The following is a 57,671-nucleotide window of genomic DNA, read 5'->3' on the forward strand; positions in this document are numbered from 1 at the left end:
TTGCCTTCACTGAACTCGAAGGTTAGTGTTGTCGTACCTACCGCTTGCGCTGACAGGTACGATTTCTTGATGGCTACTGTGTTTCCAGTAACCGTGTAATCCGTTCCAGCTACCAGAAGAGCTGCGCCGTTCTTGATGCTGGACAACGTATTGCCATCCAGTGTCAGAACCGTCGTGACATCCGCTTGCGCCGATACTTTCTTATCGAAGCTTCCGGTTGTCGGCGTGATTACGCTGTGCTTTGTGTTGTCGCTCACTGTGATTGTCAGCGTCTGCGGGTTGCCTGCGCTGAAATCAAAGGCCAATGTTGTCGTACCTACAGCTTGCGTCGCTAAATAGCCTTTCTTAATCGTTACTGTGTTACCATTCACGTCGTAGTCTGTACCGGCTACTAATGTAGCTGGACCATTCTTGATATCCGTGAGCGAGTTGCCATTAAGCGTCAACGTCACACTCACATCCGCTTGGGCCGAAATTCTCTTGTCAAAGCTCGCAGTATCCGGGCTGATTGTTGAAGACACAGGTGAGGTCGTGGTCAGCACCAACTGTGAATTGCCTGAAATAATCACCTGATTATTCACAGACATCAGAGAATAGGCTTGAGCATCTTTAAAATCAACATTGGCATTCTGCCAAGTCGTACCCTGATCATTGGAATAGTAGACTACCGGTGTATTGGTACCGGAAACTGCACCAAGTGCATAGATATTTTTCCCTTTTGCCCCCAATACCGGTGTCAAACCGTATAAGGAGTCATTCCCTATTACCGTTGGTGTTGACCAGGTGGCCAGATCAGTGCTGGTACGGGAAAAGATTTTATAAGAGGGATCATAGCCTAACAAAATGTATTTGGTGCCGTCATAGATAATATCACTGATTGCATCCGTCTGGTTCGGATAGCTACTGGAGCGATTGGTCCAGTTGGTCCCGTCTGGGGAGGTCCAGATGCTTAATGCATTCGCATTGCCATTGTTGTCATAAGCGTAACCAAGTGCGATAAATTGTTGATTGATAAAGGTCACAGAGAACAATGCCTGAATAGCTTGATTTGGCAAAACCGGATCACTCCATATGACACCATCTGCTGATGTTTTAAGAGAAGGACTCGAATACCCTTTCGTGCCTACCGCGACGAACTTACCATTCCCAAAGGCGATATCTGAAAAAAGAGTAGAGTCCGTAATACCCGTCTGCACTGTCCAGGCTGAGCCACCCGTGGAGGTTGCTACTGTGGTTTTGTCCTGGTTCCAATCGCCTACAGCAACGTATCTACCATCTCCGTAAGCAATGGCATTAAAACTGTTGGCTCTTGCCGACAAACTTGCCGGGTTCCAGGAAGAAAGATCACTCGAGGTCCATATTGCCCCATCGCTTCCTTGTTTACCTACTGCAATATACTTCGAGCCGTCATGAATGACTTCATTATAGGTTCCGCCCCACTTGTAACTCCAATCGGAACCATTGGAAGAAACCATAAGTCCCTCATTCCCAAGACGGAAATACTTCCCGTTAAGGAAAGATGAGCTTTGTGTCACGAAATAATTCTTATAAGGCTGCATGGTCCAGGAGTTACCGTCTGTAGACGTATAAACGGCCCCATATCCATAAGGAGCTTGAAAGCCGAACAAATAGTATTTGGTGCCATCGTAGAATCCATTGAACATCTGATTATTTGCTAGTGAGGAGTTTTGTTTAAAGGGAGCACCCGCCGGCGTAAATGTAGACAAATCTGTAGACGTCCACACATAAGCCAAAGGATCAGAGATGTAGTACCGGTCTTTCATCCAAACCAGCATATTGGTACCGATAGAGGGATTGCCCTCTGGATTCATCGGACGTGCAGACGTCCAAGTGGTACCATTCGTTGTAGAGTAAATAAACCCTGAAGTATCACCAACTGCTAGGCGGTTACCATTATTGCCTACGGTGATTTGTGTTAGCGATGTCGTAGCATTCAATCCGGTAGGCACAATTGCGGTCCATGTGATCCCATCAGCGGACTTCAGCAGCTTGCCTTCCGTTAGCGCATAAAATGCAGAGACTCCATTATGATCCAGATACTTCACATTCGTGATTGTTTTGGTCACACCTGAAGTCCGTTGTGTCCAGTCCGTACCATCCGTAGAGGTCAGTATCACACCATCATTTCCGGTAACAACGAATTTACCACTTCCGTAAGCTGCTCCGTAAAAGACAAAAGAGCTGGCATTACCCACGCCGGTGTAATTAACATCCGTCTGCGTTTTTACGTTACTCCAATTTTCGGCGTCTGTCGATTTGATAATTGCACCATAGTAGCCAACTGCAATATACAGATTATTGCCATAAGCAATATTGGTCATGGCTGAACTAGGTAAATCTGATTTGCTCTTGGTAATAAAGCTGTCTGGCGCAGTACCTGCTGCGGATGAACCGGAGGGATGAATGCTGAAAAGAATAAATATACTGAATAACAATAGGCCTATTTTCGCCAATCTTGATGCCGTGAAGCCTTCTCCCATAAGGTAACCCCCAATATTTTTTTCAATAAAATATAATTAGTAAAGAAGCTGCGTACTCCTTTCCTCTCATGAATGAAAGATAATAAATTGCACTTTGTTAAACCAATCCTATATTTCGACAAAAAAATTAAAATTCCTTCATGAAATCGACCTATAAACACAAATATTTATGATTATTTTCACAGCAATAACAGGCTGAACTGATTAAAGGCAAACAACCCGTAAGAAGGCCACTTTGTTCAAAGTGATCACTCTTTACTGGTTACTGTTCGCATGACTTAACCGTTTCGATTCTTGACTCCTTTCAGTGTGTATGGGTACCATAGGAATACTATTGCTTATATATTGACTAAGCTATTTAGATAACCGTGGCTGGAGCAAAAACAATGGAATCCTATAAGATTTTTGCAACATCTTAACCAGCTTAGACATAGGAGAGTGAGAATTTGAGTAGCTTGCAGCATTCATTTCAAGAGGTCTTTTCCATTATGGAGGCTTCGTTCCCCATCTCGGAATTCAGAACACGTGAAGCACAGGAGGCACTGCTGGATCATCCACGTTATGGCCTCCTTACAGACAAGAACGGCAAAGGTAGCGTTATAGCCTTTATGGCTGTGTGGGAATTTTCCGAATTCCGCTTTGTGGAGCATATTGCGGTTGATCCGGCAGCTCGGGGCAAAGGTGCAGGGGACAAGCTCATGCGAGCCTACATCGCAGCATCGGAAATACCGGTACTGCTGGAGGTGGAACCACCGGCGGATGAATGGTCCCGTAGAAGAATCGGGTTTTATGAGCGATTGGGCTTTTGTCTAAATGCGTATGATTATATGCAGCCTCCGCTCAGAGAGGGACAGGATGACCTGCCGTTGAAGATCATGAGTCATGCCCGTCCTATAGATGAAGATGAATTTAATCACTTTAAGGACACCGTATATAAACATGTATATAAGGTTCTGCCTATTGCGTAATATGTCTTAAGGCCGCTAGTACGATGCTGAATGTGCAAATATCTACTATCAAAAAAGTTAAAAAAGCCGGCAAGTCTTCGTGTGGACGAAGGCTCCCGGCTTTTTGTTTAATGAAACGTATGACAGCAATCTACAGGCCCATATGGAGAATAGGGAATGGTTTACCGGAAGGATCCAGCTCCGAGCGGCCCTGCTGCACAAATCCGAATTTGGTGTAAAAGGCGCATGCACCGGGATTCTGCTCATTGACGTCTACTTCGAGCTTATCACCCTTCAAGCTGATCGCCTGATTTAACAACCTCTTGCCAATCCCCTGACCATGAATCTTAGGGTCTACAAACAACATTTCCACCTTCGGTCCATCCAGGCCGATAAAGCCTGTCAGTTTCCCCGCCTCGTCCACTGCCATCCACACTTCCACGCTGGTCAGCGCTTCATCACGCACCATTCCATGGAAGAACTGAATATCCTCCTCTGTCAAAAAATGATGTGTAGCCCGCACAGCCTGCAGCCAAATCTCCACCAGTTGTTCGTGCGCTTGAGCTTCATAAGGAATAATCTTCATCGTAATCCGATCCTGCTTTCATAGTATTAAATTTATAATAAAAAATGAGTTCGTTATTATTTCAAAAGCGTTACCGACTGCTGCTGCGGGTTCCATTTCACATCTATCCCGAACAGTGCAGGCACGCTGCTGAGTGGAATCAATAGGCGGTCATTCACATTCCGGGAGGGCAGTATGGTAACCGTCGTACCATTAACTACAGCCTTATCGGACAATGGCTTATGAGTCACAGAGCGGCTCCCGATAGCTATAGTCAGTTCGCCAGTACCGGCATTTCGGTTCATTGTTCCTCCGCTCAGAGTCACCAATTCTTTCAACGGAACGTAGACCCGGGATTGTTCAACGACAAACGGTTCTTGCAGTTTCGTGGACACCCCGCCCACGATGAACGTTCCGGCAACAATACTCTTCCCTACAGCGTATCCATGATTGACAGCAATGCTTTCCATATCAGTAGAAGTCGAAATAATAACAACCGTGGTATTCTTAGAGATCCGTGGATACAACCAGCGAATATCTTCATTATGCATACGGATGCATCCGGCACTAACATATTTTCCAATAGATGATTCGTTATTATTGCCGTGTATCGCATAAGTAGTGCCTTTCGTTCCGTTCACTTCCAGCCCCAGCCAGCGGTCACCCAGCGGATTAGAAGGATCTCCTCCAGGAATCTTATCTTTATAATAGGGTCTGTTCTGGATTTTGACAACAATCTTGAAGCTGCCTTCCGGGGTTAAAGCTTTGGTCTTGCCTGTCGCTACCGGGAAAGTCTTCTCCAGCTTCCCACCGCTGAAATACGCCAGCTTGTTGGTTTTCTTATTCACAATCAGCAGGTCCGAGCTGGCAGATGCTTCCGCCACGCCCCCTATGCAGGCTGTGAACAGCAGCCCGAGCACAAGCATAAGCGCAAAGATCCGCTGCAGAGAAAGCCGGGATCGGACTCCCGTCAAACAAAAATTCATGTACGCACCTCCGACAAGTCGTTGAGTGTTCCCAGGTGAAACACTTTTATTTACATACGAAAACCAGCCGTAATTGTTGCACCACGACCTGTACCTATTTAGTTACCCTTGTACACGTTGAATCTACCGCTTCTTTCCCGAACCAAATGCGATGACATATCCATCCACCAATCCGTCACCACAGGGCTAGTAAATAATGGGACTACAGAATAATCCAAATTGCTGCAAGTCATAATAAAAGCGCATTATAAACCGAACCCGCCAAGGAGGCTACCCAATTGAATTCAAATCTTTCCAGCCAAATCAACCAATGTGAGCAAATTATTCAGCAACTCGTGAACCAGACGCAACAAGCAAGCCAAAACTACCAGCAGTTACTTCAGCAAGAGCAGCAAAATGCAGTAAGACTCGAAGAAATTGCTCAGCGTGAACATAAAGCTGCCCAAATGATTCAAAGTGCACTGCAAGGTCATCAAACGGCTATCCAGCAAATGCAACAGATCTCTCAGATCTGTAGACAGCTCGAGAGCAATGCACAGACCAGCAGCTATAATACTTCAATGCCTAGCTACACTCCTTCCTTCAACCCGTCTTACACTCCGTCATTTAATCAGCAGCAACCTATGCATTTATCACAGAACTCCCCGATGCATTCAAGCAATAATATGGGGAATAACTCAGCGTATTCGAGCCATTCCGGGTACAACGCCGGGTATAATTCCGGCATGAACCATTCTATGCAAAACAATTCCATGCAGAACAACAACAGAAGCTATCAATAAACAGCATATCGTTGTAAAAGAGGCGAACGGGTCACCGTCCGCCTCTTTCTAATGCTGATCATCTGGTTAGCCGATCAATCTGCCTGCTAACCTACTCAGTCGGCCCCATCATAAGGCCTTTTACTATACAACCAGGCGGCCTTTTTTCTCGGCCAGACAAATCGTTGCCTCCACCCCGGAGTTGAACTCCAGAAAGTCACTCTCCACGCCGTCACTGAAGATTACCCCGTTCTCCGGCATCTGCGAAGTGATACGCAGCGGACCCTCTTCACCAATCTGTCCGAAGACTAGTTCCGCAGAGGTGGCTTTACTGGGAAAAGGCTCTCTTACTGTGAAATACAGCTTGGAATAATCCCAGGGCAGCTGGACATCGGGCGGCTCCAGAGTTCCTGAAACAACATTTACGCTGCTACTATCCGTTTCTTCAGGTGAAGACATTCCCTTCAGCTGGGCGGCTCTCTTTGATATCCCAGCAGCCCCGGCCAGCACGCTTTTGAGCCAGCCTGTCGATCCAAGCCCAGTCGAGACGATGATCCCGCTGGAGGATTGCTGCTCTATCTGCCCGTTAACCTGCAGCTGGTAACAGGCGGACACATGTGTGTTCCGGCCAATGAACAGATCGTTGACGCCGTAGAGACTTTGCCCATCGTTAAGCTGCGCCTTGGCTAGGGTTACTTCTCTCAGCTGGCGTCTGCCACGAAATACGTCCGGAATGATCAGTTTCAGATCCTTGACTGTAAAGGGCAATAGCACTCCGTCCCAACGGCCTGGGTCGGGGTTGACCCCAACTAGCGGCTGGCCCTTCAGATATTTGAGGATGTTGGCGACAAGTCCATCCTGCCCGACAGCCACCACTGTATCCTCTTCTCCAAAGATAAAATTAGGGACATGCTGGCGGTCTAGCACCTGCACCCGCCCCAGTGTGCCAAGCTCAATTACGGCTTGCTCCACGGCAGCCCGATAGTTCAGGTCTTCAGACACATAGTCGCTGAAGTCTGCCCCCAGCCGCTCGATATAGAACTGGGCTTGCTGGATCGTATTGTAGCGGACGACCAACTCCTCCAGCCGGGTCTTGCGTTTCACCAAAACAATCTTCTTCTCTGATCTTGCTCCACTCATCGGCCGCCCGCCCCTCTGCCCGCTGCCGTAGCGATGCCGTCAGGCTTAGCGATCAGTCCTTGCAGCAGATCAGGCGTGATATTAAGCTGTCCGATCTTCCCTGCGTTGCCGGCCAGATCCTGGAACGCGATGGCGATCAGCTTCTCTGGATTCATGCCGACCTGGGTTAAGGCCTGCAGCACATTCGGTGCCACATTTTGCAGCGAGTTCATGATGGCCGACAGCTCGTAGGCACGGGCGTCTGCTTCTGCTTTTTTATTGGTAATGGCCAGTTCAATCAGTTCCTGTTTCTTCTCTTCCAGTGCCGTATCGAAGCTGAGCTGTTCTTCCTTCATCTGATTCTGCTTCTGCTTCACCGCACGCTCGGCGTCCAATTGCGTCTCCCGGATCTGTTTTTTCTTCGTCTCTACAGCGATCTCCGTGCTCAGCTCATTCTCCTTAACCCGTCTCTCCTGTTCAATCGAAGCATTGCGCCGCTCGTACAGCGCATTGTCGGCATCGCGCAGAATTTCTTCTCTAGCCTGCGCTTCCAGCGCCCGCAGCGTCTCCTTGTTCGGCACGATGGCCAGAATCGACAAGCCCATTAGTTCAATACCCAGCTTCTCAATCTCTTCATTTCTGGCGATTTCCTGTGTAATGCTCCGGGCCAGGCGTTCACTGGATTGAATGGCATCCCTGAGCGGAAGCTGCTCCATCTGCTTCTTTGTCAGCACTTTGGCGATATTAATGACCCGCTGGGCCAGCTTGCCAGGATCATCGGAGAGGTACGTGTTTTTTTTCAGATTATAGGTATAATTCAAAATTTGCGTTGTTTTACGGTAGTCGACGATCCGATAAGTCAGCTGCCCCTGCACAGTCACAGTCTGGTAGTCATGGGTAATTTCCTCGAATATAAACGGAACATCTATCGACGATACCGGAACAACAACCACCGAGGTCGCAGGCGCATAATAATGAAAAGAAAGACCGATGCCTTCACGGACGACTTTGCCGTTCTTCACCTTCAGTACATATTCACTGGGCTGGAATTTTACAAATCTGAATCCGAACATGGACAAAACCTCCTGTTGTTAAACTTTAGTTAATAACATTTTGTTATTAACAGTATGATATCATTATTTTATGTTAATATCAATATGTTAATAACATTTTTTTGAGTTTCCATGCTCTGTGTTTCCTTGTTCATTTTCATCGTTTGTGTTGTTCATCTTCATTGTTTAAGTGACTCATTCCCACTATTTTTGCACAAAATCAATTGTTCTCTTTAGATTTGTCCATTGAGTCATGAAACACATTCCTTTATGATTATTTTTAGCGAGAATGATTATCATTATTGATGATGGTCTTATATCTATATGGGGGGACAAAATATAATGAAGCAAGTTAGACAAACTGTGGCCTTATTATGCATGATCGTACTGATGGGCACGCTGCTGTTGGCCTGCGGCGGTAAGAACGAGCCGCAAGCCAGCAATAATAAAGGAAACAGTACCAGCACTAGCAATACTACTGCAGAAGCATCTTCACCACCGGAAGCTACAACCGATACGGCTGCAAAAACTGGGGGTACCCATTCTTATACAGATTACAGAGGACATACTGTAGAAATTCCAGACAACCCGCAGAAGATTGTCTTCTTCGGGGAGACTTACGGCGACCTGCTGACTCTGGGTGTACAAGCCATTGGCGCGGCCAAAGTATTGTATGAGAACCAAATTTATGAGGATAAGGTTCAAGGCGTAGAGGATGTTGGCTTACCCATCAGCCTGGAGAAGACACTTGATCTGCAGCCCGACTTGATCATTTACTCCGTTACGGATGAAGCAGATTTTGAAGCGTTGTCCAAAATCGCCCCTACCGTCATCTTCGATACCTTTGCACCGCTGAAGGAACGGATGCTGGAGCTCGGAACTATCCTTGGTAAAACAAAAGAAGCCGAATCTTGGGTGGCCCAGTACAAGGTTAAGGAAGTAGCTATGTGGGAACAGCTTAAGGCTTCTGGTATGAAGCCAGGTGAGACCGCATCGGTCTTCACATATTATCCCGGCGACCGTCTGTTCGTTATGGCTACTACAGGACTTTCACAAGTGTTGTATGAAGAGAATGGCTTTAAGCCGACTCCATTAATCCAGAAGGTGCTCGATGAGAAGAAAGGCTTCGAGGAAATATCCATGGAACTGCTTAAGGAATACGCTGGTGATCGTATCTTCATCCTGAATCCGGTAGCGGACGAAGCTAAAAAATCCACGGAACAGCTGATTAACAGCCAGCTGTGGAAGAACCTCCCTGCCGTCAAAAACGGATATGTATACTTCCAGGATATCGAGCAAACATCTGCTGACGCCTCCACCAGAGAATGGCTCCTCCAGCAGATTCCGAACCTGATTTCCGAAAAGTAAAACGGAGTTGCCGCTGCAGCAAACGATTCGAAGCCGATCAACATCTGTTGATCGGCTTCTTTGTTTTATATACAATAGTTATAATTGATAATGATTATCACTTAACCAAGGAGGACACTACCTATGCTTCACCCCACACCCCCTACCGCCTCGCTGCATTCCTTGCTGTTTCAACTGTCGGATGTTGAGCTAAGAATGCACACTGCCGGTACAGCCTCCCAGCCACCACCTGCTAAGCAGTATACTCTGCTCGTCTTTACCAGCGGTACAGGAGAGCTGCATGCAGGTGACGAGACTGTGATGCTAAGAACAGAAGCCTGCGTCCTACTCTCCCCTGGGGAGTCTCTCCATATCTGCGACAACGAGACTACGCTCTATTACTACGAGGTTAGCTTCACATCCATCTATACCAGTGAAAGCAAGCCACCTATGGCCTATTCCCGCCGGATACTGACAGGCCGACGGGAACTGGTCGCCTATCCATTCTCCAAGCTGATCCGGCTTGTGGAGGACTTATACTCAGATCGTACGTATACCGATGAGATCAGTCGTATGAAGCAGAATCTTAAGCTTCAGGAACTGCTGTTGTTCTTGTTCGAGTACAATTTCCGTTCTGAAGACATTGAAAGTCCTACCCAATCTGTTGAACGTACGATACGTTACTTGCAGGATCACTATATGGTGAACATTACAGTGAAGCAGCTGTCCGAAATTGCCGGCATGTCCATCTGGCAGTACACCCCTATCTTCCAGAATCTCACTGGCAGTAAGCCATTAGAATATCTCACGGATCTGCGGATTCACCATTCCAAGCAGTTGCTGCTCCATTCGGGTGAACCGCTGCGAGAAATTGCCCGCCAGGTCGGCTACGCCGATGAGTATTATTTCAATCGCCGCTTCCGGCAAAGAACAGGAATCGCACCAGGTCAGTACGCTCATTCCCATCGCCCAACCCGCCGGGTAACAGACTGGACTGGACATGAAGTAGAAATTCCCGACAAACCGAGACGCATCATTTATCACGGCGAGACGATCGGGGATCTACTGGCGCTGGGCATTAAGCCTATCGGCGGAGAAGAGGCCTTCTCCTGGAATCGGGTCTACAAGCACCGACTGAAAAAGCTGGTCAATGTGGGCTTCCCTATGGATGCCGAAGCCGCCGACTCCCTTAGTCCCGATCTGATCATTCTAGCTAATGCCAATGATCAAGAGTACAGCCGCATCTCCGCCATTGCGCCGACACTGTCCTTCGACTCATTCGCCTCGCTGGAGAAGCGGCTTCATCTGCTGGGATGCTGGCTAGGCAAAGAAAGCGAGGCCGCCGCCTGGCTGGGCAGCTTCAGCACAAAAAACGCTGCCTTATGGCAGCGTCTGCGCGCTGAAGAGCTCGTGAGGCCGGGTGAAACGGCCTCTGTTCTGATTCACGACCATGGAAACCGTCTGTTTGTCATGGGATGCTCCGGTTTGGCCCCGGCACTCTATGCGCCAGGCGGCTTTATACCTGTGGACAGGATCAAAGAGGAAATTCTGGACCAGGATCTCGGATTCGGCGAGATTGAAGCCGGCGACATGGCCGCCTACACAGGCGACCGCCTCTTCATGCTCATCCCCGAACGGGAAGATTCCCGTTTAGCCATGGAAGAGCTACTGCGCAGTCCCGAGTGGACAAGCCTGCCGGCTGTGCAAAACGGCCTCGTCTATTTGCTGGACGGGGCTAAATGGAACGCCGGCGATGCCCTAACCCGGGAGAAGCTGCTGACATGGCTGCCCAAGTTGTTGCAAGATCCTGCTCCGGTAAGCCGACTACTTCAATGACCCCAGAATCCGGCGGATCTCGGTGACCCGCGCCGCGTCCACCGGGCGCAGCGGGTCACCATTCTTCCGAGCGGCGGAGCCAAAATGCAAACGGCGCACGCCCGTGTCACGCACAAAATCACTTAGGCCACTAGCGGTCAAGCCGCTCCCGGCCAGAATAGAAAGCGGCTTCCCGGCGGTCAGCCGCTCCAGTACGGCCAATCGTTCCGCCCCTTCCGGCGCCGTTCGGCGACCGCCGGACGTCAGAATATCCGTAATCTGCGGATATCCAAGTAGCACCTCCAAGGCTTCCAACTGATCGTCCACTTCATCAAACGCCCGGTGGAAGGTGACCGGCACGCCAGGGGCTTCCTCCAGAAGCGAAGCCAGCGCCCGCTCATCAATGGTACCGTCAGGGCGTAACACCCCCAACACCAGGGACAACCCTCCCACCGATGCAATATGACGGATATCCCTGCGCATTACTCTAAGCTCGGATTCGTCATATACAAAAGAGCGAGCATGCGGACGAATCATTACCCGGACCGGGATATTTACGGCCGCTCGCACCTGCTCCATTAGGCCAAGGCTTGGCGTTAAACCGCCTTCAGCGATGCCTGCAATTAGTTCTATGCGGTCAGCACCATAGCGCTCGGCTGTCACAGCATCCCCTAAGGTTGTCGCAATCACTTCCAAAAGCATAGTCACTCTTCCCCCTATCCATGTCTTCCTGATGAATACTGCTAATATGGCTTTATCCATTTTCTCTATAAGTTACATTAATCTACATTCATTGTACTGCGTTTCAAGGGACATTAACAATTATCCTACAATTCAGGACTTTATTAGGTAAATAAACCTCTCATAAACTTATATATGACATATACATAACATACTTCATCCAGATTTTTAACTATATTGTAAATATAGTTTACATCAGTATAATGATAATTAGTATTTCATCATCGTCATATTGAAAGGATGGCTCGCACATGAGTATCGAACCTACAATCACGCTAGTGGAGTCATTGACTCCGGAAATTGAACTTGGGTTAAGTGAAATGCTAATCCACGTTGTAAATGACGGAGCTTCCATCGGCTTCCTCCCGCCATTAGACAAAGCCGAAGCCTTGGACTACTGGCGGAGTGTTCCGGGGCCTGGTATCTTACTCTGGATTGCTCGGGAAGGAGATACCATTACAGGCACGATCCAATTGCAGCTGGCCAAAAAGGCCAATGCGCTTCACCGTGCGGAGATCGCCAAACTGATGGTTCATCCGGATCATCGCAGAAAAGGCATTGCCGGGCGTCTCATGGATACCGCCGAGGCTGCGGCAGCTACGGAAGGCCGTGAGCTGTTGACACTGGATACCCGTGAGGGTGATCCCTCCAACTTACTCTACCAGTCGCGCGGTTTTATCGAGGCGGGCCGAATCCCGTACTTTGCCCGTTCCGGGAATGGACAACTGCACACCACAGTGTTGTACTACAAAAAGCAATAACGATGCACAACATCATGAGTAAACGGCAAGCTCCGGGAATTGGGGCTTGCCGTTTATTTATGACGATGAAATTGATGATCCGCAGGTAGCGTTGCTGGGTCTTTGGTCATTTGACTCCCCTTTCGTCAAATGATAGGGTAGTTTCGAAGTAAAACTTTTTCCAGGAGGGAACATCATGACTGAAGTGAAGCTTACGGTTGGCTACGACGAATTCGAAGAGGGTAGGCGGATTGGCGAAGAGATTGAAAAGCTCAGCCAGAGCGCTGAAAGTGCAACGCTGAGCAGCCTGATTATTGGCGATTGGGGACAGACCTATGAGAACAGCTCGGAAGAGGTGGTAGAAGCCCTGGTCCAGCACAGTGCAAGCTTCCCGCTGCTTCGTAAGCTGTTCATCGGCGAGATGGACTCTGAGGAATGCGAGATTTCTTGGATTACGCAAAGTGATCTGTCTCCGCTGCTCGCTGCTTTTCCAGAGCTGCAATCCTTCACCATTCAAGGTTCGAATGAACTGAGCCTGAGCCATCTGAAGCATGACAAGCTGGAGGAACTGACGATCATCTGCGGCGGCCTGGGCAAGGAAGTTCTTGCGCAAATTGCTGGCAGCAGTCTGCCGAATCTACACAAGCTAGAGTTGTACCTCGGTGTAGATGAATACGGATTTGACGGCAGTCTGGAAGATATTCTTCCACTGATTGAACCCGGCAAGTTCCCTAAGCTCAACTATCTAGGGCTGAAAAATAGCGAGATTCAGGACGAGATCGCGGCAACGCTCGCAGCCGCTCCAATCCTGGATCAGCTTGACACGTTGGACCTCTCCCTTGGCACTTTAAGCGATACCGGCGCTGAAGCACTGCTCGCCAGTGAAGAAATTAAGAAATTAAAAGCGCTGAATCTCAGCTATCATTATATGTCTAATGAAATGGTAGCCCGCTGGCAGCAGAGCGGACTGCCTGTCGATGTCAGCGACCAGCAGCAAAGCGATGATGACGAGGACTGGCGTTATCCGTCCATCACGGAGTAACGCAGATATGCAGCCGCTGATCGTCATCGGTCACCCTGGCGACCGGCGGACAGAGGGTATCCGGCAGGCCAGGGAGAGGCTTGGCCTCCCGCCCGTTATCATTCTGCCCTATGCCGGACTGCTTCAGGGCCGGCCTTTAGCTGAGCTGCTGGCAGAGCAGCAGCCAGCAATGGCCGACGCTGCCGGCAGGGGCAGCGTTCCCCCGCTGCTGCGCCTGGATTCGCCAGGCGGCAGCTTCGAGAGTGAGCGCGCCCTGATTGCTCTGGGCGCGCCGGACGCCCCGGATACCAGCGATACGCTGTATCCGGGCTTCGAGCGGCAGCAGCACAGCTCGCTGCCGCCGGGCACTGGGCAGCGCGGACTCGGCTCGCTGCCTCCGAACGCCGAGCAGCGACGACTCGGCTCGCTGCCACATAGCGCTGAGCGGCGACAGCCTGGCCCGCTGCCGCTCAGCGTCAAGGCGGCGCTCCGGCTGCAGGATCTGCCGGGCGTGCTGCACCATCCTTCCCAGTGGTTCCGCGGCTACTGCCGGCTGCTGGGAAGGTTGAAACGCGAGGCGGCGGAGGCCTGGCCCGGCGCGGAATGGCTTAATGATCCGGCAGAAATTATCGCCATGACCGACAAGCGGGAGACACAGCGAACCCTCGCGGCAGCGGGAGTTTCAGTGCCGCGCCCACTCGGTGGCACGCAGCCCCCTGTGGACTATGCCACGCTCCGTGAGAAAATGGCCGCAGAGCGAATGCACCGTGTGTTCATCAAGCTGGCCTGCGGCTCTGCAGCTTCCGGCGTAATCGCTTATCAGGTGAACCCTTCCACTGGGGCAGAACTGGCGATAACAACCGTAGGGGTAGAGTCGTTCATCACCCGCCCTCCGATTTATTATAATTCCGGGAAGCTGCGCCGCTATACCGACCGGAAAACCATTGAAACCATTATCAACTGGCTCTATCGGCACGGCGCCTATGCCGAGCGGTGGGTGCCTAAGGCCAGCCACGGCGGACGATCCTTCGATATCCGCCAGCTTGTCGTCTTCGGAAAGGCCTGTCATGCCGTGGCCCGCTGCAGCACGACGCCGATCACGAATCTGCATCTGCGCAGCCAGCGGATGACACCCGCCGAGGCCGGACTATCCGAAGAGATGCTGGAGCAAGTACGGGAGACTGCCAGGCAGGCACTTGCTGCTTTTCCAGGCTCGGCGATCGCGGGGATGGATGTACTCGTATCTGGCAACCCGCAGCGTACATATATTGCCGACGTTAATCCGTTCGGCGATCTGCTGTATGATGTGGAGTATCACGGCTACGGGACTTATGAATGGGAAATGAAGATGCTGGCTGACAGAGCCCAGCCTTCTCCTCCCTCAACATCGTTTATAAAGGACGGATCATCATGACAGATATGAACACTATTGTTGGCACCCATGACATCCTAATGATTACACTCGATACTCTACGTTATGATGCTGCCGTTCTGGAAGAAGAGAATTGTCCCAACCTTTGCGGAACAGGATCATGGGAGAAACGGCATACGCCGGGAAGCTTCACTTATGCGGCCCATCATGCCTTTTTTGGCGGCTTCCTGCCGACGCCTGCAACAACGGACAAATCGGAACATATTCGCACGTTCCATTCCAAGAACACCGGGATGAAGACCCATCCTCATACCTGGCTGTTCGATACACCGGACATCGTCTCCGGGCTGGCCGCTGAAGGCTACCGGACGGTTTGCATCGGGGGAGTTATTTTTTTCACCAAGAAGAATCCGCTTGCCCGGGTACTGCCCGGCTATTTTCAGCAGAGCTACTGGCGTATGAACTTCGGTGTGACGAACCCCCGTTCCACAGAGCATCAGGTGAATCATACCCTTAAAATTATGGACACTGTGGATCGGTCAGAGCGGTTATTCATGTTCCTGAACGTATCCGCGATCCACGGACCGAACCATTATTTCCTGCCAGGGGCCAAAAAAGACTCCGTTGATAGCCAGCGCGCTGCGCTCCGCTACGTCGATGGGGAACTCGGCCGTCTGTTCCAAGGCTTCCGCGAACGCGGCAACCCGGTATTCTGTCTGGCCTTTTCCGATCATGGCACAGCCTATGGCGAAGATGGCTACCAGGGCCACCGGCTCGCACATGAGACGGTATGGAATGTTCCATACCGCGAATTTATTTTGTGATACCCAATGAATTCCGAAAGGATGGAGAACAGTCTATGGCGTCATCGTATCATCCTCGGTTGCTCCATGGCGACGTTAGCCCGTCCCCCTCATCGGAGGAGCTTCTGCAATGGAAAAGCGGAATTACCGCTGATCCTTATCGTTCTTATCTGTATTCCTATCCGCATAAAACGGCTTACCGCGATCTGGAACCACCGCTACCCTTGAATGAACTATGGCGTGACGAACCTGCCGAATCGTTCTTTCTATACATGCACATTCCGTTCTGCGGTGCCCGCTGCGGGTTCTGCAATCTGTTCACACTGCCGGACAAGCGGGCTGATGTGCACGCCCGTTATGTAGATGCTCTGGAGCGCCAAGCCCGGCAGTGGGCGCCGTTCACGGCCCATAAGCCGTATGCCCGGTTTGCCATTGGCGGTGGCACCCCAACCTTACTAGCCCCGGATCAGCTACGCCGCCTGTTCTACATTGCCACGGACATCATGGGGCTCGCTACAGACAAGGTTTCGATCTCGGTAGAAACTTCGCCAGAGACCCTTACCGTAGAAAAGCTGGAGATTCTGAAAGATGCAAACGTAGACCGGGTCAGCATGGGCATTCAAAGCTTCGTCGCGTCAGAATCAGCAGCAATTTACCGGCCACAAGACCCTGACGTAGTCTACCGGGCGCTGGAGCTGCTGGGTCGATATGATTTTCCAATTCTGAATCTCGATCTGATCTATGGACTTCCAGGTCAGACCGTAGAGACTTGGCTGTATTCGCTGAACCAGACACTGTCTTATAATCCAGGTGAAATCTTCATCTATCCTCTCTACACCCGTGAACACACGATTGTGAAACCCGGCGATCTGGAGCGACAGGAGGATATCCGGCTACAGTGCTATAACGCTGCCCGCGAATTGCTTGAACGTCATGGATACCGTCAGTATTCCATGCGCCGCTTCGCCAAAGAAACGGCTGAGAGCCATAAGCCGCTTCTTGATTATAGTTGCCAGGAAGAAGGAATGGTGGGGCTAGGCTGCGGAGCCCGCTCCTATACCCGGGGCGTACACTATGCCTCTCGTTATGGAGTCAGCCGCAAGGCTACGGAGAGCATCATCGCCGATTATGTGGCCGCAGAACGTTATGATACCGCCGATTACGGGATTGTGCTGGAGCGGGAAGAACAGAAACGCCGCTTTATCCTGAAGGCTATTCTGCACAGCGAGGGCTTGAAGCTGTCTCAGTATACGGAACGTTTCGGCACCCTGCTGTGGAGCGATTTTCCTGAGCTAGCTCTGCTCACCGACTCCGGATTTGGCCTTGTGGAGGACGATGTGCTACGCCTGACCGGCGAAGCTCTCGGCTACTCTGACTCTATCGGCGACTGGTTTATTTCATCCGGCATTCGGGAGCGCATGGAAAGGTTCGTCCTCCCATGAAGGCCGTTCTCTATTACCGAGGGACCCTCACCTCCTGTAATTATGACTGCCCTTACTGCCCCTTCGGCAAAACACGGGATAGCGCCGCCACACTCGCCAAAGACCGCGAGGGCGTCGAGCGGTTCGTACACTGGGTGGGCGATCAGGGAACGTCCGGTCACCGCCTTTCCATCTTCTTCAATCCGTATGGAGAAGGCCTGACTCACCGCTGGTACAAGGACGCCATTACGACCCTGGCAGGTATGGAACATGTCGATAAGGTGGCGATCCAGACCAACTTGTCAGCCAGATTGGATTTCACTGCCGGGCTGAACCTGGACAAGGTTGCATTCTGGGCAACCTACCATCCCGGACAAGTGGAAGAAGAACGTTTTCTCGCCCAGTGCATGACCCTCTACAACAGCGGAATTCCTTTCAGTGTAGGCAGTGTGGGCGTCCGCAGTGCCTTTCCCGCCATAGCTTCGCTTCGCGCCTCACTGCCTGAGGACGTATACCTGTGGATTAATGCCTACAAGGATCGCCCGGATTACTACACAGCGGAAGATCTAGCCTATCTGTCGTCACTAGATCCACACTTCGAAATTAATGCAACCGATTATGAAAGCCTCGGTAAATATTGCAGCGCTGGCAGCACCGTCTTCTACGTCCAGGGAGCTGGGCTCGTGAAACGCTGCTATAAGGATCGGGGTGTAATCGGCAACTTGTACCGGGACGGACTGGAAGGTCTCTCGGTCAAGCGGGCTTGCCGAATGAACGTTTGTGACTGCTATATCGGTTACATCCATATGCCCCATCTGGAGCTGCAGGAAATCTATGGCTCCGGGCTATTGGAACGAATCCCTTACGGAGATATGAGACTATGAATGAGAATGAGAATAAGAATACCGGATTTACAGTGTGGCTGACTGGCTTGTCCGGCGCTGGCAAATCAACGATTGCCTCCGGACTGACGGCAGCGCTAGTAGAACTGGGTCGGCCTGTGGAATGGCTGGATGGCGATGACCTCCGGCAGCATGTCTGCAAGGGCCTGGGCTTCAGCCGCGAAGATCGATTCGAGAACATACGCCGCGCCGCCTATCTTGCAGGAATGCTTAACCGTCATGGCGTAATCACAATCGTATCTGTGATCAGCCCATACCGAGAGATGCGGGAATACGCCCGGCAGACCCTGCCAGGCTTCGCCGAGATCTATGTGGACTGCCCTTTACAGGTATGCGAGGAACGGGATGTCAAGGGACTATACGCCAAGGCGCGCCGTGGTGATATCCCCTTGTTCACAGGCATCACTGATCCCTATGAGGTCCCGGAACATCCGGAGCTAACCTTGAACACAGCAGAGCAATCCCCCGAAGAAAGTGTGGCTACTCTGCTGGAATGGCTCAAAAACAACAAGGGAATGTAATGTCTGCGTTAAATTTGCGAAATTGGAACCCTGCCTAATTTTTCGGACAGGGTTTCTTTGCTGCATGTGGAAATAGAATGAGGATAGCCTGACTGATCAGGCACATTAAATAAACCATTGGAGGGACAGCATACCGATGACTTCAATTATAAACTTTGCCCATCGCGGCGCATCCGCCGTCTGCCCGGAGAACACCATGGCGGCCTTCCGCAAGAGTCTGGAGCTCGGAGCGACCGGAATCGAAACAGACGTTCAAATGTCCAAGGACGGTGCACTGATTCTGATTCATGATGAAACACTGGATCGTACCACGAACGGCACCGGTGCTGTGAAGGATCATACACTGCGCGAATTGCTCGGTCTCGATGCCGGCTCCTGGTTCGGCACAGACTTTGCAGGGGAGCCCCTGCCGCTGCTGGAAGACCTTCTGGAATTGCTCCACGAGACCGATATCATTCTCAATATTGAGCTTAAGAACGGAGAGTGCCCGTACCCTGGCCTAGAGGAGAAGGTTATAGCCGCTGTCCGTGAATGGGGCATGAGCGATCAGGTTGTCATTTCCAGCTTCAATCACTACTCCCTTGCTTATTTCCACTCCTTGGCACCGGAGATCCGCACTGGCATTCTGTATATGGAGGGACTGTACCGTCCGTGGGATTATGCCGCTACCCTTGGTGCTACTGCATTGCACTCCTACCACTACGCAGTACTGCCAGAATTCGTATCGGAAGCTGCAGCACGTGGTGTCGTCTACCATCCATTCACCGTTAATGATCCCGAGCGGATGAAATACCTGATCGATGCAGGTGTAGCAGGCATTATTACAGACCATCCTGACATCCTGGCCGAGCTGCTGGCTGCCAAAGGAGTGTGACACGGTGAAAAAAGTCTGGCTGCTCGGATTTGGCTTTTTCAGCATCAGCATTACATGGAGCTTGTATAATGCGTTTGTTCCATTTTTCCTGGAAAAGTATGTGCACAGTGTAGCCCTGATCAGCTTTATGATGACCATTGATAATTACTTTGCGCTGTTCCTGCAGCCGTGGATCGGCAACCGCAGCGACCGTACGGTAACCCGCTATGGGCGCAGAATGCCTTATCTGCTATTCGGCATGCCCCTGGCCGCTGTACTGACAATGCTGATTCCGTTCCACACCGGACTGTTCACCCTGTTGCTCTTCATGATGCTCATGAATCTGGCGATGAGCCTGTACCGTTCACCCACTGTGGCGCTGATGCCCGATATTACACCAGATCACCAGCGAACGAAAGCGAATGGACTAATCAACTTTATGGGTGGAATCGGCTCCATCCTGGCCTTTGGCGTGGGGTCTATCCTCTATGATTCCAGCCCGGCGTTGCCCTTTATTGTGGCCGGACTGACTACACTATTCTGTCTGCTAGTTGTATCACGATTTATTAATGAGGCAAGAGATCGAGTGAAACACGCAGCTATGCCTCCTGGTGAAGCAGCAGCCGAAGCCCCTCTTGTCGGCGAAGAGAACTCACTACCGAGTGCTGTACCACTCACTGCCAAAGCCAGGCGCATCTCATTTAAAAGCCAATTGGACCGAACCACCTTATTTCTGCTAGCTGCTATTTTCTTCTGGTTCGTTGCTTACCAAGGGGTGGAAACGCTGTTTACGCTGTATGGCAAACATCACCTTGGCCTTAGCGAAAAGGCAGCGTCCTTCTCGCTAACCTTCTTCTCCCTGGCCTTTGTACTCTTCGCCATTCCCAGCGGCTGGCTGGGGGGGCGCTTCGGCAAGAAAAAAGTCATCATTACCGGCGTTTGCGGTCTGATGACTGTGTTTGCGCTTGTAGGTTCGGCAGAGAATCTGCTTATGCTGCGGGGAATGCTAGTGCTGGGGGGCATCTTCTGGGCCTGCATCAACATCAACTCTTATCCATATCTCGTTGCTACAGGAACAGAGGAGAGCATCGGCACACGGACAGGAATGTATTATCTGGTATCCTCCCTGGCCGCCGTCGGGTCTCCGCCAATTCTCGGTCTATTAATTGATCTGCTTGGATATTCTGTACTGTTCTACTGCGCAGCCTTTAGTATGGCGGTAGCTCTGCTCTGCCTGCTGCTAATAAAGGGAAGTAAGAGTACCGCCAGTCCCTATCGAACCCCGGGTGCCTGAACAAAAGAAACCCGGGTTATCACACCGATTGATCTTTAAGATGTCATCCTACTTGGCATTCAATGTGTTGCTGACCGGTTTATATACGGAGTAACGTCCGGTCCCAAGCTGCTTTGCATTATACATGGCGATGTCAGCCTCCCTGAGAAGCCGGTTGCGGTCAACCTTGCCGTGACTCATGGTGATACCTATACTGGCTGATACGAATAGATTATGCTGTTCCAGGCTATATTTTCTGGCGGTCTTCTCCAGAATACGGACAGCGAGCTGCTCCGCTTCCTTCTGGCTGTAGCGCTTGGCAATGATGACGAACTCGTCTCCACCGATCCGATAAATATGCCGCCGCCCCTTACTAGAGAACTGGGCCAGCTTGCCGCCAACGGCCTCCAGTAATAAATCACCTACATGATGGCCGAGCCTGTCATTGATCGACTTGAAACGGTTCAGGTCGATAAACAATACCGCAATCTGTTCATTTTCCTTGCAATGGTCCCAAAAATGGTCCATACCATTCTTATTCAGCAGCCCTGTCAACGCATCCTTATAGGCCAGCTCCTTGAGCTGGTCTCTTTCTGCCATAATAAGCATGATTCTGGAGCACAGGAACATTAGAAAAGCAATGGTTATGGCGTAAACCGCCAAAGAGATAACTAGATTCTGTCCGGTCTCGTCAGTATGTGGACTGTTTACGCGTCCCAGGATATGCATCCCCCATATGCCGCAACCGTTTATAATCATGACTATGCCGGTGTACATGGCCCGGACTCTCTGAGACTTGCCTGCATAATCCTGAAGCAGCCGCAGTGATGCATAGGCGGCTGACACAGCAATGAGGACGGAGCACACAGTTAATATAAATTCTCGGGTTTCTTCCATGCTGTATCCACACAACCTTTTTTGAATATTAAAAATGCGGATAATAATATTTAAGTATAACATAAGCCACCTCTACATTTTCTGAACAAGTCTGTACAAGAAGCCAGAAAAGGTGGACTTGGAGCGAGGTGAGAAGCAAGGTTCGCCTTGCTGTGCATGATCTGGAACAGATCCGTCTGCTCATTTGAACGTTAGTGCTGTAAAAAATGACAGTCCGCACGTCAATCGCGGACTGCCATTTTAATGATTTTACAAAGGGATTCCCTCGAAGTGTCAATAATTACATCTAGCCACTCAGATGCTCGATACAATTATAGAGCTCGCAACTCCAGATGCCATCGGTCTTGACTACCCGGGTAATGGAGGTGTTCTTGAGCAGTTCATTAACATCCAGACCGGGAATAAGCCCGCGCAACGTGTTGCGCAGCAAAGCGCCATGGCTGACTATCAGTACATTCTTGCCTGGGTGTCTCTCCGCCAGTTCTTCGATCGCCTGCCGGCCTCTCTGCTCAGCCAAATCAGGACTTTCCAGGCCGAGATCAAGCGCTTTCCAATCTTTGCCCCAGCGGTTCACACGCTCCTGTTCATTCGTGCCTTCGATAAGTCCCCCGTCCATCTCGCGCACGCCTGGTACCAGACCGGCAATCTCCATGCCCAATCTCCGGCTGATGGCCTCCGCCGTCTGTCGTGCCCGGAGCAGATCGCTAGAGTAGAGATAATCCCATGTTTCTCCAGTCAGTCGTTCAGCAATCGCTTCTGCCTGCTCCAGCCCCTCCTCATCGAGTGGGTTATCAGTAATGCCCTGAACCCGGCCTTCCTTGTTCCAGAACGTGCTCCCGTGCCGTATCAAGCCAATTGTGGTCGTCATTGCATTACCTACCTTTATGCTTTATATATTCTATGATTACTTAAAGTATAAACTATGACGGCTGCGGTTGCACATGGTGGTCCCCCTAAGCGATTCTCTTAAACTGAAAATACATGCTGTTCTGCCTGCGTTCGGGGCGGTATGAATTGACGGCTGCGAGGACCAGTTATATGATAAGAGCGCCCAAGATTATGCAAATTGGGCCATATTATCCTAATTGACGGCATTAGATGCTGCAACAGACCAAAGGAGATACATACGGATTATGAACATGAGAAAAACATGCAGTTCACTTATTTTAACCGCCGCTCTTCTACTTCCGACTCTCACCTTCGCGCCTTCATCCGCCGGTGCGACCCCCGCCCCCAAGACCCTGGTATACGTTGACAAGGGCAACCATTCTTATATCCCTCTTCGCTTTCTGAATGGCTTTGATGGAATTAAGGCTGGATGGAGCGCAGCCGGGGACAAAATTGAAATTACCAAGGACGACAATGTCCTCACGCTTGTACCAGGACAAGTCGGAGCCTCGCTGAATGGTAAAGCTACAACGACTACGGAACGCGCTTTTACAGATAACGGTACCTTGTATGTCCCACTGTCTGTAGTCAGTAAATCACTGGGACTGGGCCTAAAATGGGATGCGCCATCCTCTTCCATTACGGTGGCTAGCGGGGACTCATCCTCCACCCTGCCTGTACTTAGTGGCGCACTGATCCCCGCGGAGAACCAAGGGGTAGTTGCGGCTGCCAAGAGCGTTAAGGTCGGAAGCCGCAGCTTCCAAATCCAGACGGTCACCGTCTCTCTGCTACATCCCAAAGTCAGACTGGATATGGTCCTGGCTGGAAATACAGTTGGAAAAGTAGAGGATCTGAACAGCATTGCCAAGCGCAGTGGCGCCATTGCTGCTGTCAACGGGACCTTCTTTGATGCCTATACCACGGGATCATATAAAGCCCCTTACGGCTATATCGTTAGTAACGGCAAGTTGCTTAAAGACAGCCCAGCCGACCGCAGGGCCGTTTTCGCTTACGATAAGAATCACTTGGCCGGTCTGGTTGCTGGTCTCGATTTCAAGGCTCGCTTTGACGCTGGACAAGTTGAGGGTGCCGTTCAAGCTGGCCCGCGTCTGCTACTTGACGGCAAGGTATCCCTGAATGTGGCGGCTGAGGGCTTCCGCGATCCCAAGATTCTGACTGGCGGCGGGGCGCGCAGCGCACTGGGCCTGACACGCGACCATAAGCTGATTATTGTGACCACAGGCGGTGCTACCATTCCGCAAATGGCAGAGATTATGAAGCAGGCCGGTGCATACCAGGCGATGAATCTGGATGGCGGGGCCTCCAGCGGGCTATTCTACAATGGAAAATATTTGACCTCACCTGGGCGCCAGATCAGCAATGCCCTGATCGTCAAATATCAATAATTTCTGCTGCTGCCTTTACTCTGAACCAAAGGAGACCTGAACATGGAGACGATTTTCATTGTTGAGGATGACGCCAAGCTAGCCACCCTGCTGAGTGCCTATCTTACCAAATATGAATTCCGGACCGTTATCGTAGACGATTTTAACAGTGTCCTGGAGGACTTTAAGCACAGCGCTGCCGATCTCGTACTCCTGGACGTCAATCTGCCGAGGTATGACGGGTTCTACTGGTGCCGCCAAATCCGCAAGTTCTCTCTATGTCCCATTCTCTTCATCTCCGCCCGAGACAGCGGAATGGATCAGGTCATGGCACTGGAGAACGGCGCCGACGATTATATTACGAAGCCCTTTCACTACGAGGTGGTGCTGGCCAAAATCCGCAGCCACCTGCGCAGGGCCTACGGTTCCTATGCGCAGACCCAGGAAGAGCGTACGCTGCGGTCGGGAGGGCTGACCCTTTATCCGGAGCGATACGCCGTGCAGTATGCCGGAGAAACTGCCGAACTGACTCAGAAAGAAGCTGTGTTGCTGGAAGCACTCATGATCAAGGAAGGCCGTGTCGTCAGCCGGGAGCGACTGCTGGACCTTATGTGGGAAGACCAGCATTTCATTGATGACAACACGTTGAACGTATATATTACCCGGGTCCGGAAAAAGCTCAAGGAACTGGGGCTAGAGACAATCGTGGAAACTGTGCGGGGCGCGGGCTACCGCCTCAGTCTTACGGACAGCAACCTATGAAGCTATTCTGGAAGAATCAACTCCCCTTACTACTGTTCTACCTGCTGCAAATGCTGCTCATACCCGTGCTGTACTGGATATCTGGGGAGAACAGGCCGCTCTCGATTGTATTGTACGGTATGCTGATTAGTAGCGTCATTCTGCTGCTTTATCTGTGCTACCGTTATGTACAGCACCGCCAACTATATGCTGTACTAAGTCTTCAACATACTTCCAAGGATTATCTTGCACCACTCGGTGACTCTCCACTGCCGGAAGCAGTCAATAATTTGATGCAGCGGATGGATCGCCAGTATCAGGAGCAGCTTAACACGCATGTCACGCGGATGGATCAGCATATCGTCTTCATGAACCGCTGGGTTCATCAGATGAAGACGCCACTATCTGTGATCCAACTTACAGTGCAGGAGCTGGAGGACGATGCCGCGGCCAGCATTCAGGAAGAGGTGGAACGGCTCCGAAAAGGGCTGGAGATGGTAATCTACACATCTAGGCTGGACCGTTTCGAAGAAGACTTCCAGGTTGAATCGCTGCTCTTGCGTCAGACGGTGAGCGCGGCGGTCTCCGAGAACCGCCGGCTCTTCATCCGGCGAGGTATTCATGTCGAAATCCGGGTAGACCCGGATCTCTCGGTGTACAGTGATGCCAAATGGCTGATGTTCATGCTGAGTCAGTTGCTAACCAATGCCGTTAATTACACCTCTGGCTCCGGTAAAACGGTGACCATCACAGCGGAGCGTCAGGACCTGGATACACTCCTTAAGATCTCAGACCAGGGTATCGGTATATCCCCGGAAGACCTAAAGCGGGTATTCAATCCTTACTTCACAGGCGAGAGGGGGCGCCAATACCATGAATCTACCGGGATGGGTCTGTATCTCGTCCGCGAGATCTGCGCCCGGCTGGGGCACCAGGTGAAGCTGGAGTCCACGGTTCAAGAGGGAACGACCGTACAGATCATTTTCAGCGCCAATGCCCAAAGATAGTACCCCCGAGGGTCCTCCGTAAAAGCCATTCGCAGCTTTTGCGGATGGCCTCTTTTTAACGCTGAATACAGAGTTTGATCCCCCTATACAGAAATATAATCCAGAATAAAGAATATGATCCAAGGAATAATACAGCAGCATATCGAAACCCGTCTCCAAGGAGAGGCCTCATCAATGACACGAACATAATCTTAAAGGATGTGTAAGGTTATGTTAAGGTTGTTCCATAGCAGGTACTTGCCCCATCCTGTACATTGATAGCAGGAAGTCATGCCTCTTGCCCCTTGAAGCGGCAAGGGCGACATTAACGCTTGAGACAGGAAAGGAATGAAACGTCATGAACGTATTGGAAGTTAAAGCACTTAACAAAGTATATCCCGGTAAAGTGCTCACCCAAGCGCTAACCGATATTCATCTCAGCATCGAAAGCGGTGAGTTTGTTGGCATTATGGGCCCATCCGGCAGTGGCAAAACCACCCTACTAAACATGGTCTCCACCATTGACCAGCCTACTTCGGGCGAAGTGAACATCAATGGCAGCAATCCCTATCGGATGAATAAGAAGGAGCTCGCCCATTTTCGCCGCAGACAGCTCGGCTTCGTCTTTCAGGACTTTAACCTGCTGGAAACGTTGACCGTAGCGGAAAATATCGTGCTGCCGTTAACCCTGGATAACCGTAAACTTAGTGAAATGGAAGCATTGCTGCGCAAGGTGGCTGGACAGCTTAATATTACGGGCATCCTGAACAAGCGCACCTATGAAATTTCCGGTGGACAACGGCAACGGACGGCCATCGCCCGCGCCATCATCACCTCGCCCGCAATTATTCTGGCCGACGAGCCAACCGGAGCACTGGATTCCAATTCCTCCCGAATCGTGATGGAGTCACTGGAAGAGATCAACCGCAAGGACGGCGCCACCTTGATGCTCGTGACCCATGATCCGCTGGCAGCAAGCTATTGCAACCGGATTGTCTTTATCAAGGACGGAAAGCTCGCAGCCGAGATTCATCGCGGGGATAACCGGCAGGCGTTCTTCCAGAAGATCATCGATACACTTTCATTCTGGGGAGGGAATAGCCATGAACTTTCCTCAATTCGCGTTTAATAATGTCCGGCGCAACGCCAGGGCGTACATCGCTTATTTTCTGAGTAGCGCCTTTATGGTCATGGTCTTTTTTGCATATACCGTCTTTATTTATCATCCCGATGTAGCCAATAATTCCATGGGACCTAGTGCAGCAATCAGTATGAAGGTGGCAGCGGCTATTGTATATGTGTTCGCCTTTTTCTTCGTCATGTACTCCATTGGAACGTTCCTTAAATCGCGGAATCTGGAATTCGGGCTTCTGACTATTCTGGGCGCACGTCCAGGGCAGATCAACAAGCTGGTCTTTCTGGAAAATATGCTGATTGGTCTGCTCGCGATTGTCACCGGAATTGGAGGCGGCATGCTGCTCTCCAAGTTCTTTCTGCTCCTCAGCACCAAAATCATCGGCATTGATGCGCTTCCGTTCTATCTGCCTCTCAAGCCAATGCTGTTCACAGCGGCTTCCTTTGTCGCTTTGTTCCTGGTGATCTCGATCTTCACCCTGCTGTTTATTCGTAAAAATAGAGTGCTCGAGCTGCTGCAAGGCAACGCAAAACCTAAAAAACCGCCTAAAGCCTCCATTTTGTTATCTCTGTTTGGCGCCGCACTGCTTACGACCGGATTTTTCGCGTTGCGCATAGGACTGAACCCCGTAACCATTATTCTTGCCGCCGTAACGGGAATCGCTGGAACGTATTTTTTCTACTCACAGCTGTCCGTACTGTTCATGCGCCTGCTCCAGCGCAGCAGGAAATCAACTTGGCGCGGCACACGTCTGCTCTGGGTCTCAGAGATGAGCTACAAGCTGCGCGATAATTCGCGGATGCTCTTCCTGATTACAGTGGTTACCGCACTCGCCAGCATGGGCGCGGGCGTCGTTCTGTCGATCAACCAGGCTGGCAGAGAGATGTATTTCGGCAATCCTTTTGCCGTGACCAAGACCTTCTACGAGGCGGCTTCCTCCGAACCTGACCGGAGTGAAATTCATCGCGAGCTAAAAGCGGCAGGCGTTGCGTATTCAGAGACGAGAATCGATACGCTGTACGCCACGTTGGCTAATTCTCGCGAAAACGGCAATAGACCCAAAACACTTTATTTGCTGGGTTTGACCCAATATAAGGAGCTTGTAGGGGTGCTCGGTTTCCCGGCTATTAATAGCCTGGGTCCCAATGAGGCTGCTCTGCTCGCCAGTACGGACAACATCGCCTCTGATTATATCCGCAAGGGCGGAATCACTATGGAAGATCATCCGGCAGAGACGCTCGCAGTTAAAAAGATCATTATTTCAGACCAAGCGGATTTCCTTAATAAAAGCACTCCTATTGTGATCATCCCAGAATCCACGCTAGAAACGATTCGGGCCGCCAAATCAGCCAAGGTTGGAAGGGAAATTACACCTTATATAGAGTATCTCTACAAAGTTCCGGCATGGGATAAAGGATCTCTGCCTACAGCAAGCAGTCAGGAAGCTATGATTGGGGCGAAGCTGTACCAGAGTGAAGCCGCAAATCGGGACAAAAGCAGTGGGAAGTTGACTTCCTACCTAGTGGCTCGTGGGGAAAACTATCTATTATTGAAGCAAAGCACAGCCATGGTCAGCTTCGTCAGCATCTTTGTAGCACTAATCTTCTCGGTCGCATCCGCAAGTTTCCTGTATTTCAAACTGCACAGTGAGCTGGCCGCAGATATCCGCATGTACCGCGCGCTGTCCAAAATTGGGCTAAGTACCGGAGAGATGTCTGCAGTTGCAACCAAGCAGATTGCTATCCTGTTCTATATCCCTATCTTCATCTCGGCCATTCAAAGCCTAGTCGTGATCAGTCCAATTCTCGGTCAGATGGGGATCGTTAATGTAGTTGAGCCCGTCCTCGTCACCTTTGCCGCCTATCTCGTTCTGCAAAGTGTGTTCTTCCTCATCGTGAAATCACGCTATATTCACAGTCTTAAGAAAATGATGGTTTAATGGCAAACTGAAAAACCTCCTGCTAATGCTACCTACCCTATCTAGGGCCGTAAGCACATGTTAGCAGGAGGTTTTCCTTCTATTTCTACAGTTTACCCCCGCATTATAATTTTCGCGCCAAGGCCGTCAGCTTCTGCATGCCCTCACGCAGCAGCGGTTCGCTTACAAAAGAGTAGCAGAGCCGCAGCCATGATCTCATCTCGCCAAGCGGATCGAAAACCGATCCGGGCACAAAAGATAGGGAATGCTCCAGACTTTTGCGAAGAAGGGCATCCACCGGCGTTCCATCCGGCAGCTTTACCCAGAGCGTCAGCCCGCCACCGGGAGTCTCCCATTGCCAACCACTTTGGGACAGTTCCTGTTCCATAATTTCCTTTTGCACCTGAAGCGCGATCCGCAGCTTGCCGAGATGCTGCTGCAGCCGGGGCGAAGTATAGTAATGCAGGAAAATCTTCTGGTTTAATAGCGGCGTGCCGTTATCTTCAAGCGATTTGATCATGATCAGCCGTTCCATCAGCGGATACCGGCAGGCGACAGCGCATATTCGCAGACCGGGCGCAACGTATTTGCTGAAACTGCCAATATAGACGACCCAACCCTCAGTATCGTAGGCAAAAATAGGCGGCGGTGGCTCTTCTTCAAAATACATATCCCGAAACGGATCATCCTCTACCAGCAGGCAGCGGTAGCGTTCCGCGAGCTCCACCAGCAGCTTACGCTGCCGTACAGGCACCGTATAACCTGTGGGATTATGATGCGTCGGATTCATGTAAAACATGCGAGGCTTATGCTTGGCCATCAAGGCCTCAACCTCATCCAGATCATACCCATTCGGAGTAATCTCCACCGGAACCAGCCGTGCACCTGCCCGGCGAAAAATATCCATGGCTACGCTGTATGTAGGTCGTTCTATCAACACCGAATCCATAGGTCCGAGCATCATCCGGGCAATCAGATTGATCGCCTGCTGGGCCCCAGAGGTTATCAAGAGCTCGCCAGATGACAGTTGCAAATGCTGCTGCTTCCGAAAATGCCCACTAAGCGTTTCCCTCAGTTCTTCGTCACCCTGTACGCTAGCATAAGTCCCCATCACCTTGGGGTACATGTCGAACACTCTTTTCACATAGTCAGATAAGAAAAGATTAGGCAGCAGCCCCGGATCAATGAGCGCCAAGGAGAACTGATATTTCGCAGGAACGCGCTGGATGTCATACATGGGATTGCTGTGCAGATACGAAGAGACCCCGCTTCCTTCGTCAAAACCTTGGACCAGCATTTGCCCGTTGCCCTGGGATACATAATAACCCGACTTATCCTTGACATACACCTTACCCTCCTCGGTTAATTGGCGGTAAGCCTTGAACACTGTCAGTCGGTGTACTCCCAATTCCTCTGCCAGCAGCCGGATGGACGGCAGCTTGTCATGGAATTTCCACTCTCCCCGCTCCATACGATTCAGGGCATACTCATAGACCTGACGGAACAAAGGCTGCGCCTGCTCCGTTCCCCTCACTGTATTCATCCGACACAATCCTCCTTTCCATTCTTCCGTACTTTCTATTTTTCCGCACTTTCCGTCATTCCTTATATCGTATTGTACATTATCTCCGTAAACATCTGTTCTATCTATATCAATCTGTTCTGTTCTCCTCCTTATATGATTAACGGATACTTCAAGCACGACTCCACAATATTTCCAAAGGGGAAACTGAACATGATTCTTTTAGCTTATACTCTTGTTTGTCTGATCTTCGCCACGACCTTTCTGGCCATTAAAATCGGCGTGGATGCCGGAGCGCCGCCTTTCTTCTCCGCAGGATTGCGTTTTTTCCTGGCCGGTGTCATTCTATTCCTGTGGATGGTCTGGAAACGCAAAGCCAGCTTCTCGCTGCTACTGCGCAAGGAAATGCTGCTTACCGGAGCCGCACTGACCTTTGGAACCTTCGCTGCCCTTTATTGGGCGGAACAATATGTATCTTCAGGACTGGCTGCGGTGCTGTCGGCAACCGGCCCGATTATGATTCTGCTCATGCAGACTGTCGTTATGCGGCAAAAGGCCCCCGCGCTCTCCTTGTACGGCTGTCTCATCGGATTCACCGGTGTTCTGTTACTGGTTCTGCCGAACCTTACCGTCGATGTGTCTCCTTTATGGACTATAGGCTGTATTGTTATTCTGATCGGAGAGCTCTGCTATGCGGCTGGAGCGATTTATTCCAAAAAAGTAATCACCAGCATGCCCGAAGTCTCGCCGATCGCCCTCAATGCCGCTCAGATGATGTACGGCGGAGCGTTCATTTTTATTCTCTCGTTCTTTACAGAGAATGTACAACCAGATTGGCTGTTGTCCTTCCCTGTAGCCGGATCAGTGCTGTATCTTATTGTGATCGGCTCCATGGTGGGTCATACCCTGTTCTACTGGCTTGTTGCCAAGACCAATCCGGTCTTCCCGTCGACCTGGCTGTACGTTTCACCACCTATCGCTGTAGGGGTGGGGGTTCTTTTCTACAATGAAACGATCAACTGGGTAACTCTTCTAGGCATCATAACCATTATCTTGGGGACCATTCTTATTAATGGAAAGGCCCTGAAGCAGATGATTTTCAAAACTAAGCGTATACCAGCGTTACCAAAAAAAATATAGCTTACACTTTCAGAAAAATGACTTTTTTTTCACAGAATTTTAAGCGAGATATGTTAAATTGGGGATGGTCCAAATGCCGGGAACGGCAGGGCCATCCTTTTTTTGCTGAATACGGTCAGAACGTTTGGACGGAATCAGAAATTTTCTACTATTTATTTGTTGCCAAGGAGGATTCATCTATGAAATGGAGTAAAGTTAAGCTTGTGACACTCACCGTAATCAGCGCCGTCCTGCTTGTCTTCTTGTACCGAATGTTTTTTCCGATACAGTACAAATTTGAAGTGGAGGGCAAGGTAAGTCCACCACCTAAATTTCAGCTTAGCCACGGTGAATTATTCGTTCCCGCGTCTTTTCTGGAGAATAGTCTGGGCTTGAAAATCTCATGGGACCCACTGCCGCAAGAATCGACTCCAACTAGTAAAGGGATCTATTACCGCGACAAAGTGCTTACGCTGATGTACCATGCCATTTCTCCAGAGGTACAGAAGGGGGCCTCATCCATATCCACGACCGAGTTTAGAACTCAACTTGAATTGTTAAAAAAGAATAATTTCCACATTATCACTATGGATCAATATGCCGATTTCATGCTCAAGGGTGGCAAGGTACCAGATAACGCGGTACTGCTGACGTTTGATGACGGATACGAATCCTTTTACACTTATGCCTACCCGATCCTGAAGGAATTTGGGGATACAGCGACTAACTTTGTCATCGTCGGCGCGGTTGACGGCCATGTGCCAGGCTTGCCCAAGCTAACATGGGATCAAATGCGGGAGATGAAAAAGTCCGGCATGAGCTTCTACAACCACACCTACGATGCGCATCATATGATCACTGTTAACAGGGAAGGCGATCAGAAGCCTGCGCTGGCGCATTTGCAATATCTGCCCAAAGAAAATCGGGTAGAAACCGTGCAGGAATACCGAAACAGAATCGATGCAGATTTGCGGCACGCGGATAACCAACTGCAGACCGAGCTCGGCAATACCCGTAACATCCTGTGCTTCCCCTACGGAAAATACAGCCTGACTGCCCTTGAAGTGGCAAAGTCACAGGGCATTAACCTTTTCTTCACGATCGGAAAAGGCATCAATACTAAATTTGACCGAATCGGCTACCGTTTGGACGCTTCCAAGGCGGGAGAAACACCGGAGCACTTGATTGCCAGAATGAAACGGGGTGGCAAAGAGTCGGAGAATGCCGAAACGAAGGGGTTGCTCATGGTCAACGACATTCCGCTGCCTTTTTCCGGCTCCGTACCTAAAATGAAAGGCAACGAGTTGATGATTCCCTTGCGGGAATTCAGCGCCGCGACAAAAGTTAACATGACACTCAGCAACAGAGACCGAAAAGTGACATTGAGCATGTTCTAATTCCTTTACTTCAAGCAAGACTCGCAGATAAAACAAATTAAGGCGATCTGTCCCGGATCTAATACCTGTATGCAGGATATTGGATCTGGGCACAGGTCGCCTTTTCATTGTTGACGCTGGGTTGGATGGGTGTGGGGCTGGAGTGTACGAAGGCCAACGGACTGCTGTCAGCCTTCCTTTTCACCAATGTTCTTCTCCTCCGCCTCCCGCCGTCGCTCCTCACGGATCTGTTCGCCTACAGTACCTTTACCTCCGTGTTCGTTTGGGAGCGTGTCCATAGCATCCATCGTGCCTGTTGAGTAGGCCAAGGATCTGGCATCCTTCTGGTCGGCTGCTGCAAGTGCGTCCGATTCTTCCACGGATCCAGTCGTTCCTGGCCGGTCGATGTCCTGCGCCGCCCGGTCTTGTGGGAGCTTGTCTGAGGAAGATGCGTTCCTGGTGTCCAGCTCTGTATCGTTCTTGCCCTCCAGACCAGAACCGTCGAAAGCAGCATCTATGTTATTTTGTACGGAATCATCCGTAGCTTTCTTGAGATCCAACCGCTGGACTTCGGGTAAGCCCTCCGTAATCTCCCTATCCGAATAATTGGCATTCACAGCATGATGCTGTCCTAAAATACGGCGGACCTCCTCTTCCTGCTGTCCTCCCGCATCTACCATCACCAGAATATGTCCCGAGCCTACATATCGGTCATAGCTCTCAGCCTCATCCTCCGGAATGCCAAGGCCGATCAGGCCCCCAACCAGACCGCCGGTACCGGCACCCACAGCTGCCCCCGCTAATGTTGCCGCGATGGGTCCTGCTGCAATAATCGGTCCAATGCCGGGAATAGCCAACGCACCGATGCCGATCAACAGTCCTGTCACGCCACCAAGCACGCCTCCGGTTGCTGCACCTGAAGCCATCCCCCCTGGTGCCCTGGTTCCTGTCCCTTCAAGGATCGTATGGGCATCCTCTGGATTACGGGCAATGACGGAGATATCATCTGTCCGAAAACCATGTCGTTTTAATTCCTCAATCGCTGCGGAAGCCTCATGTTCGGCTGTAAAAACACCCACAATTCTTTTATCCATAACGGTACCCTCCTGTTGTTGGTTGTCATTAGTTTGCCCTGCTTCATAGCTTAATTAACCAAACTTTCAGCAGATAAACGAATGCCTGTTCATTCCACCAAGGATGTACACAATCCATCTGCTCAGGAATTGGGGTATAATGAGGGTGCTGTTCTTGAATCAGAACTATTCTTTCGCAGAAAAGAGGCTGAAGCAGCCATGGCTATCTATAACTATAATCCGGAGCGTCCCTTTCGGAGCAATCCCGATCTGCACCTTCACTACTGGGGACGGGAACAATGCGTTCCCGGACATACCGTCGGTCCCGGTGTGCGAGATCATTACAAAATTCATTTTATACATGGAGGCACCGGTGTGGTCGAGGTAGGCGGATGCAGCCACACCCTTGGCGCCGGGCAAGCCTTCCTGACCTATCCTCATATTGTGACTTATTATGCCGCTGATCAAGATGACCCCTGGTCCTATTCCTGGATCGGTTTTACCGGTGAGCAGATGGAGTCTATTCTGTCCAAAACATCTTTATCTCCAGGTTGCCCTGTATTTCCGATGGATGATCAGTTGATGCCGAACCTGTATGCGCAGTTGACCTCCACGGCGGAGGCAGCAGATTGCTTAGATCTGTCTTTAAAAGCGATTATGTATGAGTTCTTTTCTCTGCTGCTGCGGACCGTACCGGCGTCTCCGGTCAACTTACCCGTGCTACGGCAAAAGAGTGCCTATGTGGAGCAATGCTTGCATTTTCTTCATTCGCATTACTGTGAGACAATTACCGTGGAGATGATGTCCTCTGCCTTAAAGCTGGACCGCAAATATTTATCGGCACTCTTCAAGCGCACCGTCGGACTACCGCCGCAGCAATATCTGCTGCATTTTCGAATCGCCAAAGCCTGCGAGTTGCTAACAGAAACACCCTGCAGCATAGGTGAAATCTCAAGGTCGGTCGGCTACCAGGACCCGCTGCTCTTTTCCCGTATGTTCAAGAAGGTGAAGGGTTGTTCCCCGAAGGATTTCCGGCTCCGTCATGCCAAAACGGACATTGTACTATAATTCCCTTCCTTTCTGACATACGTTTAGGCGACTCCTTTCGCTACAATAAGAACGTAGTCCAAACCCGAAAAAAGCGTAGATTTTCTGTAAAACCCTGCGTCTAATCGCACCGTGATCTATGCTTTTCGGAGTCGATTTATTACGAAGGATCTCAAGTAGATCAAGCTTCATAAACCATTTAGGAGGAACATTCATGTACAATGCCAGCCCTACCCGATACGACAGCATGACATATAACCGAACAGGTAAAAGCGGTCTCCGTCTTCCAGCCATTTCGCTTGGCCTTTGGCATAATTTTGGTGGAATCGATGCCTTTGAGAACGGCAGAGCCATGGTCAGACGCGCCTTCGATCTTGGTATCACCCATTTCGATCTTGCTAACAACTACGGACCGCCTGCTGGTTCTGCGGAAGAGAGCTTCGGCCAGATTCTGGCCAAAGACTTCGGCGCTTACCGTGATGAGCTGATTATCTCTACAAAAGCAGGTTATTATATGTGGCCAGGTCCTTATGGGGAATGGGGTTCCAAGAAATATCTCGTCTCCAGTCTCGATCAGAGCCTTAAGCGGATGGGCCTGGATTATGTAGATATTTTCTATCATCACCGCCCAGACCCTAACACACCACTGGAAGAAACAATGGCTGCACTGGATCTGCTTGTCCGTCAGGGCAAGGCACTGTATGTGGGAATCAGTAACTACAATGCGGAAGATACCCGCAAGGCTTCGCAGATTCTGCGTCAGCTCGGAACTCCATGTCTGATTCATCAGCCCAACTACTCCATGTTGTCGCGCTGGATTGAAGATGGACTGCAGGATGTGCTGGCCGAAGAAGGCATCGGCACAATCGCTTTCTCGCCACTGCAAAAGGGTATTCTGACTGATCGCTATCTGAACGGCATTGCCGCCGATTCCCGGGCAGCCGGACCAAGCGTGTTCCTCTCCGAGAATGAAATTACCGAAGAGGTTCTTGGCAAAGTACGGAAGCTGAACGAGCTTGCTGCCGCACGCGGCCAGAAGATGTCACAGCTTGCCCTCTCCTGGGTTCTTCGCGGCGGAAGAGTAACCTCTGCCCTGATCGGTGCCAGCAAAGTTAGCCAAATTGAGGATGCCGTAGCCTCCTTGAACGCGCCTGAGCTTAGCGCGGAAGAGCTGGAGCAAATCGAGTCCATTCTACGCGGATAATTGCATACAAGCGTTCCAAAAAGCGGCAACTGGAGCCGGGTAGCTATACGCTGCACGGGGATTCAGTTGCCGTTTTTGTTTTGAGACTTACATAACGAAGGGGCTTAGCTGATAAGCACAGCCCACATACCACCAACCGCCATCATTCATTCTTTTGTTGGGGCGGATCATGCCAAAGAAGATGCCCTTAAAGCTCATAGCTTTGGGGACATCCTCTTGTTTATAGCATAATTCAATTCATTCACGCCTGAGCGTGAGCGGTGGGCTACAGCTTGGAGATTACCATAACCGCTTCAGCGCGAGTAGCTTTCTTATTCGGCTCAAGCTTATTATCGCTGCCCTGAACTAATTCTAGTTTATGGGCAGCCGCTGCATAAGGCTTGGCCCAAGTAGATATTTGTGCCTGATCAGCGAACGGTATTCCTTCATCTCCTACATTAAAAGGCAACATATATTTATACGCATAGGCTTTCATCACCATAACGACCATCTCCTGACGTGAGATTGGGCGCTCTGGTGCAAACAGTATTTCGGACTGTCCACTTGCAATCCCCGTCTCCACTACGGCGGCTACGGAATCGCTATACCATTTGGTAGAAGGTACATCGGTAAAGTCAGATGCACCGTAAGCTTTCAAGTTCAGCTTGCGGGCAATGAAGGTAGCAAATTCCGCGCGTGTCACTGGCTGATTAGGCGAGAAGCGGGTATCGCTTGTTCCTGTTGCCACATGCTGGGCAACCATGGATTTGATCGCAGGTGAAGCCCAGTGGCCGGCAAGCACATCCGTGAACGACTTGTCATATTGCAGAACGGCGTATTTGCTGAAATGACTGACATCAATCGTCAAATACCCATCACTTAGCCGTCCCCCCAAATATTGCATTCCGCCCAGTTCATTCAGATAATAAATACCCGTGAGATTAGGATTGCTGCCTTCTGCAACTTTGAGCTTCAACGTTACCGGATAGCTGAACTCACTAAGTTTACTTTCCTTTCCATCTGCTGTGATAAGCGACAGCGTAATATTGAAAGCTGCGCCACTAGGCGTGATGACTGTATTAGCAGACTGCGAAGCTGCTCTGGCTGTATCTTCGGCAAGCTCGGTACTGCCGATCGGAGTGAATCCTACTGAGATTCTTGAAGTGTTCAATTGCGCTGCAGAAACCAGGGTTTTTAGTTGTTCAAGCACCTGTCCAGGAATAGCCAGTGATATATCGTCTTTCTCAATGACCAGGGTGTTATCCTTAATTAATAGTTCTCCGTTTGCTGGCAACAGAAGCTGCTTGATATCCTCGGCAACCGGTACTTTGACCTTGCCATTCTCGCTTCTTAACACAACACCCAGGGTCTTGGAGATCCCATCCTTATCTACTAACGTTGCTAACAGCGCCGGACCAGTAGAAGCCGGTTCCAAGGTTGTAGATGCTGGGGCCGTTACACCGCCGCCGTTACCATTTCCAGGGCCTGGTCCCCCCGGTCCTTCTGTACCACCACTTCCATCAGGTACCTTCGGTACAGGGAAGATAAAGGACTGAAGCGAACGACCACCGTCCTTATTCACAGCTGCTACATTGACATGATACGTCCTCCCGTTGATCAATCCGTCAATGAAGAAGCTGGTCTTCTGAATCGGAGATTGCGTAAGCAGCTTGCCATCTAGCCATACCAGATATCCAGCCAGATCCTCCTCCGTATTATTGTTCCAAGTCAAGCTTAGCGTCCCGTCTCCTGGAGTAGCTCTCAAACCTGTAGGAGGTTCTGGAAATGTACCGATGAACGCTTCTATAAATGCTTCGAATCTATAGCTCACAGCATGTTCAGGCAGAGTTTCCACATAAAGATCAATACCCGCGCTTCTTGTGTTCACCTTAGGTAGGGCGATCTCATCGCCCGATGCTTGCTTGGATAGACGGAGCGTATAGGTTGCTCTGCTATCTAATACCTGTTGGAAAGAAAGGCTAATGGTCTTATTCTTGGGCGTTAATCCTCTCACGGGGATCACCGTCCCATCCGATTTTACCAGTTCGAAATCACTTGCTTGAATAGCACTATAGTTGAGTATATAAGGTACGGCATTATACTCGTAATCAAGCGCATCCGTGAACTTCAGATCCAGATAGAATGCATCTGTAGAGACACCTGTCAGTTGGTCCCAGCTTGGCGTGAAGGATACGATGCTATCAAGTGGCTGGAGCTTCGTTCCTGGTTTGGCTCCCCCATACTCTGCCCTTGCCTCCTTCATCAAGCCCGGAGCTCTCATCATATACGGCGCCGACCGTTCCGTCTCATGACCCAGCCAGTCCACAGCACTTACCTGAAATTGATGAAAGGAATGGTATGGAAATACAGGAAGCCGGTCATATCGTTCTGTTATCGGAAACATAGAGTTGTCACGGGTTGAGAAAACAAGCTCGTTATTGTCGTATACATTGTAATGGGAGAAGCCAAATATCCCGCCCCTGTCTACTGGTGACCAATCCAGAAAAAGATGAGTACCGTCATTATAGTAATCATATTGAAAATTTCGATAGATGTCGGGAGCACGAAACAACGGGGAGAAATTGAAGTCATAGGTACTTCCCGTTACGCTGGCCGGTATCAGGCTCTCATCCCCCGCCCTGACCTTGATGTTCCAGGGAGCCAGTCCTGTTCCGATCTGCCCATTCACATTCGCCCAGAAGATATTGGATGAAGAGGAATGATACACGGCTCCCACCACGTCAGAAGAGACGGGAATCTCTTGTCCCCCCAGATCAAGACTCAAAGAAATATCCCTCTGATCAGAATAGATAATTCCCGAGATCTCCCCGGTTGCCGCATCATACTTTAATTTGAGAATGCTAGCCGCATATGTTAATACCGGAGCGCTCAGAGCCAGCAGCATGACAACTGCCAGAGAAACGCTGATTTTTCGCATAATCTTGTGCAGAATAATTCCTCCTAAAAATAGATATCTATGTATTGGAAATCTTTCCCCATAATAAGATGAATTCCAACAAATAACAATATATATTTGGTATAGATACATTCCTATTTCTGACTTTTCTCCACCTTTTTCAGCATCTCCTGATACTTCTTGTTAGTGGGAACCTTCGAAGCAGCGATTCTAATCTCTTGAACTGCTTTTTGCATCGTATTCTCATCCCCTTGGGACTTTGCCAAACCGGAATAAGCAGCCGCCATTTGGTAGTGTACCTCATGCGACCAAGGCAGTATTTTCTCTGCCGATTGCAGGCTTTGCAGCGCACGGCTCCACTCCCTCCGGGCACTTGCCGCTTCTCCCTTGGAGATCAACATATATCCTGCCGTCATCCAGACAAAAGTGCAAATAGCGATAAGACAAGACAGAACGACTGTAGTAGGTTTCAGGCCGGTGAGCATGATCTCTTTTCCTTTGTATCCCGCAAGCTCCATTTCGGCCAGTAGCATCACAAACAAGCCAAAGACCAGCGGATAGGCCAGGTCGATGTCAAAAGCAAGATGGGCGCAGAAGAGCACCACTGCCAGTATACCGCTTAAGCCTTCCCGTCCCCGGCGCCAGCTGGCTCGGAGCGCAGTTAAGATCATGGCCATAAATGCCAAGGCTCCGGCAATGCCTGTATCCAGAGCCATCTGCAAATACTGCTGATGCACATATTTTACGAAGACAGAGGGATACAGCACGGCCCAGCCGCCCCCGCCGGTACCAGTCAGCCAATGCGCCTTCCACAATCGAAGGCCATCACTCCAATAGATACGGCGCAGAGAGAACTCTGTCGCGTTCCAGCCAATGCTTCGAATGCTTCCAGCACCGCCATGAAGAACACCAACGACAATCGCGGTCAGCAAAATCACAAGCATGATAATTGTTCCCCACACAGCCCCCTTGCTTCTTCTATTCAAAAATAAAAGAAAGGCCATTCCGGCAGCCACAAGAATTAATACAGCCCTTGAACCTGACAACAACAGCCCACACAGTTGGATGGCCATCAGCAGCCAATATCTCTGCTGACTGGACCGCCTATAAGCATGCCAGCCAGCAGCCAATCCTGCTGCCATCACGACAGCGTACACATTGGCATAGCCCAACGTGGATTCCAGCCTGCCCTCGCGAAAGAGGCCGAAGAAGAGCCCCCAAAGTGTAAGTCCTGCACCACTCCAGGACCATACCGCCCAAAGCCGATCCCGCTGAAGACTGGATAAGCTTGTGAACAGTAGCGTAACCGGCAGCGGCAGCGACACTTTAACCGCCTCCAGTATGGCTTGCTCAGGGTCAGCGGCATGTCCTACAGACAGCCAATATAAAACCATAATAATCAGTAGAAAAATATGCACCGGCAGCAACGTAAACTTCTTAACTCCTACCAGATATACCGCGGTTACAGCATAAAGAAACGCAGCTAACGCCAAAAAGGAACGGGGCTCGAAAAAACCCGCTCCAAGCATTCCGACAATAATAAATAATAGCAACGTGTAAAACGGCATTGTTCTCGTTTCATATGTGGTCATCATAAGTGTTCTTTTTCGACAGACTTTACCAATAATCCTTTATCCCACCCTATTAGAAAATCTGTGTGATATACACCATGATTAGAAGGCCGATAATGAACGAATAGGTCGATGAACGCTCGTAGCCATGGCCGTGGCTCTCCGGGATTAGTTCCTTGTAGACAATAAAGAGCATCGCTCCCGCAGCAAAAGCAAGACCGTAGCCGACTACATTCTGCATCGAACTGGCCGTAAAATAACCGATCACCGCCGATACCATCTCCATGAGTCCAGTCAAAGCGGCAATCCCTAAGGCCTTCCACCTGCTTGTCCTAGAATTCATCATAAAAACAGCCAGAATCAGCCCTTCCGGGATGTTCTGTGCACCGATAGCCAGAGCAACCGTGGGCCCAAGGCTAGCCTGCTGGCTGGCATAACTGAACCCAGTACTGAGTCCTTCCGGGATGTTGTGGATAAAAAGCGCGATGATGACGAGCAGTGCCTTGGAATCCATATTGGTGTAGCCGGGCTTGTTCTCCACATCAATGTGGGGAATATGGCTCTCGATCAAGTCCAGCAGCAGCACCCCGGTGATCAGTCCAAGGGTTAAGGATATGATCCCCGACTCCTGGATTGCCTGAGGCATTAAGCCAAAGGTGGCAGCAGATACCATGATTCCGGCTGTGAATGCGACCAGCACATCCTTCCATTTCTCCGATAGCCTCTTCACGAACAGAATAGGAATTACGCCGAGTACAGTCGCCATTGCCGATAAAAAACTGCCTAGAAGCGCAGTAGCCAAGTCTTCAACTCCTTTGGGACAAGTCGGATAGACCAGCATATGCTCTAGACAGCAGTATTATTACCAATATTGTTGACGCCTCGGATTCAAACCGTCTTCCGCTCACTTAAATCCAGGCTCATAAGTTCATCGTCGTAGTAAGTTTCACCGATCTTAAGCGCCTTTTTCTCCTTGCCATAGTAAGTGAAACCCAGTGACTCATACAGCCTTACCGCCGCTTCATTTCCAGACATCACAGCCAGGTTCAGAATTTCCACACCCTCAAGCTGCGTCACTCTGGCGATAAGTTCCTGCATTAAAGTAAAACCGAGACGAAGCTTGCGGGCTTCCGGGCTCACATACACCGCTACTACGAGACCTTTGTGCTTGATCTTCTCTCGGTTCTCCCGAATAAAAGTCACTATACCTGCAAGTTCACCATTATCGGTAAAAGCTCCCAGAGTGAATCTATCCTGATCGTCCTGCAGCCTTGTCTGCACCATCGCCAGCGACATATCCTTTTCATCTTCATAGCTACTTAAAAAGGCCTCGGGATGATCTCTTAATGCTCTTAGCCGAAGCCTCTGATAGGTCTCAGCATCGTTGGAATTTAAAATGCGAATAACCAAATCTACCACTTCTCCTTCATAAAGTTACACTCTCCACTTCTTAATCATGCTCAATCTGCTTCTATGATGCAAGTAAAGAAACAAAGCTCTAATACTCTGCAAAAATAGAATAGATTATAAAAATTCCATATTTTCGCAAATGCGAAGATCTTTGATTCAAAAATACTATTTTTATACAAAATGTTACTTTTTCCAACCTGAAGTGATTTAATTGTGATTGACTATGTCGAATTAATTAGTACTTTTTTAATTAGGAAAAGGGGGGAATTAGTCGCAAGGTTATATATTTTGACTACACAAACTTAAATGAGGGCTGGTGCGTAAGTGCGTAGAAAGAACAGATTGCAGAAAAATACTTTTATTGTCTTGTTATGTCTAATTATGAGTTTTGGAACAATGAGTCAAATCTTTGCCGCCTCGGTAGACACAGCTTCTAAAAAGAAAGACACGGCTGGTCACTGGGCTGAGAATGTGCTTAACCAATGGCAAGATCAAGGATTGTTGAAAGGCTATGAAGACGGATCACTCAAACCGGATCATAAGATCACACGCGCAGAGTTCACCGCTTTGGTGAATAAGTCTTTCGGCTATAAAGACTCAGGCTCCATTTCTTTCAAAGATGTCAAGTCATCGGACTGGTTCTATGAAGAAGTTGCCAAAGCGGTCTCCGCGGGATACATAAAGGGATACTCGGATCAGACTTTTAAACCAAACCAATCGCTTACCCGTGAAGAGATGGCTACTATTGTTGCCTCCTTACTGGAATTAAAAGAGTCTTTGGTTCCTCCATCTTTTAAAGATCTGCTTGTTGGTCATACCTGGAGCAAAGGAAGCATCGCCTCCGTTGTTGAGGCAGGGCTAATGGTTGGCAGTGATCAGAATTTCAGACCACTTGCCAACGCGACAAGAGCTGAAGCAGTCACAGTACTAGATCGGGCGCTGACATTCCAGAAGAGCAAAGAGACCGTTGTCTATGACAAAGCTGGAAACTATGGCCCTGATGCTGGAATGAATACGATTAACGGCTCCGTCTACATTGATGCACCTGATATCGTACTGAACAATACCATCATTAATGGCGATCTCTTTATTCGGGAGGGCGTCGGCAAAGGTGATGTATCTTTGAAGAACGTCACAGTTAAAGGCACTACTACTATAACCGGCGGCGGAAGAAACAGTATACATATCGTGGATTCTATCTTGGTAACCGTTATAGTAAATAAAAAAGATGGCAGCATCCGTATTGTTACTGAGGGGAATGGCTCTGTGCAGCAAATTACCCTGCAGTCTGGGGCATTCCTAGAACAAGCCGGCACTAACGGAGGATTCGGGATCGTCAATCTCTCCAACATCATTCCAAGTGGCGCACAAGTTTCACTAGCAGGAAAGTTTGAAACCGTAGATATATTCGCTACTTCCATTCAGGTTAATCTGCTTTCTGGTTCAATCCAGAACCTTCAGGTAGGATCTGGCGCCTCCAACACAGGAATTGACCTTGCCAGTGGAACAAGTGTAAACCAACTGATTCAAAATGCTATTCCGAGAATTACAGGTCCAGGATCCATTGGTGCACCTGTAAGCAATACAGGAAATCCATCCGGTGGTAATGCTGGGACTCCATCTGGAGGCAATGCTGGAAACCCTGGCGGTGGATCGAATGATGGAAATCCAGGGACTCCTACGAGCCCTACGAACCCTGGAAATCCGGGAACTCCTACAAACCCTGGGAACCCCGGTACTCCTACGAACCCTGAGAATCCCGGTACTCCTACGAACCCTGGGCACCCGGAGACTCCTACGAACCCTGGGAACCCCGGTACTCCTACGAACCCTGAGAATCCCGGTACTCCTACGAACCCTGGGAACCCGGAGACTCCTACGAACCCTGGGAACCCCGGTACGGTAACGGATACCGTTTATGGTTTTGAAGGAACCATCACAGATGTTAACGATCAGCCTGTTACTGGCATGACCATTCATTTCCGTAAAGGTCTCGGATCAATGACTGGCGAAATCACAGGTACTGTTGTAACTGATTCAAACGGACGTTATTTTGCCAACCTGGCTCCTGGAATTTACACTGGTGAGTTGGTAAAACAAGGATTCATAACAACCTATGTGGTTGGCGTCTCCTTGACAACTCATAAGAATTTAGGGCAGGATGCAACTGCTATTAAAATTCCTGCGGCTGATGAAATTCGTATCGTCTTAACTTGGGGATACCAGCCGTTTGATGAAGATTCACACTTGGTGGGACCAACACCAAATAATCGCTATTTCCACACTTGGTATAGCGACAGAAAATATGAATACAACGGCCAGCTTTATGCCGATTTGGATCATGATGATGTAGACTCTTATGGCCCTGAGACCACCACCATTCGAAAACGTATAGACGGGACCTATACTTTCTATGTTCATAATTACAGTGGCAACGGGCCCGACAATTCGAACACCTTGGCCGCATCAGATGCTAAAGTGGAAATCTACAACGGTAATAATGCTTCTCCGGTGAAAACCTACCATATTCCTGCTGGAGAAGGAAAAGAGCGTTACTGGTACGTCTTTGACATGACTGTAAATGGCGCCGAACTGACTTTTGAGGATAAAAATGAGCTCACAAATAGCAAACCAAAAGCTGATGCAGACTATGATAACAGACCTATCAGCCGTACTCCATATTATCAAGACATCTATATGGAGAATAACCCTGGAGCTAACGACACTCTGAAGGTACGCGGACTTTCTGTAGGAGATATTGTCACGCTTTACTTGGAAGGTAGCCAAACCAGCTCTGATCCAGTCGGGCCGGGTTCAAATACTGCAGAGTTGAATAATCTCGACTTCGGAGTAGCGGGTAGCACTGTGTCACTGTCAGTGACTAGTCGTGGATCCCGTGAAAGCAATCTGCTGCAAGTCGAAGTATTGTCGGAAACCAACTACGCAGAGCTCAGTACCAGCGTTAAGGATGCTTTTTCAGACCATGCAGTACCAGCTACATTGTCTGTTGGAGAGGCTGTTTATCTTGCAGACCCACTGAAGCCACTCCCAGAAAATCTGAAGATTAAAGTGCTGGGAATAGAGCCAGTAAGCACTGTAAACCAGGCCGTATATTTGGAGAAAAATTTTTACGACGGAATAATACTGGCAGCATATAACGGCAGCAAGAATCCTGCACAGTATAAAGTAAACCTTGAACTGAGACATGGATCTTCTGCCGTGAATAAAGAGTTGATATTGACCGTTCCAACCGTATATTCCGCTTTAACGCAAAGTCTAGCGCTTGCAAATCAATTGCTGGACAGCGGCCTTAACGATAACAGATTATTGCACGCCCGTGATTTTGCAGATCAGGTTCTGCAGGATCAAACAGCCTCTACCTTCGATTACATTGATGCACTTATTGCATTAAATAGTGTGTTGAAAGGGCTAATCTAAGCTGCATAAAACCGTAACTAAAATAAACAAAACTCACACAGATTTCAATTTGTGTGAGTTTTGTTTTGTATACTATTTATGTTTACACTAGCTTTTTACGAATCGTACCTGAAATAATATCTATCACCGTAATCATTACAATAATTCCGAGCAGAATAATACCTACACGGTCCCAATTCCGCGCTCCAAGCGCGAAGATTAACGGCGTACCAATTCCCCCCGCACCGATGACACCAAGAATTGTAGCCGAACGGACGTTGATCTCGAACCGATACAATGTATAAGAGAGGAACCCGGGTAGCACCTGAGGCAACACCGCAAACCACAATACCTGCATGCGACTAGCACCCGAAGAGATCAGCGCTTCCAACGGTCCACGATCAATATTCTCGATTTCGTCCGCAAACAGTTTCCCCAGCATTCCTATTGAGTGCAGTCCCAGAGCCAGCACACCGGCGAAAGAACCCGGGCCTACGGCCTTGATGAACAGCAAAGCCATAACAATCTCGGGAAAGGTACGAACAAAGCTCAAGATCAGCTTGCCGGAACCCGAGATTACTTTTCCCCGGCTCATATTCACCGCTGCCCAGAAAGCAAACGGGATACAAACAAATGTAGAAATAAACGTCCCTAGCACTGAAATCGCTAGTGTCTCTAACAATCCGTGCAGCAGGTCCTCACCGTCCGGCAAATAAACGAATCCCCAGTCCGGGGAGAAGATTCCGCTAAAGATCGCCTTCGTAATCACCCCGGCCGTCTCCTTGAATCCGTTAAACGGAACACCTGAAAAAGCCCAAATATAAATTGCGGCCAGCGCTACATAAATCAGCCAGCGGAAACGGTTCTTTCGTGGTTTGGGAACAATCTCACTCCATGGTTTACTCATAATAATTTCTCCCGCAGCTTTGTACTTGCATAATCAATAATCAACACCACTGCCAATGTGAACAGGATGATGGTGCATGTCTTGTTGTATTCCAGAAAACCTAGTGTAACCTCATAGTAGTGGCCGATCCCTCCTGCTCCTACCAAACCAAGCACAGCCGCTGCACGGACATTGATCTCAAAGGCATACAGCACATAAGACATGAAATGCGCTTGTACCTGTGGAATCACACCAAAGACAATGCGCTGAATTTTGTTCGCCCCCACGGAAGTCATGGCTTCCAGCGGTCCTTGATCAATGGTCTCCAGCGCCTCATAGGTAAGCTTAGCAATCAACCCGAGCGAGAAGACCGTTAAGGCGAATATCCCCGGTAGTGGCCCTAGACCAAAGATGGCTACAAAAATAGAAGCTAGCAGCAGATCAGGGATCGTGCGAATCAGATTCAATAGCAGACGGACCGGATGATGCAGCCAGCGGCTAACAGTGATATTGCTTGCACTAAGCAGCGCCACCGGCACAGCCAGAATAGCACCTAGTGTGGTGCCAACCAGCGCCATCCGGATCGTCTCCAGCATCGCATCCACTATTTTTTCAAAATAGGACCATTTCGGCGGGAACATCTCCTTCAACAGGTCCAGCATGTTGGGTAGACCCGACACCAGCTCTCCCAAGCTGGAATCTGTCAGCACAGCGCTTCTCCACAGCAGAATAATCAAGATCGCCGCCGTAAAATAGTGCTTCAGCTTCCTCGGTGCTTTCGGCCGAAGTTTCTCCGTATTGGTACTCATGACACGGGCACCTCAAGCGCAGACTCGTCAAGCAGCTCGTCCTTCTGGATAGGCCGTCCATAGATTTCTGCAAACTTCTCATCCGTCGCTTCCCACACCGGTCCGTCGAATACGACCTCTCCGGCCCGCAGCCCGATGATTCGGGTCGCGTATTGTCTCGCCAAATCAATAAAATGCAGATTTACAATCGTCGTGATGCCTAGCTCTACGTTGATGTTCTTCAGATCATCCATAACCTGCTTCGTCGTGAGCGGGTCCAGTGAAGCTACAGGTTCATCGGCGAGAATTACCCGTGCCTCCTGCGCTAGCACCCGGGCAATCGCCACCCGCTGTTGCTGTCCGCCCGAGAGCTGGTCTGCACGTGAGTAGGCCTTCTCGGCAATATTTACCCGATCCAGCGCCTGAAAAGCCAGTTCGATATCGTTTTTCGGGAAACGACCAAGGATCGTGCGCAGCGTAGAATGATAACCAACTCGTCCCGCCAACACATTACGCAGCACCGAAGTGCGCTTCACAAGGTTGAAGCTTTGAAAAATCATCCCGATGTCCCTGCGGATCATCCGCAACCGGCTCCCCTTGGCTTTCGTGATAGATTGACCACCGATGAGAATATCGCCTTCCGTAATGTCATGCAGACGGTTGATGGAACGCAGCAGTGTTGATTTACCCGCACCGGAGAGTCCCACAATTGCGATAAATTCGCCACCCTTGATGGTCAGATTAATCCCGTTCAGGCCCTTGGTGCCGTTCGGGTAGGTTTTGGATACATTACGAAGTTCTATCAATGGAATCATTCCTTTATGTTATATCGAATAAAAGAGATAGCCAGACCGGGGCAAACGCCCGGACCGGCTATCCTCATGTCTTATCAGTAAGATTGTTGTGAAAGACCCGACCTACTCTGTTTTAACCTTCTCGTTGTATTCGCGAACGATATCGAATTTGCTGTCATCGGATTTTACATATCCTTCGTGGGAATAAATATCCTTGATGATCTCATGACCTTCTTTGTCAGCCACAATATCGATGAAGGCATTCTGGATTTTCTCCACCCACTCTTTATTCATGTCGGAGCGAACCGAGATGGTGTCATTAGGGATCTTGTCCGTAAAGGCCAGTACCCGAGTGTCTTCAAACACTTTCGGATAGTCTTTCAGGACGATGTTACGGGCATCCTGGAAAATAGCAGCGGCATCAACATCGCCGTTCAGCACGGCCAAGACGCCCTGGTCATGCCCCTTCACTGTGATCGCCTGAACATCCTTCAAGGGGTCAAGACCTGCGTCCATCAGCGTCGCAGCCGGCCATACAAAACCAGCAGAAGAAGTTACGTTCTGGTAAGCAATCTTCTTCCCTTTCAGATCGGCAACGGTTTGGATCGGAGAATCTTTTTTAACAATGATCATCGATTTATAGAAATCCACCAGTTGATCGGTAGGTGCGCCTGTATCATCGTTCACCCCGAAGCGTTGTGCTTGCAGGATAACTTCAGCAGCGCCTTTTTCCTTGGCAAGAACATAAGCAGTTGGCGGCAAGAAGCCTACGTCCACTTTCTTAGAAGCCATTGCTTCGATCACGGTGTTGTAGTCAGTGGAGATGCTAACTTGGACAGGAATTCCAAGTCTGTCGCTCAGCAATTTTTCTAGAGGCTTGGCTTTGGCTTCGAGCGTATCCGCATTCTGAGATGGTACAAATTGTACTGTCAGCTTCTCGGGAACATAGCCTTCCGCTACTGGAGCCGTCGTTTCCTGTGGTGCATTGGTAGCATTAGCCGATCCTTGGTCTGCGGAGTTGGCCTGGTTCGTGTTGTTGGATCCACAACCACTAAGTAATGCAAAAGACATCATTAGCGGCAAAACGAATTTACTGATTTTTTTCAACCTTAAGACCTCCAGATTTGTCTATTTTTTGTACTTCTAAACTATAAAGGGATTCTGTTAAAAGTAAGGGGGCTGATTGTCAATTCTCCGTAAAATCTTCACCCAACCTCTTAAATCCACTTTTATTTCTGTTAGAATGATAGCGAAATGATCTTGGGGAGGCCTATTACTAATGAAAAAAAACGATACTATCACCTGTGAAATTCTCGTCACGAGTGATCTGCACGGCCATATCCAGCCTGTCGATTACCGGACCCGCGAGGTGCGTAATCAGGGCGTGGCCCAAATCGCCACCCTCATCCATAAGGAACGACTTCATACGCCTGAACTGCTGCTGATCGACAACGGTGACCTTATACAAGGTACGCCGCTGGCCTATTATTCAGCCACTCAAGGCAAAGAGAACTACCATCCGGCAATTGCAGTTCTGAATGAACTCCGCTACGATGCGGCAGTTTTCGGTAATCATGAATTCAACTTCGGGATGGATGTGCTCGGCAAAGCTGTGCAGGATTCCAACTTCCCGTGGCTCTCGGCGGGGATCACTCATAGCGAAACTGGTGAACCGGCCTTCGGCAAGCCCTATATTGTAAAATGGATCGATCAGAAAATCAAAGTTGTGATCCTTGGCGTAACTACTCATTATATCCCCCATTGGGAGAACGCTCTCCATCTTGAGGGATTGGAATTCCATGACGCCCTTGAATCTGTGAAAAAGTGGTGTGCGGACATTCGGACTAACGAACAGCCCGACCTTCTGGTCGTTTCGTATCATGGCGGGTTCGAACGGGATCTGCAGACCGGGGAACCTACAGAAAGACTTACCGGGGAGAACCAAGGCTATGCGATGTGTATGGAGATTGAGGGACTAGATGTGTTGATTACCGGTCACCAGCACCGTTCCATCACCAGTGAAATCAATGGAGTAACTGTAATTCAGCCCGGCTTCAACGGGGAGTCGCTTGGCAAAATCACAGTCACCTTCACCGAAGTAAACGGTAAATGGACACTTCGGGACAAGCAGGCCGAATTGCTATCTGTAGACTCCACTATTCCTGTGGATGAGCGCATTATTGAGCTGACACGAACCGTTGAAGCTGAAACACAGGTCTGGCTTGACTACACCGTGGGACAGGTTCAGGGGGACCTCTCCATCGCTAACGCTGCCGAATGCCGGTTGTCCGATCACCCGTTCATTGAATTCATGAACAAGGTGCAGATGGAAGCCGCGGGCGTGGACATTTCTGCAGCACCGCTGCTTCGCAACGAGTGCAGAGGTTTCGATAAGACCATTACACGCCGTGACATTCTGGCCAACTTCATTTATCCCAACACACTAACCGTGCTACGACTGAAAGGAAGCGATATCCGGCAGGCCTTGGAGCAGACCGCGAATTACTTCCAACTCGATGCAAACGGCCAGCTTGAGATTAACCCAACCTATATCGAGCCGAAGCCGCAGCATTACAATTATGATATGTGGGAGGGCATTGAATACGTTCTTGATATTGCCCGGCCTGTCGGCGAGCGGGTGACCCTTCTGAACTACCATGGCAAGCCGCTGGACAATGACGGGGATTATGATGTTGTTATGAATAACTACCGTGCGGTCGGCGGGGGCGACTACGAGATGTATTTAGGTAAACCGGTCGTCAAAGAAATTCTCACCGATATATCGGAGATTGTGACGCATTATATTGAGCAGAAGGGGCATATTGAAGCCACTTGCGACGGGAATTGGCGAGTGATTGTGGGAACTGGAGAGTGAGAACTGGAGAGTGAGAACTGGAGTGTGAGTGTGAGAACTCACGAGGTGATGTGACTGCGTTCAGCATGGTCGTAGACTAATAGACTAATGCGTCGAAAAGTTCAACTTTACACGATAGGGCATTGGAATAACGGGAACAACTCCTGTTATTTTGATTAAATATTCTTCTTTTCTAAATGTAACTGGAAAATATCCTGTTAATTACCTCATGACTAGACCATATTACGGATAAAAGAGGTTTTTAACAGGATAGATTCCATTTATTCATGCCAAATAAGATAAATTGAAACAATTAACGGTATGTTTTCCTGCTATAAAAGCCTTTTCAAACTCGAGCGTGGACTCAGGCGAATGTTCCGGTGAAGCATGGACCAAATATAAATGAAGACGCTAATAGTAATAGCGCACTAATGAATACTTCTCCATCCCAATTTAAGCCCTCCGGATAAACTCTACAATATCTTCCTCTATCAGACTGAGCGCCCCTCTCCAGAAATCAACGGCGTGAACATTGATGCCCATTTTGGCGGCCATATCAACGATGTTATGCTGGCTTGTAGCACTCAAGAACAGACGATACTGAGTTGCAAAATCCTCTCCTCTTTTCAAGTACTCCGCATAAAGACCCTTGGAAAACAACAGGCCGAATGAATATGGAAAGTTCAAAAATTCATTCCCTGACATAAAATACCCCACTTTGTTCAGCCACATATACGAATGAATCGTGTCCGGATCAATGCTCTCCCCATAAGCTTCCAACAGACATGTAAGCATTAGCTCATTAAGCTCCTGAACAGGCACCGTTCCTGATGCCCTGCGCTCATACAAACGTACCTCAAATAAATATCGGGCATAGAAATCCACAAGATAATAGCCAGCGTCAGAAATACTTCTCTCCAGAATCGGCACAATCTCTTTGTCTTTCGCACCTGCAATTAATGTCTGGTTGACCAATGTCTCACAAAAAATCGAAGCCGTCTCGGCAATCGGAATCGGATAATCCGTATTCAGCATCGTCTCACCCGCCAGGCAGGAGCTATGATAGGCATGACCAATCTCATGAGCAAGCACAGCAATATCCATTGAATTCCCTGTGAACTGAGTCATAATTCTGCTTTCCTGAATCGGAAAAATATCAATACACATTCCGTAGCCGCCTTTTCCAGCTCTCGGCTCCGCATCAATCCAATGTTGTTCAAATACCTTCCGGGCAAAGTCGCCCAGCTCCCCGCTAAAGGTTCCGAAGCTAGATACTATGGTGTTCTTTGCGTCTTCATAGGAGATACCACTCTTTTCTTCATCCATTGGCGCAAAAAGATCATAGAAAGGCAACTTGGCTGAATGTCCCAGCAGTACCGCCTTTTTCTCATAAAATTTGTGAAAGCTTGGCAAGCTTTCTTGAAGTGCCGAGAGCATGGCGTTCAATGTTTCACGGTCCATTCTTGAAGCTATCAGTACCTTGTCCAAAGGTGAAGTGTATCCCCGCATTCCGTACACTGTTAGCGCCTCACCACTAATTCCGTTGATACAGGCCGCACAGATTTGGGCAATTGATTTATAGGCCCCAATCTCTGCCTCATAAGCTGCTTTTCTTACCTTTGGGTTGTGATCATAAGCCATGCTTCTCAGTTCCGCCAGTGTTGCTTTACGCGCCCCATCTCCCGTTTCAAGTTCTGCAAGCACGCTCGAAGCTGTCTCCATATAAAGCCTTTCCCAGGCTTTGGACCCGGTGCTCTGCATTTTGGCAATAGCTGCCTCCACTTCTTCATTTAACACAAACCTCGATTGGCCCAGCACTTCGCTTAAATAAAAATGATGCTCCAGTAGATACGCTGAGCTTCCGGCAAGCTCATCCAAATTCTCACAATTAGCATACCAGCGTTTAAATCCTGCAAGGAGACCTACAATTTCTGCATTCGCATTTTCAATATCATCCAGAAGATGTATTGCCTCCTGACTGCTACCGTCAGCGCTGAGAACCAGCTCTGCGTAGGCCATCAGGCAGACATATACACCTTTATATTGATTATATATCCTCAAATAAGCTTCGGTTGCAGCAGGTGTAGGCCCCGCAGTATGCAAATTTGCCATAGCCCACTCTTTTAAGTCTTCTATATATTGCCCCAGACGCCTGCGATCTTCTTTGAGCTTGTCGGACTCAAAAGAAGGATACAGGCTATCCAGATCCCATGTCATATTCATTGATGAATCTCTCCTTAGTACAGTCATATATGTTCAGTTCAATTCCCCAATAATACCAGTAGTCTATATCATTTTTCATTATTCTTTTTCACATTTTCCTATAAACTCTTTATTAGGAATTTTAAAGTATAATATGGATTAATTTTGAATTAACTAAAATTTATCACTAAATGATTACTGGAGAATAACATGAGAAATTTCACAAGCAGCACCGCCAAAAAAATATTGGCCAATGAAATTAGCATGGAAGTATTATTACAACAATATCCGGAGTATCAAGAAGGGGTCCTGCTAGAAATTAGCGCGCTAAAAAATAGCAGAGAGTCACAGCTTATTACGGCCATCCTTGATAAATATACGGTAAGCGCAAAGATTGCTCATACTAAAATTCAAAAAAGCAGGTTTAATGAAACAACAATAAATGCATTTTTGCCAGATGTGATTAAAGCCCGATTTGCTATTTATCTGCTAGAGCAGCTTAATATCGCTATTTCATCCAAAACCCTAGAGAACAATGTAAAGTTCAATCTTTGGGACGGCACTATATTGCAGAAGCTTTTATTCAGAAGAGGTCTTGAGAGGAAGCCCGTCTCACTGGGACTTTTCAAGTTTTGGTGGAGGTTTGTCATCCATAAGAAAATATTAATGCCTCTGGTCAATAAAAAAGGAATCTATTGTTTCTATTCGCGAGCGTTCATCAAAGAGCTTTCAAGTCTGATCGGTAACCAATCCTGTCTTGAAATCGCTGCCGGTGACGGCACCTTGACTAATTTTTTGAAGAGTGAGCATATAAACTGCCAAGCTACCGATGACTATAGTTGGAGCCATTATATAGCTTACCCCTCCTTTGTGGAAAAAGCGGACGCCAAAACGGCCCTGCTCAAATACACTCCCCAGGTAGTGCTATGTTCTTGGCCTGTACCTAAAAACGCATATGAAAAACATGTATTCAAGACACCCTCAGTTGACCTATATATCGTTATCGGAACAAAGAATCCCGCATTTACCGGAGATTTCGACGCCTATTATAACGCTGATAAGTTTACTATGGAGCTAGACGAGAAGCTTTCTTCTCTCATACTGCCCCCGTCGGATGAAAATGCTGTTTATCTTTTTAGGCGAAAAAGGAACTCTTCTGCTAACCTTCCGGCCGTACCCATCAAGGCGGGGCTTGAGTAATGGCTTTACTCTTATACGGCTAAAAAAGGATTGGTCGACCTTTATTACAGCATGTAGCCCATTCCTTATACAGCGAACCGAACAATGTCTAGAAAATTGAATTCATTAATTTAACCGACTCAGGGAGCCCCTTCGTCCTAACTATTATTCTTAATCCTTATCTCTCTTCTTTAAGTATTTGTTCCAGCATAACAAGCCCACTACTATTAAAAACAATATAAGCAGACCATAGATTAGTGGCTCCAAATGCGCAACGATAAAATATGTACTTCTATATTGATAATCTTCATCTGCTAAAAACATGTTATATCCCCTTCAGTCGGCACTTTGCATTTAGCGCTAAATTGTTCACACTTCAAAAGACAAGTAAAACAAAGCTATGCCTAACACAATAACTCCGCCAATTATCATTTCAATACCTTTTCTGTTTCTCAGATAGCGATATCCGCCGATAGATATAAGCGCTCCAGACATCAGTACGATCATCAAGGATAGCTGTTCCATATTCGTATCATCATGATCTTTGATTAATAACGAAAGGACTATAAGAATAGTTGCCACACAAAAGTGGACACCAAACTCTCTGAATATTTTTTTCACACTAACACTCCTTATGTAAAATGCCCTACCATTACTGGCAGGGCAGGTTGCTTCTGTTGCATTTATTCTACTGGATGCTGGTATGATCTGTAAACCAAAAGCATTATCAACAATGACGATCCTAGCCGTACTACTGCCCAAGATGCATTTTTAAGACAGATTCCAAAGTTCGTGAAATACGAAAATAGAATGAAACCATTCACGAAATTGATGGCTTCAAAGTTTTTGGGTACCCTTATTTCCCAAAAAATAAAAACCCTTGAAGAGCCCATAAAACCAGGCCCCTCAAGGGTTTTATATAACTTATTACATCATGCCGCCCACGACACTCGATGAGTTTTATGTGTTTTTTCATGATTTTCAATTTTTTATGTCCATAAAATATTGAAGAATCGTCCATTATGTTCACTTCCACTTATGAGTACGTTGAGTTAATGGTCAAATAGTGGTCAATGTCCTTTACCTGTATGTTTAAATATTGTTACCTAAACTTTACCTGCCCATTTATGAGCATAGGAAGCAACCAGTCACGAAGTCCTGTAAGTTCATTATTCTCCAATTCAAGTGTGCTTTGTCTTTCAAATATTGAGCTGACTTTTTTAGTATAATTCGAAATAATACTTTTCGGGGGTAAAGTGATTTTGATAGTTTTCAACACACTTCCAGATACTTCTTTGAAAGTTGACCCAGATGCATTTTTAATAATTTCCGGTAAAGAGTTTTTAATTGCATAAAACATAAAGGGTGTTGAATAATTTTTTTTCGGTACAAACGACTTGAAACCCTGGTTAGTAGTTACTATACCATTAGCTACTGCCATATATCCTATTGGTGCTCGAGAACTCAAAAGAACTGTACCTTTAGGCATTATCTTAAGTGAAGCGGCTTTAATACCTAAATCGCTAACATCTAAATTCCCTCTGACTATAAACTTATTTCCAAGATTCATTGATAAATCCCTAGGGGTAATCCAAGCTGTACCATTAGAACTAAAGTAATCTGAATTCTTTTTAGAAGGAGTACTACCACCAATTATATCACCAATGTCAGAAAGTGTACCATTAGACCATCCTTCCGGAATTTGTTGCTTTAACGTTTCATTCCAAACCATTTTACCGCCACTTGTTTTGTAGGGTTTGCCTTCTTCATTAGGAAAATCAAACTGAACAAACCAGTAGTCGTAAATAGTTTTTGCAAGGCTTTCAAGCTCTTTATTTATTTTATCATTTAATGCTTTCTTTTCTTCTAAATTATATAACAAATTACCTATTTGCACTTGTGTTTGATAATCTGGAAGTTGAACTTTTATATATGAGAATATATTTTCATTAAAACTAGCTCTTAACGTCATAGTTGCATTGTTATTAATTATTTTTCTAAAGTACTCACTTCTAAGATAAAATCCCATAAATTTATCATACGTGATATCCTTTTGAATAGGTCTTAATCTTTTGGCAAAACCACTAAATGTAGCCTTAGGATAATCTTTTAATGATACTGAACTCATAGCCAGTTCACCTAATGTTTCACTTGTTCTTGTTAAAAAAACGTCGCCTTTTCTAATGGAATAATTTTCTTGTTCCTCCTTTGAAGTGTTCATAGCATCTGGTAGTTTATCAGGAAGGAAATAATTATTAAATATAGTGCTAAATGATAAAAATGGCGAACCATAACCTGCTTGTTCAGGTTTACTTGAAATCCCAGAACTCATCTTATATAATTCATTAAATTTATAAGTTTTCAACCTAATCATACTTTAGACCCTCTAACTGCTTTAAAATTTCTGTATCTAAAGAAGTAGATTCTGAAAAGTATCCGTTCAGCTTTTTTTTAATTTCTGATACTTTATTCTCGAACTCAACTGAAGTTATATCAATATAATCCATCTTTATATCAAAGTATTGACCCGCACTAAATGAATAGTTTTTCTCTTTAATCTGTTCATAAGAAACAACTACAGAAAAATCTTCCACTACTTCATAATTATTAAACGTGTTGATAATTGAATCCTCTTCCACCGGTGAAAGCAACGTTTTTTGATTCTTCCCCTCTTTTACAGTTATACCAAGTCTTGAAGCATCCATCAGCACAATATCACCCTTGGTATTCCCTCTATCTAAAAACAACACCGATACGTTAGTACCCGTGGTTGCAAATATATTGCTTGGCATTGAAATCACACCCCGAAGCATTTTCTGCTCTACTATCTTTTCGCGAATTTTCTTTTCTATGCCACTTTGTGCTGTAATAAATCCTGTAGGTACTACTATGGCAGCCTTTCCTTTCGAAGAAGATAAAGAAAACATAATGTGCTGGATAAATAGCAAATATATAGACATCTTATCTTTATCTTTTTTAGGCACGTTGGGTATACCTGCAAAAAAACGATCATGGTTCTGCTTTGTATCAAGGTCATTTTTATAATCGCTAAAATCCAGCTTAAAAGGAGGATTAGAAACAATGTAATCGAAGGTCATCAACTTATCACCTTCTTTGTGATAGGGCGAAATCATTGTATTTCCTTGTATGATATTTTGTATAGAGTGTACTAAGTTATTCAAAATCAGATTCAAACGCAGCATACTGCTCGACTTCTGCGAAATATCCTGTGAATAAATAGTACAACGGTCTTCACCAATGGCATGTGCCAAGTTCATCAGTAATGTTCCCGAACCAGCTGAAGGATCATAGCAAGTTACATTGCTCACTGGTTGATCTACCAATATAGAAGCCATAATTTTTGCTACTGCATGCGGTGTGTAATACTCTGCATACTTGCCCCCACCATCCTTGTTGTAATCTTTAATCAAGTATTCAAAAATGGTAGAGAAAAAATCGAACTTCTGATTGAAAGTTTTCTCAAAACTAAAATTCACCAACTGATTAATTATTGCACGGCAAAAGTTATCTCGTTGAGAGCTGTCAGTGATATAATTGCTCAATTCATCAAACAAAGTAATTTTTGCTCCTGTACCTGTTTTTACTGAAAAAATGTCCTTGTTGAAAAAGGCTATATCACGGA

47 protein-coding genes (1 of these 47 running past the window's edge) are annotated in these 57,671 nt (G+C 48.4%); 25 read left to right on the forward strand and 22 right to left on the reverse strand.

Translation table 11 applies throughout. The features are described from left to right. Positions 1-2,501: X2-like carbohydrate binding domain-containing protein (locus ACFVRY_RS23475; protein WP_387502724.1), on the reverse strand; the 2,501-nt coding region annotated here is incomplete at its 3' end. Between the two features lie 488 nt (positions 2,502-2,989). On the opposite strand from ACFVRY_RS23475, the gene ACFVRY_RS23480 reads away from it, so the two are divergent. Beyond that, the gene (locus ACFVRY_RS23480) at positions 2,990-3,469 is read left to right on the forward strand and encodes a GNAT family N-acetyltransferase (RefSeq protein WP_387502922.1); all 480 of its coding nucleotides are present in this window, start codon (positions 2,990-2,992) and stop codon (positions 3,467-3,469) included. Between the two features lie 130 nt (positions 3,470-3,599). On the opposite strand, the gene ACFVRY_RS23485 is transcribed toward ACFVRY_RS23480, so the two are convergent. Continuing rightward, positions 3,600-4,040: a GNAT family N-acetyltransferase gene (locus ACFVRY_RS23485; RefSeq protein WP_387502923.1), complete on the reverse strand. Its 441-nt coding sequence runs from the start codon at positions 4,038-4,040 to the stop codon at positions 3,600-3,602. A gap of 50 nt (positions 4,041-4,090) precedes the next feature. Further along, complete coding sequence (locus tag ACFVRY_RS23490; RefSeq protein ID WP_387502725.1) at positions 4,091-4,999, reverse strand: L,D-transpeptidase family protein; 909 nt, start codon at positions 4,997-4,999, stop codon at positions 4,091-4,093. Positions 5,000-5,277: 278 nt separating this feature from the next. Here ACFVRY_RS23490 and ACFVRY_RS23495 point away from each other — a divergent pair, with 278 nt between their 5' ends. After that, positions 5,278-5,781, forward strand: a complete 504-nt coding sequence (locus ACFVRY_RS23495; RefSeq protein WP_387502726.1) for a hypothetical protein — start codon at positions 5,278-5,280, stop codon at positions 5,779-5,781. 123 nt (positions 5,782-5,904) lie between these two features. Here the strand turns inward: ACFVRY_RS23495 and ACFVRY_RS23500 are convergent, their stop codons facing one another. Both ACFVRY_RS23500 and ACFVRY_RS23505 read right to left on the reverse strand, forming a co-directional pair. Beyond that, complete coding sequence (locus ACFVRY_RS23500; RefSeq protein ID WP_387502727.1) at positions 5,905-6,900, reverse strand: diacylglycerol kinase catalytic domain-containing protein; 996 nt, start codon at positions 6,898-6,900, stop codon at positions 5,905-5,907. Then, entirely contained in the window at positions 6,897-7,952 is a 1,056-nt protein-coding gene (locus ACFVRY_RS23505; protein WP_387502728.1) for an SPFH domain-containing protein, read from the reverse strand. The genes ACFVRY_RS23500 and ACFVRY_RS23505 overlap by 4 nt, the downstream gene beginning before the upstream one ends. 321 nt (positions 7,953-8,273) lie before the next feature. Here ACFVRY_RS23505 and ACFVRY_RS23510 point away from each other — a divergent pair, with 321 nt between their 5' ends. Together ACFVRY_RS23510 and ACFVRY_RS23515 are read left to right on the forward strand one after the other, a co-directional pair. Further along, entirely contained in the window at positions 8,274-9,299 is a 1,026-nt protein-coding gene (locus ACFVRY_RS23510; protein WP_387502729.1) for an ABC transporter substrate-binding protein, read from the forward strand. A 123-nt stretch (positions 9,300-9,422) separates the two neighbouring features. Then, positions 9,423-11,114 carry a helix-turn-helix domain-containing protein gene (locus tag ACFVRY_RS23515; RefSeq protein ID WP_387502730.1) on the forward strand — a complete coding sequence of 564 codons (1,692 nt, stop codon included), beginning with the start codon at positions 9,423-9,425 and terminating at the stop codon, positions 11,112-11,114. Here the strand turns inward: ACFVRY_RS23515 and ACFVRY_RS23520 are convergent. Further along, on the reverse strand, positions 11,103-11,795 hold the full coding sequence (locus ACFVRY_RS23520) for a copper homeostasis protein CutC (protein ID WP_387502731.1): 693 nt from the start codon (positions 11,793-11,795) through the stop codon (positions 11,103-11,105). The genes ACFVRY_RS23515 and ACFVRY_RS23520 overlap by 12 nt on opposite strands. Before the next feature lie 290 nt (positions 11,796-12,085). Here ACFVRY_RS23520 and ACFVRY_RS23525 point away from each other — a divergent pair, with 290 nt between their 5' ends. The 9 genes from ACFVRY_RS23525 (at position 12,086) to ACFVRY_RS23565 (ending at position 20,761) form a co-directional block, all read left to right on the forward strand. After that, positions 12,086-12,595, forward strand: a complete 510-nt coding sequence (locus ACFVRY_RS23525; RefSeq protein WP_387502732.1) for a GNAT family N-acetyltransferase — start codon at positions 12,086-12,088, stop codon at positions 12,593-12,595. A 175-nt stretch (positions 12,596-12,770) separates the two neighbouring features. Continuing rightward, on the forward strand, positions 12,771-13,616 hold the full coding sequence (locus tag ACFVRY_RS23530) for an STM4015 family protein (protein ID WP_387502733.1): 846 nt from the start codon (positions 12,771-12,773) through the stop codon (positions 13,614-13,616). Next, a complete protein-coding gene (locus ACFVRY_RS23535; RefSeq protein WP_387502734.1) occupies positions 13,552-15,009 on the forward strand; it encodes an STM4014 family protein in 1,458 nt (485 codons plus the stop codon). Before ACFVRY_RS23530 ends, ACFVRY_RS23535 begins: the two co-directional genes overlap by 65 nt. Then, positions 15,006-15,791: an STM4013/SEN3800 family hydrolase gene (locus ACFVRY_RS23540; RefSeq protein ID WP_387502735.1), complete on the forward strand. Its 786-nt coding sequence runs from the start codon at positions 15,006-15,008 to the stop codon at positions 15,789-15,791. Before ACFVRY_RS23535 ends, ACFVRY_RS23540 begins: the two co-directional genes overlap by 4 nt. A gap of 35 nt (positions 15,792-15,826) precedes the next feature. Further along, positions 15,827-17,212 carry an STM4012 family radical SAM protein gene (locus tag ACFVRY_RS23545; protein ID WP_387502736.1) on the forward strand — a complete coding sequence of 462 codons (1,386 nt, stop codon included), beginning with the start codon at positions 15,827-15,829 and terminating at the stop codon, positions 17,210-17,212. After that, a complete protein-coding gene (locus ACFVRY_RS23550) occupies positions 17,209-18,075 on the forward strand; it encodes an STM4011 family radical SAM protein (RefSeq protein WP_387502737.1) in 867 nt (288 codons plus the stop codon). The genes ACFVRY_RS23545 and ACFVRY_RS23550 overlap by 4 nt, the downstream gene beginning before the upstream one ends. After that, positions 18,072-18,614, forward strand: coding sequence for an adenylyl-sulfate kinase (gene cysC, locus ACFVRY_RS23555; RefSeq protein ID WP_387502738.1), 543 nt, complete (start codon positions 18,072-18,074; stop codon positions 18,612-18,614). Before ACFVRY_RS23550 ends, cysC begins: the two co-directional genes overlap by 4 nt. A gap of 136 nt (positions 18,615-18,750) precedes the next feature. After that, positions 18,751-19,488, forward strand: a complete 738-nt coding sequence (locus tag ACFVRY_RS23560; RefSeq protein ID WP_387502739.1) for a glycerophosphodiester phosphodiesterase — start codon at positions 18,751-18,753, stop codon at positions 19,486-19,488. Between the two features lie 4 nt (positions 19,489-19,492). Then, a complete protein-coding gene (locus ACFVRY_RS23565) occupies positions 19,493-20,761 on the forward strand; it encodes an SLC45 family MFS transporter (RefSeq protein WP_387502740.1) in 1,269 nt (422 codons plus the stop codon). A 48-nt stretch (positions 20,762-20,809) separates the two neighbouring features. Here ACFVRY_RS23565 and ACFVRY_RS23570 read toward each other — a convergent pair whose 3' ends face one another. Then, on the reverse strand, positions 20,810-21,637 hold the full coding sequence (locus ACFVRY_RS23570) for a diguanylate cyclase domain-containing protein (protein ID WP_387502741.1): 828 nt from the start codon (positions 21,635-21,637) through the stop codon (positions 20,810-20,812). Positions 21,638-21,923: 286 nt separating this feature from the next. Next, positions 21,924-22,505, reverse strand: a complete 582-nt coding sequence (locus ACFVRY_RS23575) for a histidine phosphatase family protein (RefSeq protein ID WP_387502742.1) — start codon at positions 22,503-22,505, stop codon at positions 21,924-21,926. A 265-nt stretch (positions 22,506-22,770) separates the two neighbouring features. On the opposite strand from ACFVRY_RS23575, the gene ACFVRY_RS23580 reads away from it, so the two are divergent. From ACFVRY_RS23580 to ACFVRY_RS23600, 5 genes are all read left to right on the forward strand, one after another. Continuing rightward, positions 22,771-23,931 carry a phosphodiester glycosidase family protein gene (locus ACFVRY_RS23580; RefSeq protein WP_387502743.1) on the forward strand — a complete coding sequence of 387 codons (1,161 nt, stop codon included), beginning with the start codon at positions 22,771-22,773 and terminating at the stop codon, positions 23,929-23,931. A 42-nt stretch (positions 23,932-23,973) separates the two neighbouring features. Continuing rightward, on the forward strand, positions 23,974-24,672 hold the full coding sequence (locus tag ACFVRY_RS23585; protein ID WP_387502744.1) for a response regulator transcription factor: 699 nt from the start codon (positions 23,974-23,976) through the stop codon (positions 24,670-24,672). Next, positions 24,669-25,658, forward strand: coding sequence for a sensor histidine kinase (locus ACFVRY_RS23590; protein ID WP_387502745.1), 990 nt, complete (start codon positions 24,669-24,671; stop codon positions 25,656-25,658). Before ACFVRY_RS23585 ends, ACFVRY_RS23590 begins: the two co-directional genes overlap by 4 nt. A 337-nt stretch (positions 25,659-25,995) precedes the next feature. Continuing rightward, the gene (locus tag ACFVRY_RS23595; protein WP_066377491.1) at positions 25,996-26,766 is read left to right on the forward strand and encodes an ABC transporter ATP-binding protein; all 771 of its coding nucleotides are present in this window, start codon (positions 25,996-25,998) and stop codon (positions 26,764-26,766) included. Continuing rightward, positions 26,741-28,711, forward strand: coding sequence for an FtsX-like permease family protein (locus tag ACFVRY_RS23600; RefSeq protein WP_387502746.1), 1,971 nt, complete (start codon positions 26,741-26,743; stop codon positions 28,709-28,711). Before ACFVRY_RS23595 ends, ACFVRY_RS23600 begins: the two co-directional genes overlap by 26 nt. Positions 28,712-28,814: 103 nt before the next feature. Here ACFVRY_RS23600 and ACFVRY_RS23605 read toward each other — a convergent pair whose 3' ends face one another. Further along, positions 28,815-30,233, reverse strand: coding sequence for an aminotransferase-like domain-containing protein (locus tag ACFVRY_RS23605; RefSeq protein WP_387502747.1), 1,419 nt, complete (start codon positions 30,231-30,233; stop codon positions 28,815-28,817). A 192-nt stretch (positions 30,234-30,425) separates the two neighbouring features. Between ACFVRY_RS23605 and ACFVRY_RS23610 the strand changes: the two genes are divergently transcribed. Then, positions 30,426-31,352, forward strand: a complete 927-nt coding sequence (locus tag ACFVRY_RS23610; RefSeq protein WP_387502748.1) for a DMT family transporter — start codon at positions 30,426-30,428, stop codon at positions 31,350-31,352. Positions 31,353-31,531: 179 nt separating this feature from the next. After that, positions 31,532-32,728, forward strand: coding sequence for a polysaccharide deacetylase family protein (locus ACFVRY_RS23615; RefSeq protein ID WP_387502749.1), 1,197 nt, complete (start codon positions 31,532-31,534; stop codon positions 32,726-32,728). Between the two features lie 167 nt (positions 32,729-32,895). On the opposite strand, the gene ACFVRY_RS23620 is transcribed toward ACFVRY_RS23615, so the two are convergent. Then, positions 32,896-33,801: a general stress protein gene (locus ACFVRY_RS23620; protein ID WP_387502750.1), complete on the reverse strand. Its 906-nt coding sequence runs from the start codon at positions 33,799-33,801 to the stop codon at positions 32,896-32,898. Between the two features lie 81 nt (positions 33,802-33,882). On the opposite strand from ACFVRY_RS23620, the gene ACFVRY_RS23625 reads away from it, so the two are divergent. Then, complete coding sequence (locus ACFVRY_RS23625; RefSeq protein WP_387502751.1) at positions 33,883-34,848, forward strand: AraC family transcriptional regulator; 966 nt, start codon at positions 33,883-33,885, stop codon at positions 34,846-34,848. A gap of 193 nt (positions 34,849-35,041) precedes the next feature. After that, positions 35,042-36,031, forward strand: coding sequence for an L-glyceraldehyde 3-phosphate reductase (gene mgrA, locus ACFVRY_RS23630; protein ID WP_387502752.1), 990 nt, complete (start codon positions 35,042-35,044; stop codon positions 36,029-36,031). Between the two features lie 265 nt (positions 36,032-36,296). Here mgrA and ACFVRY_RS23635 read toward each other — a convergent pair whose 3' ends face one another. The 4 genes from ACFVRY_RS23635 to ACFVRY_RS23650 form a co-directional block, all read right to left on the reverse strand. Then, positions 36,297-38,948: an S-layer homology domain-containing protein gene (locus ACFVRY_RS23635; RefSeq protein WP_387502753.1), complete on the reverse strand. Its 2,652-nt coding sequence runs from the start codon at positions 38,946-38,948 to the stop codon at positions 36,297-36,299. A 113-nt stretch (positions 38,949-39,061) separates the two neighbouring features. Further along, positions 39,062-40,522, reverse strand: coding sequence for an O-antigen ligase family protein (locus ACFVRY_RS23640; protein ID WP_387502754.1), 1,461 nt, complete (start codon positions 40,520-40,522; stop codon positions 39,062-39,064). A gap of 49 nt (positions 40,523-40,571) precedes the next feature. Further along, entirely contained in the window at positions 40,572-41,300 is a 729-nt protein-coding gene (locus ACFVRY_RS23645; RefSeq protein ID WP_387502755.1) for a ZIP family metal transporter, read from the reverse strand. A gap of 86 nt (positions 41,301-41,386) precedes the next feature. Further along, complete coding sequence (locus ACFVRY_RS23650; protein WP_387502756.1) at positions 41,387-41,908, reverse strand: GNAT family N-acetyltransferase; 522 nt, start codon at positions 41,906-41,908, stop codon at positions 41,387-41,389. 381 nt (positions 41,909-42,289) lie between these two features. On the opposite strand from ACFVRY_RS23650, the gene ACFVRY_RS23655 reads away from it, so the two are divergent. After that, positions 42,290-45,346, forward strand: a complete 3,057-nt coding sequence (locus tag ACFVRY_RS23655; RefSeq protein ID WP_387502757.1) for an S-layer homology domain-containing protein — start codon at positions 42,290-42,292, stop codon at positions 45,344-45,346. Positions 45,347-45,428: 82 nt separating this feature from the next. On the opposite strand, the gene phnE (ACFVRY_RS23660) is transcribed toward ACFVRY_RS23655, so the two are convergent. From phnE (ACFVRY_RS23660) to ACFVRY_RS23675, 4 genes are all read right to left on the reverse strand, one after another. Continuing rightward, on the reverse strand, positions 45,429-46,232 hold the full coding sequence (gene phnE / locus ACFVRY_RS23660; protein ID WP_387502758.1) for a phosphonate ABC transporter, permease protein PhnE: 804 nt from the start codon (positions 46,230-46,232) through the stop codon (positions 45,429-45,431). Next, a complete protein-coding gene (phnE, locus tag ACFVRY_RS23665) occupies positions 46,229-47,020 on the reverse strand; it encodes a phosphonate ABC transporter, permease protein PhnE (RefSeq protein WP_066377459.1) in 792 nt (263 codons plus the stop codon). Before phnE (ACFVRY_RS23665) ends, phnE (ACFVRY_RS23660) begins: the two co-directional genes overlap by 4 nt. Then, positions 47,017-47,805 carry a phosphonate ABC transporter ATP-binding protein gene (phnC, locus tag ACFVRY_RS23670; RefSeq protein ID WP_387502924.1) on the reverse strand — a complete coding sequence of 263 codons (789 nt, stop codon included), beginning with the start codon at positions 47,803-47,805 and terminating at the stop codon, positions 47,017-47,019. Before phnC ends, phnE (ACFVRY_RS23665) begins: the two co-directional genes overlap by 4 nt. Before the next feature lie 111 nt (positions 47,806-47,916). Next, positions 47,917-48,900, reverse strand: coding sequence for a phosphate/phosphite/phosphonate ABC transporter substrate-binding protein (locus ACFVRY_RS23675; RefSeq protein ID WP_066377456.1), 984 nt, complete (start codon positions 48,898-48,900; stop codon positions 47,917-47,919). Positions 48,901-49,072: 172 nt separating this feature from the next. On the opposite strand from ACFVRY_RS23675, the gene ACFVRY_RS23680 reads away from it, so the two are divergent. After that, positions 49,073-50,668: a bifunctional metallophosphatase/5'-nucleotidase gene (locus ACFVRY_RS23680; protein ID WP_387502759.1), complete on the forward strand. Its 1,596-nt coding sequence runs from the start codon at positions 49,073-49,075 to the stop codon at positions 50,666-50,668. 432 nt (positions 50,669-51,100) lie between these two features. Here ACFVRY_RS23680 and ACFVRY_RS23685 read toward each other — a convergent pair whose 3' ends face one another. Then, positions 51,101-52,870: a M3 family oligoendopeptidase gene (locus tag ACFVRY_RS23685; RefSeq protein ID WP_387502760.1), complete on the reverse strand. Its 1,770-nt coding sequence runs from the start codon at positions 52,868-52,870 to the stop codon at positions 51,101-51,103. A 189-nt stretch (positions 52,871-53,059) separates the two neighbouring features. On the opposite strand from ACFVRY_RS23685, the gene ACFVRY_RS23690 reads away from it, so the two are divergent. Continuing rightward, positions 53,060-54,049, forward strand: a complete 990-nt coding sequence (locus tag ACFVRY_RS23690; protein ID WP_387502761.1) for a hypothetical protein — start codon at positions 53,060-53,062, stop codon at positions 54,047-54,049. Positions 54,050-54,397: 348 nt separating this feature from the next. Here the strand turns inward: ACFVRY_RS23690 and ACFVRY_RS23695 are convergent, their stop codons facing one another. From ACFVRY_RS23695 to ACFVRY_RS23705, 3 genes are all read right to left on the reverse strand, one after another. Beyond that, the gene (locus tag ACFVRY_RS23695; RefSeq protein WP_387502762.1) at positions 54,398-54,649 is read right to left on the reverse strand and encodes a hypothetical protein; all 252 of its coding nucleotides are present in this window, start codon (positions 54,647-54,649) and stop codon (positions 54,398-54,400) included. Positions 54,650-55,130: 481 nt separating this feature from the next. Next, entirely contained in the window at positions 55,131-56,402 is a 1,272-nt protein-coding gene (locus ACFVRY_RS23700) for a restriction endonuclease subunit S (RefSeq protein WP_387502763.1), read from the reverse strand. Beyond that, positions 56,395-57,671 carry the 3' portion of an HsdM family class I SAM-dependent methyltransferase gene (locus ACFVRY_RS23705; RefSeq protein WP_387502764.1) on the reverse strand. It continues 352 nt past the right edge of the window, so the window shows 1,277 of its 1,629 coding nt (coding positions 353-1,629); its start codon lies beyond the right edge, outside the window — the gene reads right to left on this strand; it ends in the stop codon at positions 56,395-56,397. Before ACFVRY_RS23705 ends, ACFVRY_RS23700 begins: the two co-directional genes overlap by 8 nt.

The organism is Paenibacillus sp. NPDC057934 (assembly GCF_042887565.1).
Taxonomy (GTDB): Bacteria; Bacillota; Bacilli; order Paenibacillales; family Paenibacillaceae; genus Paenibacillus_AQ.

Excerpts from the sequence above, each read along its gene's own strand:
- ACFVRY_RS23480 (WP_387502922.1), top strand. The coding sequence starts at position 2,990 with ATGGAGGCTTCGTTCCCCATCTCGGAATTCAGAACACGTGAAGCACAG.
- ACFVRY_RS23490 (WP_387502725.1), bottom strand. The coding sequence starts at position 4,999 with ATGAATTTTTGTTTGACGGGAGTCCGATCCCGGCTTTCTCTGCAGCGG.
- ACFVRY_RS23500 (WP_387502727.1), bottom strand. The coding sequence starts at position 6,900 with ATGAGTGGAGCAAGATCAGAGAAGAAGATTGTTTTGGTGAAACGCAAG.
- ACFVRY_RS23505 (WP_387502728.1), bottom strand. The coding sequence starts at position 7,952 with ATGTTCGGATTCAGATTTGTAAAATTCCAGCCCAGTGAATATGTACTG.
- ACFVRY_RS23510 (WP_387502729.1), top strand. The coding sequence starts at position 8,274 with ATGAAGCAAGTTAGACAAACTGTGGCCTTATTATGCATGATCGTACTG.
- ACFVRY_RS23515 (WP_387502730.1), top strand. The coding sequence starts at position 9,423 with ATGCTTCACCCCACACCCCCTACCGCCTCGCTGCATTCCTTGCTGTTT.
- ACFVRY_RS23520 (WP_387502731.1), bottom strand. The coding sequence starts at position 11,795 with ATGCTTTTGGAAGTGATTGCGACAACCTTAGGGGATGCTGTGACAGCC.
- ACFVRY_RS23525 (WP_387502732.1), top strand. The coding sequence starts at position 12,086 with ATGAGTATCGAACCTACAATCACGCTAGTGGAGTCATTGACTCCGGAA.
- ACFVRY_RS23530 (WP_387502733.1), top strand. The coding sequence starts at position 12,771 with ATGACTGAAGTGAAGCTTACGGTTGGCTACGACGAATTCGAAGAGGGT.
- ACFVRY_RS23535 (WP_387502734.1), top strand. The coding sequence starts at position 13,552 with ATGTCAGCGACCAGCAGCAAAGCGATGATGACGAGGACTGGCGTTATC.
- ACFVRY_RS23540 (WP_387502735.1), top strand. The coding sequence starts at position 15,006 with ATGACAGATATGAACACTATTGTTGGCACCCATGACATCCTAATGATT.
- ACFVRY_RS23545 (WP_387502736.1), top strand. The coding sequence starts at position 15,827 with ATGGCGTCATCGTATCATCCTCGGTTGCTCCATGGCGACGTTAGCCCG.
- ACFVRY_RS23550 (WP_387502737.1), top strand. The coding sequence starts at position 17,209 with ATGAAGGCCGTTCTCTATTACCGAGGGACCCTCACCTCCTGTAATTAT.
- cysC (WP_387502738.1), top strand. The coding sequence starts at position 18,072 with ATGAATGAGAATGAGAATAAGAATACCGGATTTACAGTGTGGCTGACT.
- ACFVRY_RS23560 (WP_387502739.1), top strand. The coding sequence starts at position 18,751 with ATGACTTCAATTATAAACTTTGCCCATCGCGGCGCATCCGCCGTCTGC.
- ACFVRY_RS23570 (WP_387502741.1), bottom strand. The coding sequence starts at position 21,637 with ATGGAAGAAACCCGAGAATTTATATTAACTGTGTGCTCCGTCCTCATT.
- ACFVRY_RS23575 (WP_387502742.1), bottom strand. The coding sequence starts at position 22,505 with ATGACGACCACAATTGGCTTGATACGGCACGGGAGCACGTTCTGGAAC.
- ACFVRY_RS23580 (WP_387502743.1), top strand. The coding sequence starts at position 22,771 with ATGAACATGAGAAAAACATGCAGTTCACTTATTTTAACCGCCGCTCTT.
- ACFVRY_RS23585 (WP_387502744.1), top strand. The coding sequence starts at position 23,974 with ATGGAGACGATTTTCATTGTTGAGGATGACGCCAAGCTAGCCACCCTG.
- ACFVRY_RS23590 (WP_387502745.1), top strand. The coding sequence starts at position 24,669 with ATGAAGCTATTCTGGAAGAATCAACTCCCCTTACTACTGTTCTACCTG.
- ACFVRY_RS23595 (WP_066377491.1), top strand. The coding sequence starts at position 25,996 with ATGAACGTATTGGAAGTTAAAGCACTTAACAAAGTATATCCCGGTAAA.
- ACFVRY_RS23600 (WP_387502746.1), top strand. The coding sequence starts at position 26,741 with ATGAACTTTCCTCAATTCGCGTTTAATAATGTCCGGCGCAACGCCAGG.
- ACFVRY_RS23605 (WP_387502747.1), bottom strand. The coding sequence starts at position 30,233 with ATGAATACAGTGAGGGGAACGGAGCAGGCGCAGCCTTTGTTCCGTCAG.
- ACFVRY_RS23610 (WP_387502748.1), top strand. The coding sequence starts at position 30,426 with ATGATTCTTTTAGCTTATACTCTTGTTTGTCTGATCTTCGCCACGACC.
- ACFVRY_RS23615 (WP_387502749.1), top strand. The coding sequence starts at position 31,532 with ATGAAATGGAGTAAAGTTAAGCTTGTGACACTCACCGTAATCAGCGCC.
- ACFVRY_RS23620 (WP_387502750.1), bottom strand. The coding sequence starts at position 33,801 with ATGGATAAAAGAATTGTGGGTGTTTTTACAGCCGAACATGAGGCTTCC.
- ACFVRY_RS23625 (WP_387502751.1), top strand. The coding sequence starts at position 33,883 with ATGCCTGTTCATTCCACCAAGGATGTACACAATCCATCTGCTCAGGAA.
- mgrA (WP_387502752.1), top strand. The coding sequence starts at position 35,042 with ATGTACAATGCCAGCCCTACCCGATACGACAGCATGACATATAACCGA.
- ACFVRY_RS23635 (WP_387502753.1), bottom strand. The coding sequence starts at position 38,948 with ATGCGAAAAATCAGCGTTTCTCTGGCAGTTGTCATGCTGCTGGCTCTG.
- ACFVRY_RS23640 (WP_387502754.1), bottom strand. The coding sequence starts at position 40,522 with ATGATGACCACATATGAAACGAGAACAATGCCGTTTTACACGTTGCTA.
- ACFVRY_RS23655 (WP_387502757.1), top strand. The coding sequence starts at position 42,290 with ATGAGTTTTGGAACAATGAGTCAAATCTTTGCCGCCTCGGTAGACACA.
- phnE (WP_387502758.1), bottom strand. The coding sequence starts at position 46,232 with ATGAGTAAACCATGGAGTGAGATTGTTCCCAAACCACGAAAGAACCGT.
- phnE (WP_066377459.1), bottom strand. The coding sequence starts at position 47,020 with ATGAGTACCAATACGGAGAAACTTCGGCCGAAAGCACCGAGGAAGCTG.
- ACFVRY_RS23680 (WP_387502759.1), top strand. The coding sequence starts at position 49,073 with ATGAAAAAAAACGATACTATCACCTGTGAAATTCTCGTCACGAGTGAT.
- ACFVRY_RS23685 (WP_387502760.1), bottom strand. The coding sequence starts at position 52,870 with ATGAATATGACATGGGATCTGGATAGCCTGTATCCTTCTTTTGAGTCC.
- ACFVRY_RS23690 (WP_387502761.1), top strand. The coding sequence starts at position 53,060 with ATGAGAAATTTCACAAGCAGCACCGCCAAAAAAATATTGGCCAATGAA.
- ACFVRY_RS23700 (WP_387502763.1), bottom strand. The coding sequence starts at position 56,402 with ATGATTAGGTTGAAAACTTATAAATTTAATGAATTATATAAGATGAGT.